Raw genomic sequence first — 57671 nt, 5'->3', positions numbered from 1 at the left:
ACCTGTTTCAAGGATCTATACGCAGAGATGGATCTTCGGTATTTGGTGAAAATAACCGCTGGGGATATTTTCCGGCAGTTGGTGGTGCATGGAGAATATCTGAAGAAGATTTTATGAAGGGCCAAACTTTTGTTAATGATCTGAAACTTCGTGCCAGCTATGGAGTAACAGGTAACTCTTCCGGATTTAATCCATACACCGCTCAATTTATTTCAGGTAGTCTGGGTACTTTTTATTACAATGGCTCACAGGTGGCAGCATATGGCCCAACACAGGCGGCTAACCCTGACCTGAAATGGGAGAAAACTGCAACAACAAACGTTGGGTTAGATTTTACATTGCTACAGGGAAAACTGAGCGGTACCGTTGAGTGGTATGATAAAAATACTACTGGTATGATTTATTCTTATGCCGTAGATCCTATTAAAGTTCCAGTTGGTAGTATTGTTGCTAATGGAGGCAGTATGAATAATAAAGGTATTGAAGTAAGTTTGAATGCAACTCCTGTTAAAACAGGTAGTGGCTTTACCTGGAATACAAGTGTGAATCTTGCCCACAATACCAACAAAATTACCAGTCTTACAAATCCTCTTTTCTCAGGTGGTGACTCTGTTCGTCTGTCACAGCCCGACGGAGCTGGACAAACAGGAAGTACATTACAGATTTTGAAATCAGGGAAGCCATTGGGACAGTTCTTTACACTCCAGTATGCTGGAAAAAATGATCAGGGTGTTTCTCAGTATGTGGATGCAAGCGGTAATCTGACAACTACTCCTGTTATTGGTAAGGATTATCATTATGCAGGTAGTCCACAACCTAAACTATTATTGGGATGGACTAACTCTTTTAGTTATAAGAACTTTGATCTGAATGTTTTCTTCAGAGGTGCATTTGGTAATAAGATTTTTAACGTGACCCGAGCTGATTTATTCAGACCAAACACTGCTGAATTTACCAATATTCTGAAAGAAGCGGCAAATGAGTCAGCAAATGATGTGAATGCGTACAGATATTCAACCCGCTTTATTGAAGATGGAAGCTATTTGCGATTAGATAATGCAACTCTGGGCTACAATTTCAAAAAACTGGGGCAATATGTAAAGTCCTTACGTATTTATACTTCAGTTAACAATGCTTTTGTCATCACAAATTACAAAGGTATTGATCCGGAGATTAATCAAGGTGGTATTGCGCCGGGTGTAGATTCAAATAACTTCTATCCAAAAACCCGGACATTTTTGTTAGGAGCTAATGTGACATTCTAATCTATTCTGGATTTTATTTAAAGAAACCATTATGAAAAAAAGTTCTCTCTATATATCTTTTTTAATTCTGTTATTCTACTTCATGACAGCATGTCATATGCTGGATGTGCCTGTTACATCAGAGTTAACCCCAGATGTATTCCCTCAGGATTCAATTCAATTTATTCAAGCTTCAGGGCCTGCATATGCAGCTTTAAGAGGTAATTATGCACTAGATTACTGGTTCACTCAGACGTTAAGTACCGACGAGGCAATATTACCTGCCAGAGGCGGTAACTGGTATGATAACCAGGGATATCTTAGAATGCACTATCATACCTGGACAACTGATACAGGCTGGCCATCCAGTAGCTGGAGTTGGTTATCCAGAGTGATTGGGACTACTAATCAGGCACTAGCCATTCTAGGGGAAAATATTCCAGCTACGTCTTCTTCCAAGTCATCGAAACTTGCGGAACTCAAAATGGTAAGAGCACTTGCCTATTTTATGATGGTAGACTTATATGGAAATGTTCCTATTGATACTGCGTATGGGGACTTTGAACCTCGTGCTAATTCTTCCCGAACAGAAGTATTCAACTTTATTGAATCAGAAGTAAATGCTGCATTACCTTTTCTGAGTGAAGAAACTGGTACATTGATGTACGGAAGATGTAATAAATGGATGGCGTATGCGCTGTTGGCAAAGATGTACCTGAATGCAGAAGTTTATACCGGAACAAAACGTAATGACGAATGTATTGCAGCTTGTGATAAAATCATCAGCTCTGGTAAGTATGGCATAGAGTCTATGAGTTCGTATCTGCAAATGTTTTATCCAACGAATGGTCCTCAGATGAAAGAATTCATTTTTGCTATACCATATGATCCTACAGCTGCACCTCTTGCAAATACAAATGGCTATATGTATCGTGCCCGTTATGATGTACCACGTTCAATGAGAGCAAAATTCAAATTACCGTTTACTCCAAGTGCACCAGAGAGTACTTTGCCTGAATTTTACGCTCACTTCAATGATGAAAATGATGTACGTAATGGTCAATGGCTAACAGGAAAGCAATATAATACTGATGGTACTCCACTAACAGTTACGACAACCAAAAAAGGATATGATGAAACATATGCAGGTACTGATGGAGATGCCAGTTATACGTATCAGGTAGAATTGAGTCCTGAAATTGTATTAAGACGCAGTGTTGTAAACTTTGATTTGGGAAATGATGAGATTGCCTGGAATATGGGTTATCGAAATATTAAATTCTATCCAGATGCTTCATCTGCTAACCGGAATCAAAATAATGATATGCCTGTGTTTCGTTACTCTGATATTCTTTTAATGAAAGCAGAAGCTATACTTCGTGGAGGTGCGCCAACATCGGGACATACTGCTCTTTCATTAGTAAATCAGGTACGTGCAAACAGAACTACTTCCAGCCCTTGGACTGCTGTAACGTTGGATGATTTGTATGAAGAAAGAAGTCGTGAATTTGCCTATGAAGCTTGGCATCGCAATGATATGATTCGCTTTGGGAAATACGAAGATTCTTGGGGATTCAAGACTAATGCGGATACTTATCGGCGGATTTTCCCTATTCCAGTTTCTGCAATTGTTTTAAATCCAAAATTAGTTCAAAATCCAGGTTATTAATATATTATAAGCTCTTCCTGATAAATCAGTAAAATGTTTGCCAGGAAGAGCTTATAAATCTGATACCGGGTTGATTATTTGGTTTCTGAGTAGTTAACTTGTAAGTATTCTTAAAAGTTTGTACTAATCCCTTAACTCTCAATTATTATAACCCTATGAACCAGAAATTCACAGAAAAGGAAGTATCTCCATTATCCAGTATGGAAGAATGGGAAGACGATTTGTTAAAGCGTTATCCTGATCCGGATGAGTCTGTAAAGACTAAAGAAGAGTATCGAAATTATGTTGATTCTGAACGGGTAGATACTGTGCGTGAGTTTTACCGACTTAACCATACCTATCAAACCTATGATTTTGTAAAGGAGAAGAGAGCTGATTTTCTGAAATTTGATAAGCGGGAAATGTCATTATGGGAAGCGGTAGATTTTCTGAATACACTGGTAGATGACTCTGACCCGGATACCAGCCTGGATCAGTTACAGCACTTGCTCCAAACTTCAGAAGCCATTCGGGCTGATGGCCATCCGGACTGGTTTGTATTGACTGGATTTATGCATGATATGGGTAAAGTGTTGTGTCTGTTTGGAGAACCTCAGTGGGCGGTAGTAGGAGATACTTTCCCTGTTGGATGCCAGCATTCAGACAAGATCGTTTATCCTGAGTTTTTTGCTGCAAATCCTGATTCTACAGATGAACGCTATAATACAAAATATGGCATTTACGAACCTAACTGTGGATTAGATAATGTGCGTATGTCATGGGGGCACGATGAATACCTGTATCAGATGATGAAAGACTATTTGCCAGAACCTGCCTTGTATATGATTCGTTATCACTCATTCTACTCACAACATCGCGAAAATGCCTATTCCCATCTGATGACAGAGCATGACCATAAAATGTTTGAATGGGTAAATAAATTCAATCCCTACGATCTGTACTCAAAAGTTCCTGTACCTCCTGATGCCAAAGCACTCAGACCTTACTATGAAGATTTGGTAGCTAAGTACTTGCCATCTACATTAAAATTTTAAAAGTTAATTAAAGCAACCTGGTACAACTCTCTGGCAGAATGTCTTATTTGTCAGAGAGTTTTTTATAGATAGGCGATCTTCTTGCCAATATGCATACAAATCAGAAACCACACCTAAAACGATTACAGTCTCTGGATGCTCTCAGAGGATTTGATATGTTCTGGATTATTAGTGGAGAAGGGTTAATTCATTCCTGGGCCAGTGCATCTGACAATTCACTGATTGACTGGATGTCCGACCAACTACATCATTCAGATTGGAATGGATTTACGTTTTATGATCTGATATTTCCTCTTTTTATTTTTATAGCTGGGGTTTCTATGCCTTATTCCATGGGAAAACAGCTGGAAGGAAGTTCTGCTGAGAACAAATCAGCTATTCGACAAAAGATTTTGTGGCATCTTCTAAAGCGTACACTCATCCTGATCATTTTGGGAATGGTTGTCAACGGATTGCTGAAGTGGCAAGGATATGACAACACCCGGTTTGCCAGTGTACTTGGACGTATCGCCTTATCGTGTTTTTTTGCCGGACTTATTTTTCTTTACTGTAATCTCAGAGGGCAACTGCTGTGGTTTGCAGGATTATTGATTGGTTATTGGGTTGTTATGAAGTTTATTCCTGTTCCAGGATTTGGTGCAGGTGTTCTTACTCCCGAAGGAAATATGGAGGCATATATAGATCGTATATTGTTGCCAGGTAAACTGCATCGGAAAGTTTACGACCCTGAAGGATTTCTATCTACCATTCCTGCTATTGCTAATGCCCTGATGGGAATTTTTACAGGCCAATTTCTACGGTGGTCGTCTATTGGATGGACACCCCTCAAAAAAGGATTTCTTATGATTCCAGTAGGGCTTTTACTTATTGGTATTGCCTGGATCTGGCATTTGGATTTTCCCATTAATAAAAATATGTGGACCAGTTCATTTGTGTTGCTTACCTGTGGCTGGAGCCTGCTGTTTCTTTCTACTTTTTATCTGATTATTGATGTTGCCGGATTTCAGAAATGGTCTATGCCTCTGGTATGGATAGGAATGAATTCGATTACTATATATATGGCCTCACATGGAGTTATTGATTTTGAACATACTACTGTTTTTCTTTTTGGAGGGTTGATTAAGTTTGCAGAGGCAGCCTGGCAGCCAGTATGGCTGGCCGCTGGAATTGTCGCTGTACAACTAGGGTTCCTATACTTTTTATATCAGCAAAAGTGGTTCTTAAAAGTATAAAAAGAACCACTAAGTATCAGATTGAACAACGAATATTCTACATAAATTTTTGCGTATACATGTATTTTAAGCGAATTCTACTAGTAGGAGCTATCCATCTGTTTTTTACATCCTATGTGATGGCTCAGCTCAATGTACAAGCCTCTGAAGCTTTTGTAAAAAGAATATTACCCAATGAATCTCAGTACTTTCAGGTGGAAGCATTAGCTCCTGAAAAAGGAAAAGATGCATTTGAAATAGAAAGTAAGAATGGTAAAATTATTCTTAGAGGAAGTACCGGAGTGGCAATAGGATCTGCTTTATATTACTATCTGACAGAATATGCCCATTGCCAGATTACATGGAATGGAACAAATTTAAAACTACCTGCTTCTCTGCCTGTTGTACCTGAAAAGGTTCACAAGAATACACCCTATCATTACCGTTATTATCTGAACTACTGTACCTTCAACTACAGCATGAGCTGGTGGGATTGGGAACGCTGGCAAAAAGAGATAGACTGGATGGCATTGCATGGGATCAATATGCCTCTGGCAATTACCGGAGAAGAATATACATGGTATGAAGTATATAAGGAAATGGGATTTACGGATCAGGATTTACAAGCATTCTTTAGTGGCCCGTCATATTTCTCCTGGTTCTGGATGGGAAACCTGGATGCATGGGGTGGTCCACTTCCTGTAAGCTGGATGCAAAGCCACAAAGAATTGCAGCAAAAGATTGTTGCTCGTGAACGTGAATTAGGAATGAAACCTGTACTGCCTGCATTTACAGGGCACGTTCCTGCTGCCTTTCGTCATCGCTTTCCTCATGCTAAACTGAAAGCTACCAACTGGACCAATGGGTTTGCAGATACCTATATATTGGACTCGGAAGATCCTATGTTTGCTGAGATTGGTAAGAAGTTTCTACAGAAACAAACTACTTTATTTGGTACAGATCACTTGTATTCCGCAGATACCTTCAACGAAAACGAGCCACCCTCTGATGAGCCTGAATTTTTGTCTAAGCTGAGTGCGCGTGTATATGAAGGAATGCGACAAGCAGATCCACAAGCTGTATGGGTTATGCAGGGATGGTTATTCTACAGTGATCGCAAATTCTGGAAAGCTCCACAAATCAAAGCTTTACTGGATGCCGTCCCCAATGACCATATGATTGTGCTGGATCTGGCCACAGAAATAGAACCTGTATGGAAAAGTACTGAGGCATTTTATGGCAAACCCTGGATCTGGAATATGCTAAATAATTTTGGGGGTAATGTCAATCTGTTTGGACGGATAGAAGGGGCTGCAAAAGGTCCCGCCGAGGCATTGCATGATCCGAAAAGTGGCAATTTGAAAGGAATTGGACTCACTATGGAAGCTATTGAGCAGAATCCTGTTTTATATGAACTGATGATGGCCAACACCTGGAGAGATCAACCTATTAATCTGGATAAATGGTTGCCTGATTATATCCGAAATCGTTATGGTAATACCAATGAACATACTTTAGCAGCCTGGCAGATTTTGAAAACAACTGTCTACAATGGCAAAGCCATTCGGGATGGAGCTGAATCAATTGTAACAGGACGACCTACCTTTGATTCAACCACAGTATGGACACGCACTAAACTGAATTATCCTCCTGTTGAACTTTTACCAGCCTGGCAACATCTGGTTCAGGCGATCAACACATGCAAGTCCAGTGATGGATTCCAGTATGATCTGGTGGATGTCACGCGACAGGTGCTGGCTAATTATGCCCTGCCTCTACAGAAAAAATGGGTACAGGCTTACAAACAAAAGAATCAGGCGGATTTTCAGAAATATAGCAAAGAGTTTATTGAGTTGATTGATGATATGAATAAGTTGCTGGGAACACGAAAAGATTTTCTGTTGGGAAAATGGATTGCTGAAGCGCGTAGTTGTGGCACCACAGCAGAAGAAAAAGCTTTGTATGAACAGAATGCCCGTGATCTGGTAACTCTATGGGGAGATGAAAACAGTCCATTACATGAATATTCCAATCGTCAGTGGAATGGGTTGCTAAGTGATTTTTATAAACCCAGATGGCAACAGTTTTTCCAGCGAGTGAATGAAGCGTTAGTTTCCGGAAAGGAAATAGACTTAGCTGCTTTTGAAAAGGAAATTAAAAAATGGGAATGGGAGTGGGTTACTGAACAAAAAGCCTTTGCGGATAAACCTGTGGGTGTGTCAGTGGATGTAGCCCGACAACTATATAAGAAGTATTGGAAGAAGGTACAGGCTGCTTATGCAATTTAAAATAGAGTTAGATTGTAGTTGAATTTTAATTGAGCAGCCATGAAAAAAGCAATTCTGCTTTGTATTTGCATTATACATAGTATCATAGGTATTTGTCAGCAAACAGTAATTACTATTACTTCCTATGGAGCTAAACCGGATGGTAGGAGCAATAATACTTCTGCAATCCAGAAAGCTATTGATGATATCTCTAAAAAAGGAGGGAAGGTGATCATTCCTGCTGGGTATTTCCTGACAGGAGGACTGTATCTGCGTTCTAATGTAGAACTCCATCTGGAAGAAGGGGCAGTTTTGTTAGGAAGTACCAATCGGTTGGATTATACCAAAGGAGAAGGAAAACTGGCCTTACTAACAGGCTTTAATCTTACCAATGTGTCAATCACTGGCCAAGGAACCATAGATGGGCAGGGAAGAGAATTGGTGGTAAATCTATACGAATTACTGAATAAGAATCTAATTCAGGATCCGGAGTGGAGAATCAAGCGTCCTACAGAAGCTAATCGTCCGATGATACTTGGGTTAGAGAAATCAAAAAATATCCGTGTTTCAGGTATTACTTTTAAAGACGCCTCTGGATGGGTACAGAACTACCAGAATTGTGAAGATGTAACTATTGATCATATTCGGGTGGAAAGTGTTGCTTACTGGAACAATGATGGTATTGATATTGTCGATACAAAGAATGTTACCATTAAAGATTGCTTTATTAATTCAGCCGATGATGGTATTTGTTTGAAATCAGAAGACAAAGAAGGAGTATGTGAAAATATAACAATCAAGAACTGTACGATTCGGTCTAGTGCTAATGCTTTTAAGATTGGAACCGGTTCAATGGGCGCTTTTCGGAATATTGTAGTTGAGAATCTGACAGTATATGATACATATCGTTCGGCTATTGCCTTGGAGACAGTAGATGGCGCAATCATTGAAAAGGTCAGGATTAAACATGTTCGGGCTACTCACACAGGCAATGCAATTTTTATTCGTTTGGGGCATCGTAATACAGGAAATCAATATGGTATCTTACGGGATGTACTTATTCAGGATGTAAGGGCTGAAATTCCTGCCAGTAAACCTGATGCAGGCTACCCTGTAGAAGGACCTCTTCCGAAGGTGCCTCCACATAATCTAATCCCCTCTTCCATTACCGGATTACCCGGACATCCTGTTCAAAATGTACAACTGGAAAATATTGAGATTGTGTATGGAGGAGGAGCCTCTAAAACCAAAGCGTTTGTTTCAACAGATTCACTTCATCTGGTTCCGGAGCAAATACCTAATTATCCGGAGTTCTCTATGTTTGGAGAACTGCCTGCCTGGGGCTTTTATGTGCGACATGCTGAAGGGATTGAATTTTCAAATGTAAAACTATCATTGGTAAAAGAAGATTTTCGGCCTGCTTGTGTCTTTGATGATATTAAAGGATTAAAACTTTCAGGAGTAGAGTCTGGCAATGCTACAACAAAACCGGTTTGGATTTTGAATAAAGTGGCCAAACCAGTACTAACAGAAGTGAAATCTTCCTTTTCAGAGGCCGAATCTCTAAAGATTCAATAGTTCTCTGTTTTTGTAGTAGTCCATCTTCTGGGCTTATTATTATGTTTTTTCTGATTTATATATAACAAGCCATCCAATTTATGAAAAAAGTAATTAGTGCCTTATTCATCTCCCTCCTGAGCTTTCAACTTGTACAGGCACAGAAAAAAGAATTAACCAAACATCCAGATGCACTTAACTTTCTGGTTATGGGCGACTGGGGCCGTAATGGAGAGGATCATCAAAAACCTGTTGCCACACAAATGGGCAAAGCCGCCAAAACACTCTCAACAGATTTCATTATAGCAACCGGAGATAATTTTTATCCCAGTGGAGTCATTAGTGAGCATGATCCCCTCTGGAAATATTCCTTTGAGGATATCTATACTGATTTTTCGCTACAATGGGACTGGTATCCGGTGTTAGGAAATCATGATTATAAGTCTAATCCAGATGCGCAGGTTGCCTATTCAAAAATCAGCCGTCGCTGGAAGATGCCCGCCCGCTATTATTCCAAGATCTTTTCAATCCATGGTGACACTACTAAACAGGTATTGATTGCCTTTATTGATACCAATCCATTGATACCACAGTTTTATAAAGGAGAATATAGCAATGCCACCATTGGACAGGATAGTACAGCACAGAAACGTTGGTTGGAAGGTGTGTTAGCTAATAACTCTCCTACTATCAAGTGGAAGATTGTGGTAGGGCATCATCCCTTATTTACTGCCACCCAAAAACGTAGAGAAAGCTATGACACACGAGCTGTAAGAGCTTCTCTAAAATCCGTATTGGACAAATACAAAGTAGACGCCTATCTCTGTGGGCATGATCATGATCTGCAACATTTATTGCCAGAAGGCAAGACTCATTATTTTGTATCAGGATCTGCATCCGAAAAGACAGAAATCGGGACTCTGCCTATCAGCAAGTTGGCGCTGTCTGAGTATGGCTTTATGGCCTTCTCTGTTACGGATAAAAAGCTATATGTGCAGGTCATTAACCATGAAGGGAACATTGTGTATACTACAGAATTAACAAAATAGAAATCAAGCTATCTGAAGAAATTTAGCTTCCGTATTTAACTCTTCAAGTTCATGAAAAATGCTATTCTTTTTATTGGTTGTCTGATAAGTACCTTTTCTGTTATTGGTCAACAGAAAGTCTTTACTATTACTACCTATGGTGCAAAGCCAGATGGCGAAACTCATAATACACAAGCTATTCAGAAAGCAATTGATGAGGCAAGTGCAGCAGGTGGAGGGAGAGTTCTAATTCCTGCCGGTCGATTTGTAACGGGAGTATTACATATGAAATCCAATGTGGGATTATATTTGGCTGAAAATGCTGTTTTGTTAGGAACATCCCGTCGTAGTGAGTATGGTCCTAAAAAAGCTTCCGCCTTGCTGGTTGCTGATGGTCAGAAAAATATATCCATTACAGGCAAAGGAACTATTGATGGGCAGTCCGACAAACTGATTGAGGATATTTATCGTATGTTAAAAGCTGGTACACTAGAGGATAATGAATGGCAAACCGAAAATCCCTGGCATCAGATACGTCCAGCTGAAGATAATCGCCCGAAGCTATTGGAATGGCGGAATTGTGATGGTGTACAGATAAAAGGCATTACCTTTCGGGATGGTACCGACTGGATACAAAAGTATGTAAATTGTACAAACCTGATTATTGATAGTATCAGGGTAGAAAGTACTACGTTTCTGAACAATGATGGCATTGATGTGGTAGATTGTCGACATGTGAAAATCACAAATAGCTTTATCAATGCTGCAGATGATGGTATTTGCCTCAAGTCAGAAGATCGGAATCGTAAAAACATCTGTGAGGATATTTATATCGCCAATTGTAAAGTTCGTTCCAGTGCCAGTGCTTTAAAATTTGGAACAGCTTCCTGGAGTGGTTTCAAAGACATTACCGTGCGGGATCTGGTAATTTATGATACATATCGTTCTGCCATTGCATTGGAAGTAGTGGATGGTGGCTTTATGGAAAACATAGATATTCGAAACATCAAAGCAACCAATACCGGAAATGCTATTTTTATTCGTATTGGACATCGCAATAAAGATACTGTTCAAAGTCACTTACGTCATATTTACATTGGCAATGTAACAGTGGAAGTACCCAAAGGAAAACCTGATAAAGGATATCGCGAAGAAGGACCTGTTGTGAGAGAACCCCATAATGTATACCCATCTTCCATTGTAGGTTTACCAGATTATCCGATAGAAGATGTTGTACTGGAAAATATAGAGGTAAAATATGAAGGAGGTGCCAGTAAAGAGGTTGCCTATGTGAGTCCAGATGCATTGACACAGATTCCTGAGAAAATTTCAGATTATCCGGAGTTTTCTATGTTTGGAGAGCTGCCTGCCTGGGGCTTTTATGTGCGACATGCAAAGGGTGTCACTATGAAGAATGTAAAAATAAGTTATAAAGATGAAGACTTCCGGATTCCTATGATCTTTGATGATGTAAAAGCTTTAAAGCTTGTGGATGTTTCCATTCCTACAGTGAAAAGTGCTCCAGCTATCCTGCTTCACAAAACAGACAATGCTACTGTTAAAAAAATAGTTTCACCATTGAGTAAGACAGAAACAGTGAAGATCCAGAAGTAAATTGATATCTGTATCCAACGTGTATCTATAATCTAACAAATGTGGATACACGTTTTTTATAAAATCAACTAGTAGAAAAATTTATTCTTTTTTAACGTATAAACTTTTTCATCTACAGAACTGGTTCAGCTGAGTCTATATTTCCACATTTTAGATAATATACTATGTGAAATTAAACAAACAGCTATCATTATTGTTAAGCACTTATAACTTGACAAACATAAGAATTACTTCTATATGTTGATTTTTAGAAGATTTTCGATCGACATAGATGGGATTAAGGATGAAAAAGATAATTTTATAACGTTCTGTAAAGTAATCTGTTAATCAAACATTTATTGGTATACTATTTTTTGTCATTTACCAGCATAGAAAGTATATTTTTAAATTTTGTATAGCAGACTATAAACTATTGATTTGAGATTTTTATTTATGGAGATATTATTCTACCAGTGTTACTGGATTTGGTATTGTTACTTGATTCTTGTATTTTTTTTTATATCTTAGAAACCTCAATCAAACCTCAAAGCATTGTTCTTATAAAGAAGCTGTTTCCATTTAGCTTTTTAAACTTAGAATCTTTAAATACCGGAAAAGAGCAGGAGTAAATCCATTATTAAATCATAATAACATCGGGCAAATTGTATGATTATATTATACAGATAATTTGCTATATGATATTAGATCTATCTTATCTCATATTTTATTTTAGAGGGATATGTCTGTTACTGCATCTGATTTTTTGGTTCAGCACAATGTTTCCATTATAGGAGAATCGAGTAAACCCACTATAGTTTTTGCTCATGGTTTTGGTACAGATCAGTCGGCCTGGCGTTTTGTGAAAGATGCTTTTGCTGATAAATACCGCCTTATTTTATTTGATAATGCAGGATCAGGCAAGGTAGATCCCGCTTTATACAGTCCTCTTCTGTATAATTCTTTGTATAGCTATGTAGGAGACCTATTACAAGTTTGCTCAGATCTTTTGTTGAAAGATGTGATCCTGATAGGCCATTCTGTGAGTGGAATGCTGGGATTATTAGCATCTATCCAATCTCCTCATTTCTTTTCAAAACTCATATGTCTGAGTTCTTCTCCCAGATATCTGAATGATAGTGACTCTGGCTATATAGGTGGTTTTGAACAGGCAGATCTGGATCAACTGTATGATAACATGCAGCAAAACTACTTCACATGGGTAAGTGGATTTGCACCATTGGCAATGAACATGCCTCATCGACCTGGATTAGGGAATGAATTTGCCAGAACATTAGGAGAAATCCGTCCTGATATTGCATTAAGTGTTTCCAGAACTATTTTTCAGTCAGATCACCGAAAAGATTTACCTGCTGTACAAAAGCCTGTACTGCTTATTCATGCACATGAAGATATTGCTGTCCCTCATCAGGTAGGAGCCTATTTGAATGCTAGTATTCGGGAAAGTAATTTGTTATATATAAATGCAAAGGGACATTTTCCACATATGTCAGCACCAGGGGAAGTGATACAGGCAATAGGTACTTTTTTATAAAATACATGAAAATAATGGATCGATCTAAATTGCCAGAATATGAAGAATTATCGAAGTGGCTTGAAAAGATGTATGCATTTCTTTCTGGTTTACAGAATATTAATAAGAATGTAAATGGTTTGGAGCGGATAAATCTTGTCTTATCTCTAATCAAAGAATTGGCAACCGCAGATTCGTTACTACTTGTAAAGGCAGCAGATAGTCTGACTGCCCAGATTATCTTAGCTCAGCCACCAATAGAGAATACTTACAGTTTTAGATCTCAGGTTTATAAATCATTGTTGGTTGGTAACAAATCAGAACCTTTATTAATAGACGATCCTCATCTCTTGAAAAGTCTGGAAAGTGTAACAGGTACAGATATACAATTTGTTGCGTTAATTCCTGTTTTTAGAGCCTATTTTGAGGGAGTGGTTATGCTTACATGGAAGAGTGTGGTTCAGGTAGATAATTTTTTTCGGTTATTCTTGACTTGTTGTCAGGTTCATTTGTGTGAAATACTGGAAGCGTTCTATCAACAACGTAGCTTTGAAGGAGAATTAACACAGTTTTATGAATTGACCAGGCATATGTCACAAGGATGTCTATTTATAAATGATAGTTCACCTACAACCTATGTGAATGAGGCAGCATCCAAATGGTTAAATATCGCCCCAGGTGAGCATCCGGCAGAACAGGTTTCTAACCGTATGTATGAACTTCGGATGAAAGCTGTTAACCAGGATGAGATTTCAGGACAGGCTGTAAAAGTTTTCTCACGATCTGTTATAAAGGACTGGTTTTGGAAATACGATATCCCAGTCTCTTTAGTCCTGAAAGTTTCCTGTATCCCAATGAATGGAGATTTGCTGAATGGTAAACTTTGGTTGTTTGATGACGTAACTTCTGAAATCCAGTTACAGGAGCAATTACACATAGTAAATCAAAGTTTGACAATCACCAACGAAAAGCTTGCTGCACAGAATCGGTTTGTAGAACTTATCAATATAACCATTCCGCATAAAGTAGCAGTAATAGATATAAATACACTTGTTACAATTTATTCAAACAGACCTGTTGATGTACCAGTAACAGCTGATGTATTACATCCTGATGACTATATTCAATATACTAAGTATTTCTACGATTTTGCAAACGCAAAAGATCACGAAGTCCGTATTCTTCATTATAAAATCATCCAGGAAGATAATCAGTATGCTTTTATGAGAATGAATGGAGTAGTTTTTCAACGGGGACAGGATAGTATTCCAGAACAGGTATTAGTGATTGTTGAAGATATCACACAGTTGAAAAAGACGGAAGTAGAATTAATGGAAACAGTTGCTGCATTAAAACAACATCAAAAAGAATTGAGTGTACTTAATGAAGAGATGTTAACCACAAATGAAAAGCTTCATACATCACATATACATCTGCTGGAACAAAAAACATTTGTAGAACAGATTATTTCCACCACTCCCAGTACCATATACATACTTGATCTTGCGTCACGACAGACTATTTACATGAGCAGAGAAGATATGGCGGAATTTATGGTTGAATTATATCCAGATCTTACACGATCTAATTTTGTCATTCATCCAGATGATTTTCATGTGTACCTAAACTTTTTTGAGGCATGTCAGCATGCTCTGGATAATGAGATTTGCAAAACAGAAGTACGTATCAAACATCATAAGGGTACATATCATTATCTATTGCTTCGACAGACCGTTTTCCGTCGCAATGTAGACGGTATACCGGATCAGTTTATCGGAACTACACAGGATATTACTTACCTGAAAGACACAGAAAATACTTTGCAGGATGCCATATATGCACTGGAAGCAAAACATGGTGAGATGGAGACACTCAATGAAGAATTAATTGCCGCTAATGAAGAATTAACATCTACAAACGAAGAACTGCTGATATTGACAGAGCAGATGAAAGCCGCTACATTGGAGATCCAGCGTCTGGCTGCCGAAAAATTAGAGATAAGTGAGCAGAAATATATGGATCTTACAGAGAACATGCGCGAGATCTTTGTTGTGTTTGATCAGGAATTGCGCTATGTCTATGTCAACAAAGCTGCTGAGCTGAATGCAGGTCTGGATCGGAAGTATATACTTGGTAAAAAGTCGCATGAGCTCTTTGACGAGGAAATGAGCCAGGCTATAGAGTTCCATGTACAAAAGGTCATTGATACAGGCGCTTCTTCTAACTCAACTACTACTTTTCAATACAAAAGTCAATGGGTGTATCTGGTAATAAATCTTTATCCTACCACTACAAATGGTGCTTTTGCTATTATACAGAATGTTACAGAGGAGGTAATGGCAGAGTTCCGTTTTAAAGACCTGGCTGAGAGCATTACAGAACCTATTGTTATGCTGGATCAGGACTTTAGATATATCTATTGGAATAAAGCGACAGAAAAAAGTACAGGAAAGCATCTGAAGGATATTTTAGGTAAAACACCTTTTGAAGCACTTGGGGAAGATTACTACAATCAGTACAGAGATCGGTTTGATACTTATCAAAGAGTAATGAAGACCGGGATTCAGGAGGTGGTTTCTACAACTATACTTCGAGATGAAAGACTTACTTATCTGGAGATTGCGGTCTATCCAACTCAACAAAAAGGCGTTTTGGCAATTACTCGGAATATAACTGCCAGAATCGAAGCAGAGAAAAATTATCATGAGTTGGGTGAGAGTATAACGGATTCTATTTTATTACTGGATAAAGAACTTCGTTATCAGTATATGAATGCTACCGCTGAAGAGTATACAGGTTTCAGATTGGCTGAGGTGAAGGGACGAAAACTGGAGGATGTATTAGTACAAAGACAACTAAGTTCAGACTATATGGAAATAGCTCGGGAACGTCTGAAGGTATACAGGCAGGTAATGGCAACAGGAGTCTCAACAGAGTTGGACGATGTTGAGTATTACAGAAATGAGGAAAGGCGATTTCATATTTATGTCTACCCTTCCATAAGAGGAGGAGTGTTGGTTATTTCCAGAGATGTATCCAAGTTGTATCAGGCTGAGCAAAATTATCGGGATCTGGCAGATAGTATTACCGATATATTTTTCTCTTTGGACAAAGATCTGCGATATACTTACTATAACCGAGCCAGTGAAAGATTTACGGGAAGATCATCTGAACAGTTGATAGGTAAAAGTGTATATGACATACTACCAGGATTAAAAGGATCACCTATTGAAGAAAAAATACTTGAGGTAATAAAGACAAGAACTCCCCAGAATTTCACCAATAAACTGATATATCAGGGACAAATGTATTATCATCGAATGTATTTTTACCCTACCCGGTCAGGCGTTTCTGTTCTTGCCAGAGATATCACAGAAAGGATGCATCTTACCAAAAAGCTGGAAGAGGACAAACAACAGCTGGAGTTAGCCTTACGAAGTGGGGAACTTGGATTATGGGATTGGAATATACAAACAGGAGATATCGATTATAATGATCAATGGCTGGAGATATTAGGCTATAAACGGGGAGAACTTGTACAGCGAATTGAAAACTGGATAGATCTTATACATCCGGATGACCTGGAGGCTACAACGGGAATAATGGAAGGTCATTTGAAGAACCAAACTTCTTATTATCAGGCTGAACTTCGACTTTTAACCAAATCAGGCACCTGGAAATGGGTATATGATATGGGAAAGGTGATAGTTCGTGATGAGAGTGGAAAACCTATACGGGCAACAGGTATCATCATGGATATTACCCAAAAGAAACAATATGAGCTAAAAATAGAGCAGCTAAACGAAGAACTTGAACAAAAAGTTAAGGAACGGACCGTGCAACTGATTGCTGCCAATAAGGAATTGGAAGCATTTTCCTATTCTGTTTCTCACGATCTTCGCATTCCATTACGGAGTATTGATGGTTTTAGCAGAGCCTTACAGGAAGATTATGCTGAGAAGCTGGACATTGAAGGCATTGAATATTTGAATACTATTCGTAGCGCTACCCAGAAAATGGGGCAGTTGATTGAAGATCTGATGAAATTAGCCAAAGTAACTAAATCAGAAGTCAATAAAGAGGCTGTTAATCTAAGTACAATAGCTTATTCTATCTTGAAAGACTTACAGAAGGAGAGTCCTGGACGCAAAGTTGTTACCCGCATTTCTGATGATCTGATAGTGATGGGAGATGAGAAGCTTCTGGGTATTGCATTACAGAATTTACTGAACAATGCCTGGAAATATACAGGAAAAAGAGAAGAAACAGTTATTGAGTTGGGTAAAATAACAGAGAATGAAACCCCTGTATATTATATCAAAGATAATGGGGTCGGCTTTGATATGAAGTACGCTGATAAATTATTCCAGCCTTTTCAGCGTTTGCACTCCAAACGAGATTTTGAAGGGACAGGAGTTGGATTGGCTACTGTACAACGTATTATCGCAAAACATGGAGGACATATCTGGACTGAAGCAGCTCCCGATAAAGGAGCTACCTTCTTTTTTACATTGTGGGAAATATTTTAACTATAGAGCTGAAGTAATTAAAAGGTTTTGGGTCTGAAAAAAATAGGGTTATGTTGCGTCTCTTATTAATAGAAGATTCGGAGCTGGATGAGAGAATCCTGATCCGACATTTGAATAAAGCTCTTCTTCCATTTTCATATGTGACAGTTGATACTATGCCTGCTCTTTCCTCTTTGTTGGAACAGGAAGAGTGGGATATTATCATATCCGATTATAATTTACCTGATTTTACCGGAATCAATGTGATAGAGACCGTAAAACAATCAGAGAAAGATATTCCGATTATTATCGTTTCAGGCAACATAGGTGAAGAGACCGCTGTAGAGGCAATGCATGCCGGTGCGGATGATTATCTGATGAAAGACAACCTGACGCGATTGGCTCCTGCCATAGAGCGGGCTATTCGGGAGGCTGAAAACAGAAGGCAAAAGCGGCAGGCTGATAAAGAAATAATTGATGCAAAGGCACAACTGGAAGCCTACTTCAATAGTAGTATTCAGGCAATCTATCTGTTAGATTCCTCATACTGCATTCAACGTCTGAATACAATGGCCCGGACGAGCACATTTCATCTGCTGGATAAAGAGCCTCAAATCGGTGACTCCATGCTCAAGTATATACCTGAAGAACTACATATTCCGTTTAAGCGAAACATCTTGCTTTGTTTGCAGGGGGAGATGGTTACTGAGGAACGATTAATGAAGTTAGCCAATCAAAAAGAACGCTGGTTTCAAATACGCTATTCTCCTGTATATGATGAACAGGACAGAATTACAAGAATTGCTGTGAGCCTTCTGGATATTACAACTCGTATCAAAGCAGAAGCAGAAGCAAAAGAATTTCAGTCCAGACTGGAAGGTATCATCCATTCTGCTATGGATGCTATTATCACTATTGATAATCATCAGAAGATTGTAATGATCAATGAGGCTGGGGAAAAAATGTTTGGTTATACTGCAAATACCTTATTGGATCAGGCAATTGATATATTAATTCCTGTACGTTATCGTAGCAGACATGCTGATTTTATCTGGCAATTTGGGGAGTCTAAAAAGACAACACGTTTAATGGGATCTGAATCGGATGTATTGTATGGTCTTCATGCCAGTGGAAAAGAATTTCCTATTGAAGCATCCATCTCACAGGTAACGGTAGCTCAGAATCGATATTATACTGTAATTATCAGAGATATAACGATAAGGGTAGACGCTCAGGAACAGGAACGTCGTTTAAATCGGGAGCTAATTCGTCAAAACGAGCAGTTACAACAGTTTGGATATATCACATCCCACAATATTCGTGGACCAGTAGCAACATTGTTGGGACTGATGAACCTTTTGCAGGATGAAGAAGTAAGTGAAGTAGTAAATAAAGAAATTGTGCATCACATCAAGTCTACATTGGTAAAGCTGGATACAGTTATCAGGGATTTGAATACAATCCTAGAATATCATAAGCCTGTAAGCCGTATCAAGGAAGTCATAGTATTAGAAGATCTATGTCAGGACGTTTGCGGACTTATTATCCCCGTACGAAAAGATGTGGATTACTATATGGAGACATGTTTTGATGAAGTACCTACTATCTTTTCTGTAAGAAGTTATATTCATAGTATCTTTTATAATCTGATCTCAAATGCTTTTAAATTCAGATCGACAGAAAGGAAACTATGTTTGAAAATAAAGTCATATACAGACGGAAATTCTGTGTTTATTTCGTTTGAAGATAATGGCTTGGGAATCGATCTAGCCTCCTATCAGGATAGTATATTTGGAATGCATAAGCGCTTCCATATTGAAATTGAGGGCAAAGGTTTAGGGTTATATCTAGTTAAAACCCAAGTAAACGCATTGAATGGAGAAATAAGCTTACGAAGTGAACTTACTAAGGGAACAACGTTTATTGTAAGCTTACCAAAGGTATAAATGTTGTTCCCTTGTAAGTCAACTAGTTTTATCGCTTAATAAAGGGTTTGCGAGTAAATTTGATTGAAGTTGGACATTCTGGCTTACCATATTTGTTAAATGGCCAAATCAGGTATTCAAATTTCAACATTAATGTGGCATATCCATCCTTGCGGTTTGCATTTCCGCGTTGAGCTCCTGCTTCCCGAAAAGGTTGATTAACTTCAGGACCTCGATCTGCCAACTGGGCTCGAATATTGTCAGTTATATTGGCACTTCCTACATATGTAGTACTTACATCATCCAGATAATCTGAGAAGGTAAACCGATAGGCTCCTTCCAAACTAAATCCAATCCGACGGCTTATTTCAAATCGCACACCCATACCGAAAGGAATTACAGCTGTGGCTCCACTATATGATACATCTTCTGTTTTAAAGCGTCTCAGGTAATAGGTTGTGTTGTTTAATGTAGTATAAGGATTCACAGTAGTAAAACCCAATCCTGCCCATACATATGGATTGACAATCAAGCCCTGACCGCGCATAGGATTTTCTACATCAAATAATTCATACATAAGTCCGGCATATCCTTCAAAATTTCGGGATTGAAAAGAAAGATTTCTTTGCCAGTTTTTTCCTCCGACGTCTGTACCTGAAAGCTGATAAAAACTAAATTCTGTTTTAAGGCTAAGGTGAGGCGCAAATTTATACAATATCCCTCCACTGAAAATAGTATTAATACGTTCACCCACATCGTTTAAATCTCCTGAATAGGAGGTAATACCACCACCTATTGTGAATTTAAGGGAGCGATCTATGTTTGAGCCAAATTGCTTGTTCTGAAAATAGCCACTTTTTTTGGTTTGAGCGTTCAGACAGATAGGGCTTACCATCCCTATGCACCAGCAAGAAAAAAGTAGTAGATATTTCATTGAAACAGAAGAATTGTACATATAGATAACGAAAAATGTATGAGTAGCGTACATAGGTACTATACGCATAAATACCTTTTTTTATAAAATAGTAAACGTATGTAAGAAATTACTTGTAAAATGATAGTTTTTTGATTTGTTAATTTGCTGATTGGTAGTTGTATATGAATTCTCTAGTCAGATAACTAATTTGAAAACATAGACTTTTCATGTAAGCCTGAATCAAGAAATAGAAATAAAACCAGAAATAACGGCAAAAGATAGCAAAAACTTGCCTGTTTTTAAACAGTAAGTTTTTTAATTCGGTTACTTATCTCATTTAATTCTTCCGATACATCTGTTTCAGATTCCCACTTGCGTATTTTTTCTTGTGTATTGAGTAAGAACTGCCGATAAGCTTCTGATTCTTCACGCATCGGACGATGTGATAAGGCCTGAGTGATTTTTGCCCACTCCTGTAAAAAATGAAGCATAGATTTGTCCATGTAAGTGTTTACAAAAAGCTGCCATATATACTCTTCTGCTACTTCAGAAGGATGGATCATATCTGCTTTGTAGAAACGATAGTCTCGTAAATCGTCCATCATAATTTCATAGGCAGGAAAATAGCTGATATTCGAAAATCGTTCTGTCAGATGATGACACACAACCCGTAATAGGGATTTGCTGGCGCTATTGAGTATAAGTGTATCCTTGATATGACGGACCGGACTAACTGTCAGAATTATCTTGAGATTTGGATTGCTTACTATTAACTGTGAGAACACATTTTCCAGTGCAGACAGAATTTCTACTTCAGATAACATTCGTTTGGTAAATACATGCTGTCCTGACACCTTATGACAATTATTTACCACTTGTTGATCACTGGTAAGTTGATAGATAATCGAAGTACCTAAGGTAAGGATCAGAAAATCTACTTGTTTAAAAAATAAGGATGTCTGCCGGATGGAATTTTCAAGCTTTGTTGTTAATTCTTCTTGTGTAGATGCACTCAAACGGGAGTGGAAGTCATAATGATACCAATAATCCTGTACCTGCACAAATCTGTCAGGGTTTATAATTTGTTGGTTTAATGACATCCCTAGCAACTGGGCTAGGGAGATGGGATTAAAAACAGTGCCATAGGGGTTGACAAGTACTTTTAGTTTATTGTGGTATAAGCGAGTTCCCATTACGTCTGCAAAGCAGGAGCCTAAAGTTACTACATGAGATTGTAGAGAGAGACGAAAAGGTGAGGAGAGAGGCGAAATACTGGTTCGAAACTCCATATCGACAAGTTTTGATTGGATAAATTGCCTATAAAACAAAAAGCGTTTCGATATCGAAACGCTTTTCATATAACAGTTTGTATTAAAAGACTCTATTTTATATTAGTCTCCTATTACATTAAATTTAATTTTATGTTTTACTTCTTTGTGAAGATCAAGAGTAGCTGTATAGTTACCAACTGATTTTACTTCACTATCCAAAGAGATTTTCTTTCTGTCAACTTCGAATCCTTTAGAACGCAGAGCATCAGAAATTTGTGTAGTAGTTACTTTTCCGAAGATTTTACCACTTTCACCTACTTTGGCTGCAATTTCAAGTGTGATATCACCAATATTTGCTGCTAGTTCTTCTGCATCTTTACGAAGTTTCTCCGCTTTGTGAGCAACTTGTTTCACATTTTCTGCCTGAATCTTTTTAGCTGACTCGGTAGCCACAATTGCATATCCCTTTGGAATTAGGAAATTGCGAGCATATCCGGGACGAACCTGTACCAGGTCGTTTTTATAGCCTAATCCCGCTATGTCTTCTTTTAAGATAATTTCAATCATATGAATATAAATCTTTAGTCGTTAGTTGAAAATAGTTAGTCATTAGTAGAAAAGAACAATTGACTTGTTACTAACAACTAACCGATAACATATTATTTCAGACCATCCGCTACATACGGTAACAGAGCCAGGTGTCTGGCACGTTTGATCGCTAATGTAACTTTACGCTGATACTTCAAGCTTGTTCCTGTAATACGACGAGGTAAAATTTTACCTTGTTCGTTGATGAACTTCAACAGGAAGTTTGCGTCTTTATAGTCGATATATTTGATACCGTTTTTCTTAAAGCGACAATACTTTTTGCGGGTATCGGTTTTATGCAAAGGCTCGTTTTGTAATGTCATGATTTAGTTCTCCTTTTCTGTAGTTGAAACTTCTTTTTGCTCTTTCTTTCTTCCAACCAGACCTTTCCGGCGACGTTCGTTGTAGTCGATTGCATACTTATCAAGAACCGTTGTCAGGAAGCGTATGATTTTTTCATCGCGGCGGTACTCGATTTCAAGAGTACTTACTTTCAGAGGATCTGCTTTGAACTCAATCAAATAATAGAAGCCATTGCTTTTGTGCTGAATCGGATAGGCTAGCTTGCGTAGTCCCCAGTTTTCTTCGTGGATAATCTCAGCTCCAATAGATTCCTGAAGCACTTTTTTGAATTTTTCGACCGCATCCTTCATCTGAACTTCAGATAAAACGGGAGTTAAAATGAATACGGTCTCATAATTTTTCGTCATGATAAAATGAACTTTTTGTTATGAGATAAATTTTTCGAGGCGCAAAGGTAGAAATATTATTATTTCTATCCAAATAGATACCATCTATTTTACATCAGAAAGTAGTGTTTATTTGATTGATACCAAAACAATACAAAAAAAGACGATCAGTCTGTTGATCGTCTTTCGCTGAGAGTTATATACTATTACTTTATCTTATTTTACTACAAAAGAGCCAGAACCGATCTGGAATTCATCCGCATATAATTCTACTGTATGTTTTCCAGCTTTATAAGGGCTACCTTTCGCAAATACAAAGTCTACTTTTTGACGGGTTTTGTCATATAAGATATCTTTTTTGGCAGTATAAAAAGCCTCTTTTCCATCAATGGTAAAAGTTCCGCCACCAGTTGCCATATCGAATACAGCTGCTCCATCAGGTTCTACCAGACGCATATATACAGTATGGGTACCTGCTTCTGAAATTTTGTTTTCAGCTATATCAAATAAGATTTTGATGCGATCAATTTTTTTGCTCTTATATTCACCGCCATCGCGTTCTTTACCTTTTTCGTTCAGTACATTTATCACTAAGTTTTCAGCTTTTAATGCTCCTCCAACACGCACTTTTTCTGCCAGATCTCGTTTTTGGGTCTCTATTGTACTAATAGAGTCTGTCAAACGTACTTGCTTGCTTTTCAATTCTGAATTCTGTCCATACAATGTTTCATTCTGTTGTTTGAGCACTGCAAGCTCCTCATCTTTCGCTACCAGCATCTCTTCATATTTCTTGATTTGTGCTATGTATTTTTTGCGCTCTGAAACTGAAGAGTTTTTCAGGTATACTTTATCTTTTTCCAGTTGTTCTTTTACTTTTTGAAGCGATTCTACATCACCACCCAGCTTTTGAACTTCTGCAATACGTTTGTCATATTCCTGCTCCAGAGAATCTAGTTTGGCTAGTGTAGCATCTTTTTCTGCTTCTACTGTTTGATTGGTTTGAGTAAGCGCTTTGTTTTTATCACGCTCTTTTAAATTTAAATAGAATAAGACACCATTAAGAGCAACTAAAATAGCGATAAGAGCCGTCAGCAAAATTTTTCTGCTGTTTGATTTTTCAGGCGTTTGTTCAGTCATAAGATTTGTTAAGTGAAATTAGTTAACGAAAGAATTTTACGTAATATTATTTTTTTTGTTACAGAGTCTGTTAACCTATATCTGATAGCTTGTCTTAAAACAAAGGAATCCAAAGGTTATGAGCACTATTGTGCCTTTACTAAAATTATTACAGAGTTGTTTTATACGGTTTGGATCTAAATACGAAATTTTTGGAAAAAAGTTTAAACAAAGATGTTAAAAAATATTAAATCAAGAATTTATACCAGTCTTTTAATAAAAATGTTTTAATAGCCAATCATCGTTCTATAGTAGTTTACTTGATCCCTTTCCAAATACTATTTTGGTAGAGTATAAAAAAAACTGTAAAAATTCATGCCTAATTGGTTGAGATCTCCCATTGGTTAAGATGAGGAAGTGTATGATAGGCTGTCATATCAAAGCCACAAGGTACAATAGAGATATATCCATTATTGAGTGCCCACATATCTGTATCCTCACCTTTATCCAGATCAACAAATTCTCCATTCATCCAGAAATAAGGTCTACCATGAGGGTCGGTGCGTTTTTCAAAGTTCTCTGTATATTTAGCCTGAGCTTGCCTACATATCTTAACACCTTTAATAGGACCCTCTGTCTGAGAAGGAATATTGACATTTAGTGCAACATGTGAAGGTAATCCTGACGTCAATACCTGCAAAGCAATCTGTTTAACATATTCAAGACAATGAGAAAAGTCTGCTGTCAGAGAATAGTCGCATAAAGAAAATCCAATAGCTGGTAATCCTTCAATAGCTGCTTCTATGGCAGCAGACATTGTACCTGAGTATAATACACTGATAGAAGAATTACTACCATGATTGATACCACTTACTACCAGATCCGGACGACGATTTTTTAATACATGGTGTTTAGCAAGTTTGACGCAATCTGCAGGTGTGCCAGAACATTCATAAGCTTCTATTCCCTCCGTTTCGAAAGCAATAGAACTATCTAGTCGTAAAGTATTACCTATAGTGATAGCATGCCCCATGCCTGATTGAGGGCTGTTCGGAGCAACCACTACAACTTCTCCAATCTGATGCATGGTTTCTACCAAAGCTCTGATACCACGGGAGGTAATACCATCATCATTGGATACTAATATAAGCGGTTTTCGTTTAGTCATATAAAAAAGATAGATAGAAAAATAGTGGCCAAATATAAACACATAAGTATAGTAACTATTCATACTTACTGACTTTGTCCTTATAATTTGAATAATTGTATTGGTTGATAATTCGGATCAAATCATCTTTGTCATTGTAACGTAAATCTGAGTCTTCTATAAACGTTCGGATATAGCCGGATTTATCTTTGAGCAGGTATTCAAAATCTTTTCTTGTGCCCCGATAGACACGTATTTTGCCATCTGCAAAACCAAAATAAAAATCGAAAGATAGTTGTGCCTGTGTATATCTGCCTCCAGCCCATGTATTCTGAACGACAACAATTTTTTCGCGGCCAAGCAATGATACGGTGCCTTCTGTCAACATCTCAAATATGGTAGGCGAAACATATCTGTTATTTAATGCATATGGGAATACATAAAAATTTCTATCTCTTTTGCTTGCAGGATCATAGGCTTGTATCCATTTGATCTGGCGGGAAGTGTAGGTTTTGACTGTATTGTTTGCAAGATAAATCTGCACAAGGTTGTTATCCAGTTCAAAACGGAGTGTACATTGTATAGTATCACCTTCACTGTCCTGTAGAAGAAGTTTCCCTTTTACCCAGTCTGCGCCAAATACATTGATCTGGCCCTGTACTGATGGTATAAGTAAAACACTGAAGGCCAAAAAGAAATAAATAGTTATCCGCATATGGGCAAAGGTAAGTAGTGCGGAAACAAAAGGCAATGGGAAGAAGAAATTGCTGAATATAGAGGAGAAAAGGTGGGGTAAGCTTTAGGCTATACACCACCTTTTGGTATTCAGTCATCAATACGCTGAATCAGTTGAATCATTACCTGGTGCTGATCTCCATCCGGGTCCTGAAGGGTAAAAATCAGCCGGGGATTATCTAGCTTGACGTTATTATCTACCTTAGTGATCGTATAATCGGAAAGTTGTTGCTGTATTTCTTCCTTTAAGTTTGCGATAACATTTGCAAATTCTACCTCAAGGGTACTGGGATTATAAAAAACTGTTTTCATAATAAGAATAAGGTTAATGCTTCTTTTGCAAGTTGTATATTTTTGCGGTTTTAAAAAATACAAATAATTGCAAGAATAATCATAGTGTAATATTCAAGACATAAACGATAAGGAGAGTTAAAATGATATGCCTGTACTATGATATTTCTTAAAGCGAAGTACCTTGTTCATAGATAATTTCAAATACCCGATCTACAGAATTAAATCGTATAACAATTGTTTTTGCATCTGCTTTTCCTGATGGACAGCTACTGCCTGGTTCTAGAAAATAGAGATAAGACTTCATGTGTCGATCTTCTAGTCTCTGAAAGTCAGGTTTACCAAGTACATTAATGACTTCCATCTGATCTAAGCCCTTGAGTTTGGATTTTATTCGTTCAAAATCTTTTTTCATTGCCAATCGTTGGCCTGAACACGCTTTGTAGTCTTTTTTCCATGCTATAGAATCAAATCCTTTAAACTGATCCTGATCAGCAGAGCATGATAAAAAAAAGAATGTCAGTAGGAGTATATAACTAAATCGCATCAACACAACACAAACAGGGATTATAGATATATGTTTCATAAAAGCAGTATTACACTGTTAATTTTTGCAGTACATTTCAATAGCTTGTTTAGCCTCTGGATAACCTAGTTCATCTGAACGATGTAAATGTTCACAGCCATCCTCTTTATTCTTACTAAGCAATTCTTCTAGTCCGAGAGTATAATACCCTTTTGCAAATCTGGGATTAATCTGAATGCTATGTTGAAAATCATCTAGTGCTCCCTGAACATCCTGGATTCGTAATTTAGTAGTACCCCGATTATAGTAGTAATCATGATTTTGAGGATTTAATAAAATAGCTTTACTAAAATCCTGTAGCGCTTCCGTAAATTGGTTTAACTGAAAATAAATAACACCCCGGTTGAAATAAATATCGGCTGTGTCTGGTGCCAGTTGAACTGCCTTGCTAAAGTCTTCCAATGCTGGCTGCCATTTTTGTTGTGCAGCCTGATTCCGTCCTCTATTATAGTAAGGTTTATAAGTGTTGGAATTTATTTTGATTGCCTGATCAAAATCCAGCTGTGCTGCACTATAGTTTTTCAATTCCAGATTAGCAACTCCTCTAGCATTTAATGCGTCTACATTTTCAGGATTCTTTTCAATTGCTTTGTTCAAAAACTCCACTGCTCCTTTGAAATCCCCTTGTTGCATCATTTGCCTTCCTTTTTCCAAAAAAGCATCAGACGAACTGGAACATGAGGTAGTGCATATAACACAAATTATATAAAGTGTATATAATCGCAATTGTTTAAAACCAGATGTGAAAAATCTGGTTTTTGTATTAAAAAGATAAGTGTTCATGGATTTTTATTATTCTGTTTCTAATGTTTCCAAGATCTCTGCCAGATCATCAAAGTCTTTGTAGCCTGGGCGTATTTCCTGTCCCCCCTTTAGTGCTATTCCTTTGAATGGTATAGAGGAAAGAGTTTGCAAAATGCTATTTTGTTGAATCCCAAATCCCAATACTATAGGATAATGTTCTGCAATTTGTGCTAAGTGATAGCCAATTTCCGGAGTAATACTATCTTCTTCTGATTCCACCAGAAAATATGTTACATACGGTTTTATATGCTCATATTGGATCTGGAAGTTTTGTAGAGATAAATCTTCACTCCATGATACCTTACAGAGTAGAGTAAGGTCAGTTGCTTGCAAACCTTTCCAATCTGAAGAACTTACAAGTTGTAATCCGTCGATTGAATAGTTTTTGACCAGTTCCTGTAATGTTTCTGGTTCAATAGATTCTACTTCACCAATAAGTTGAACGCCTGCTACCCATTCTGTTATAGACTGAAAAGTGGTTGGATCGACAAATGTTTCGGCAGAAGGATCTAAGGAGAAGCCCAGCATATCCACTCCCATACCCGCACAATAACGGGCATCACTCAAATTGGTAACTGCACTGATTTTAACAAATGTTTGAAGAGACATAGTCGAAAATTTCTGTTTCTGTAAGACTTTCATTCAAGGTTATATAGAACTTTAGTGAAGAACAGACTTGTTCTGTAAGATGCTATTAACTTTGACGATGCAAGATTACACAGCAAACATCGGATTTCCATTTTTCTGAAAGATTTTGTGATTGGAATTTATCTTATCTCTCTCAAAATATTTTCTTCTATTTATTTCTGTCTGAATATGTGTTGTTTATAACTTAACAGGAACTGATTTGGTATTTTCAAGTATGTTTTTGTGAAAAATATTACATGAGTATGAGTTACCTGTAATAAGAATGCTGTATATATGGTTGTAGTATGTGTTAAATGACACTTAGCGCAGGTAGCGCTCGATATAAGTACTATGTCAGAACATATGAATTCATATTATTACGAAAGAATTTTTGGACTTACATTGGCTGAAATTAACAATGGTAATATCGCTGGTTCTGACGTTATTATTGATGGTAATGTAATTAGCCTTGTTGGAGAAAAAATCAATAGAACACGTAAGGTAAGTGTAGAAGATTTTAATAATAAAGCAGAAGTGTTGAAAAAACGTATAGAGAAATCAACACTTTTGAATGGTAAGGCTGAACTTCAGTATGATCCTGATACTTTCCAGGTATATGTGGAGAAGCTTAAGAAATTGAATTCACGTGAGTATGTTGAATATTATGAAATAAATGTTGAAGCAATGGATATCCTCCCTGCTTGTCTGATAGCCTGAAAGTAATTGGTAGAATTAATACCTTACCATACTTTGCATAAAAATATAGACTATAAGAATCTTGTATAAAATCAGATTGAGCATGATTTAACTCAATTGTCTCATCTGATTCAGTATAAATCTGAGCAAGTTACCTATACATTATTCGAGCACTTAGTAATGCCTTTTTGAATTTCTACCTTGTCTTTCACAATTGTTTCAGAGATTTCTGCAGTGTTGTCATACATATCACCCTTGTAAGATGGATATTACTTACAGGGTCGTCTACTAATAATACTACTACTAAAATAGTATCAACATTAGTATAGCTATAAAGAATATAGCCTATATGCATTTGGAAAAAAGACTTATTTTTACTTGTCCTGCCATATAAATAGTAACTGTCATCTTTAATCTCCCTAGCAGATCTTACTATTTCATTCACCCGTTAATCAGTAGTACTCTAAAGACCACAAAATCTATATTCTGCTTCATTCCACGATTATGTGTGGTATCTTTAGTATAGACTCTGTGTAAATCATCTATAGTAGTCAACTCATCTCGCATTCATATAGTAAGCTCTTCTTGATACTCATATTGTTTACTAACAGATCAGGATGAGAGAACAAAGGAATGAGTAATTGATACATTCAATTGTATACGGTATTTTTGTCCAAAATACCAAAATAGTGAGGATGCAATAGTAGCGAACTTATTCTTTTTGTGTACTATAGTAAATTTGAAAGAGGACGGTATTATAAGGGATTAGCGTAAATTAAAGTAACAGATAGAGTTAGAAAGCTTTCAGTTGAAAATGAAAAGCGTTATAACGCAGAATATATTTGAAGTTCATAATTGAATTTATTAACCGAAATTTGCGTTAACTAGCCATAATCGGTTTTGAGGCAATTTATACACAAGTGTGGTCTTGCATATATACATCTGCTACAGATAGCTGAAAGCTTTTGGATTAGCGGTATAAAGCAAACGTAAAACAAACGAAATTATGAGTAAAAAAGGACGAGTATTAGTCGCCATGAGTGGTGGTATTGATAGTTCACTGGCTGCTGTATTACTACATGAACAGGGATATGAAGTAATAGGTATGACTATGAAAACGTGGGATTATGCTTCTTCGGGTGGTTCCAAAAAGGAAACAGGATGTTGTAGTCTGGAATCTATCAATGATGCTCGTGAAGTTGCTGTACAGTTAGGGTTTCCACATTACATACTGGACATCAGGGAGGAATTTGGAGACTTTGTGATTGATAATTTTACGGATGAATATCTGGCTGGGCGAACCCCTAATCCCTGTGTGTTATGTAACACCCATATAAAATGGGATTCCTTGCTGCGACGTGCTGATAAACTGGATTGTGAGTTTATTGCAACAGGACATTATGCAAATCTACGTCATGAAAATGAACGGTATATTATCTCCAAAGGGCTGGATAGTAACAAAGATCAGTCGTATGCATTATGGGGTGTTTCCCAACAAAGTCTAAGCCGTACCTTGTTCCCATTGGGACATTTACGAAAAACTGAAATACGGCAGATGGCAACAGAGCGTGGATTTATGGCTTTGGTAAATAAGTCAGAGTCGTATGAGATCTGTTTTGTGCCTGATAATGATTATCGTGGATTCTTAAAGCGTAGGGTAGATGGGTTGGAAGATAAAGTGGCAGGAGGAGATTTTGTGCTGGAAGATGGTACAATAGTTGGTAAACATGAAGGATATCCATTTTATACAATTGGACAACGCAAAGGTTTAGGCATTGCTTTAGGCTATCCGGTTTTTGTAACAGAAATACGGGCAGAGACCAATCAGGTAGTTTTGGGCCAGTATGAAGAACTTGCTCGTAATGGAATGTGGGTAGGAAAACTGAACATGATGAAATATCCTGATTTAATTGGTAAGCCAACAGAGACTATCACTAAAGTTCGTTACAAAGACAATGGTTCTCCTGCTACAATTGAACAGGCAGAGAATGGACAAATGAAAGTATTATTTCATGCACCTGTCAATGCAATAGCTCCTGGACAAGCCGCTGTGTTTTATGAAGGAAATGATATTATAGGTGGAGGATGGATTCTGAAAAGCTTTAAGGTTGGAGTGGATAATCCTGTATTTTCTGTAGCGGGTCAAGAATGATTTGATTCACATTCGATTATATAAACCTCTGTAGTTAATACAGAGGTTTTTTTGTATCAACTAAAAAGCTGTTTTCTAAAGGCGCGGCTGAAGTTTAATAATAATTGATTAGTTTATGCGTTGAATAACAAAAATCTTTCATGAAAGATTATTACAATATCCTGCAGGTCTCACCTGATGCAGATACTGCTGAGATTAAGAAGTCATTTCGTCGGTTAGCTACATTGTATCATCCGGATAAAAATCCGGATCCGTCTGCACATTATTTATTTCAGGAAATCAATGAAGCTTATCAGATTATTGGAGATAATCAACAGCGACAATGGTATGATCTGAAACGAATGTATGTTGTTGCAGAACCTGTACCTATATCTTATACACCTCCTGTACAACCTCGTCGTCCGCCTCCTGCTTATAAGCCACGTCAACGTGTACATATAGATTTGCGTCCTTATGTAGTATTTGCCCGAGGAATGTCCTGGATCTGCTTGATATTTTGTTTGTTGCTGGTTGTAGATTATTTGTTGCCCAAACCGTTTAGTGAAGAACCTGTACTTGGGGTAAGAATCATGCATCAGACTGGGAAGATTGTTGTAACTACACCACGTCGGGTAATGACCATGCCTATGACTGGAAATTTTATAATTGATTTAAGTAAATATACACCAGTTTCGATCTATAGAACTCCGTTGTTTGGATCAGTAGTTAAGGCAGAACTCAAAGGGATGGAGGCGCCAACTGAGAACAACATTTACGGTAGCCTTGTTTTTTTTCCGGTTTTGCTTTTTATTCTTTCTCTGTTGGGAGTTGTTATTCGGAATAATATTGAATTGATTGTCAATTTTGGTATTGCCTCTTCCATCATTTTGATTATCACTTTATTCCTGATATTTGTTGTTTTCCGTTTATAAAAGACGGGTAGTGCAAGATTCAGGTCAAAATCGCTTTTTTCTTCTATAATTTCTTGTGTAACTATGTGATTGATTCAGAGTTATATAAAGAACTGGATGATAATCTATTGAAAAAGACAGAGTAACATGAGTAAAAAAATACTGTTTATTATTGGTGCACTTATAATTTTCTGGGGATGTAATTCATCAGAAGAGACACCCAGTCCAACGCGTTTGGGATATGATTTTTACCCACTGGAAGTTGGTCAATATGCTGTCTATGATATTTTCGAAGTAAAGTACCAGATTTATACAAAACCCGATACTCATACTTATCAGGTTAAAGAATTGGTGTATGATACAATCACCGATCTAACCAACGAACCCGCATTTATCTTATATCGATATTCCAGAGCTAATTCTTCAAGTACTTGGGAATTAGATTCTGCCTGGCTTACAAAACGTACTTCTTATGTTGCATTGCGCAAAGAAAACAATGTAGATTATGTGCGTTTATCTTTTCCTCTGAAAGAAGGATTGAAATGGAATGGCAATCAATACAATAGCTATGGTGAGGAAATGTATGAGGCAAGCAGTTTTGACCAACCTTATCAGGTTCTGGATAGTACTTATGATAAAACAGTCACAATACTACAGCGTGATGAAGTAAATGCTGTTTTAAAAGATCGGCGGATGGATGTGTATGCAAGAAATACTGGCTTAATCTATAAAGAACGCATTCAGCTTACTTATTTGCAGAATGGAGGAACTGTTGGCAATGGAGATATAGATCATGGAACTTACTACATTCAAAAGATCCGAGAATTTGGTATTGAGAGATAACTATATTTTGCCTGATAAACAAAAAGTCCTCACTATGCGTATAATGAGGACTTTTTGTTTTTATACCTTATAGATTAATCTAATGCTTTCACACCAGGTAAAACTTTACCTTCCATATATTCAAGTAGTGCACCACCACCTGTAGATACATAAGATACACGATCTCCAAATCCAAGATTATTCACAGCTGCTGCTGAATCTCCGCCACCAATTAAGGAGAAACCACCATTTTCTGTTGCTTTTACAACTGCTTCTGCTACACGGATTGTTCCTTTAGCGAAGTTACTGAATTCAAATACACCCATTGGACCATTCCATAAGATTGTTTTTGAGTTTTCAATTACTTTGGCAAATTCTTCGCTCGCATCAGGACCAATATCAAGACCCATCCAGCCATCAGGAATTTGTTTGTTATCTGCTATCTGAGAGTTAGCATCATTACTAAAGCCATCTGCAATAATGGAATCAGTTGGTAATATAAGACTAACTCCTTTTTCTTTTGCTTTGGCAATCAGTTCTGATGCTAAATCTAGTTTATCAGCCTCCAGTAAAGATGATCCGATAGAACCTCCCATTGCTTTAAAGAATGTATAAGCCATACCTCCACCAATCAACAGATTATCTACTTTATCAAGAAGGCGTTCAATAATCAAAATCTTATCAGAGATTTTAGCTCCACCCATAATGGCAGTGAATGGACGTTCTGCATTTTCCAATACTTTCTGGGCATTGTCAAGCTCTGCCTGCATTACATAACCACATACTCTGTCTTTGAAAAACTGACCAATTACGGCTGTAGAAGCATGTGCACGGTGAGCGGTTCCGAAAGCGTCATTTACCCATACATCACCCAGTTTGGACAGCTTTTCTGCAAAAGTTACATCTCCTTTTTCTTCTTCTTTGTAAAAACGCAGATTTTCCAGCAACAATATATCCCCTGGTTTTAGAGCTGCTGCTTTTTGAGTTGCTTCTTCTCCAATACAGTCATTCGCAAACTGTACATTGGTCTGAAAAATATCGTTCAGATATTTTACCAGGTGTTTTAATGAGTATTTCTCTGTTGGACCATCCTTAGGGCGTCCCAGGTGTGACATCAGAATAACAGATCCACCATCTTTACGAATCTTATTGATAGTAGGAATAGTGGCCTGAATGCGTGTATCGTCAGTTACCTCGTAGTTGCTATTTAATGGAACGTTGAAGTCAACCCGTATCAGGGCTTTCTTGCCTGCAAAATTGTACTGGTCAAGGGTGATCATAAATCAGATTGTTTTATTTGGTAGATTGTAAAAGTATTGAGAACCTCCAATTAATAATAATTTTGAATGGCTGAGGTTCCTGTTTTTCTCGATTGCCGTACAGTTGCTGATGAAAGTGCTACAAATCAAAAGTAAAGCCAATAAAATCGCAAATAAAATCGTGAAGAATGTATGTTGTTAGGATATTAACAGATCCTGGTAACCCGGGATTTTATTGAGCTGCTGCTCTTCTGATACGATCATTAATTGCTCTGCCTAGATCCTCTTCTGGTAGAAGCTCTGCTACAATGACTTCCAGATGAGGATAAGTATCTAGTGTACGCATAACTGCAAACAGCTTTTGGGCTGCTTCAGCATAGTTTCTGGTATGAGAAAGCACAAGTTGGTTTTTCTCGGGGAGGTCTTTTCTAAAATCTGAGAAACCCATATAGCCTATTTTTTCAGGTGCATATTGTTTTAGAACCTGATCAACTGAATCTAGAACCAATGGCTTTCGTGGAGCATAGTGACTTTTTAACATTCCGGGGGCTTGTGGATTTGAACTAGAATGAGGCATCAATGTAACCGGACCTATAACCGATTCAATGGCTTCTATTGAAAGCCCTCCTAATCTGTAAACAATAGGGGTTATATCTTCAAATCCAATGATAGTCGATTCAATTCCTACATGACTGGGGCCTCCATCAAGGATATAAGGAATCTTATCACCCAGTTGTGCCTGTACATGTTCAGCCTGAGTGGGGGATATATAGCCAAATGGATTAGCACTAGGGGCTGCCAACGGAAATTCCAAGAGTTCCAAGAGGTCCAGGATCAATGGATGCGATGGGATACGTACAGCTACGGTCTCAAGTCCGGACGTAACCAGATCAGGAATGTTAGATTTTTTTTGCAATAACAGAGTCAAAGGGCCAGGCCAGAAATGTGTTGCCAGTTTTTGTGCTAAGGGAGGAATGGCTTGGACAAATTGAGCGATTTTGGTCAGACTACTACTATGTACGATCAGAGGATCAAATGTAGGACGGTTTTTAGTCTGGAAGATTTTTGTTACAGCCTGAACATTAAATGCATTTCCTGCCAGGCCATATACAGTTTCAGTGGGTATGCCTATGACTTCACCTGTTTCTAAAAGTGATTTTGCTTTATAAATATCTTTGTCAATAAGTGCCATTAGATGATTGCGCATTTATTGACAAAGATAGAGGGTTTTGTTTATAGTATGGATTATTTTCCTTATCAGGGTAAATAGATTATAATTTAAACTGGAAGGAAATCTTAACTCCAAAACGATTAGTGCCAGAATTATTCAGATAGGTAAGGCGATGAATAGCGTCAATGCGCATACACCGGAATATATTTTCAATACCATATCCTAGTTCTATATAAGGAATATCACCCAGACGTCCTATAGGACGTGAAGCGTTGCCTTGGTCGTCATATTCAAGAGGAACCAGATTATAGTTTTTATCACTTAACCCTCCATATAATACATTCGCATTAGCAACCAAACGCCATTTTAGCTTACGAATCAATGGAATACGATTAAACAATAATCCCTCAAAATTATGTTGTAACTGAACAGAGGCATACCGATCACTGACAAATTCAAAGAAATTCATCAGATTGTATGCATTACTGATGTAAAAAAAGGTCTGATTGCCCTGATGAGATTGCAAAATAGGATAAGGGACTGTAGAGGGTATATAACCTGCACTTATCGAGTAGGAGGCGCGACCTAGCGACCCAACGTTTATACTTTGTGAGAGATTCAACGCTATTTTATGGTAATTAAAACCTCCACCTAATATGCCTTTTAATCCCAGTGTATAACTAATAGTAAATACAGGTTTGGTGGTACCTAAACTAATCCGCGTATTATCATTAATCAGGAATTGTTCATTTTGTGCAAAGCGGGATTCAAATGTAATCTCTGTGCTCTGAAAGTTGTTATCAGTGGCTAGTTGAGTATCAGTTGGATTTGTATAGTATGTAAAATTGTACAATGGATCAAACTGCCATTGACGTAGTTTGATCTTTTGAGTAAAACCTCTTACAAAGTCTGTCTGGAATGCAATCTGGTTATTTCGTAGCATAAATGGCCGTCTGAAAGTACCAAAACGGGATGAGACCAGAAAAAGGGTATTGTCCCATACGTCCTGTGAAAGAAGCCCTACACGTTCAAGGTCATAACTATGCCTTACACTTAATGTAGTCCAATGTTTTTTCGAGAAAATGCGTTGAATTTCAGCGCCATATTTAAAACGATGATCGCCAAACCCATATCCTCCATATCCTTTCAAAACCCATTTATCACTAAAGTCAATATTGGTTTTAAATCCAAGGCGAGCATAGCTACCCTCTACAGTATTATAACTGTAAGCCAGAATATAAGGTCCTATGTCTATGGGACCAGCTTTCTTATACCCGTTTACAACAATATTGGCAATCTCTATATAGGAACGAATTAGTGGAATATTTTTGATTGAGTCAATCATTGCATATACATTCTTCTCAGATTCTGTCAGAGGCTCATGGCGATGCTCATCCCAAAATGCTTCATCTTTGATTTGAGCAGTGGGTTCCATTTCTATTCCTACATCGTAGAATTTTGTGCTATGTGGCTGATTGACTACTACTCGTTCATTAGATGTATAAAACTTGGCCAGCATACCAGCTGACTGGTTTGTTATTTCTGCAATATCAATTAACACACGGGTTTTTACAGGCAGCCAGGGGCCTGCTTCTGTTGGAGCAAGTTCCTGTTGAAGTTTGATCTTTTCTATAAAGTTCAGGTTGGCTGTTTTGTTCATAGTGGCATCTACCTGCACCAGAGCAAATGTTGCCTTATCAACCCACATTGTACCTGTAAAAGCAAGGTCCTGAGGCCTTTTGGGTTCAAAATCAATCCGATAGCTGTAATGTCCGTTTACTTCTGCACTATCTACCAGAAAATACTCATAGTATAGTTTCCAGCCATCGGCGATAGGTGAAACGAAGTCTTTATTGAGGATGTTGAGCCAGTTACGATAAAAGTTATATTCCTGAAATGAAGACCCGGCCATTTGAGAAATCAGTGTGCCATCCTGAATACCAACTCCCGTTACCCGTGTTTTCAGAATATGTTCACGTTTCTTTTCAGGCGATTTCCTATAATAAACATTCGAAAATGATTCCGAAATAAACAAAGGAAGAATTGGTTTTCCATCTTCGCCCGCAAGTACTTCTACACTATCTATAACCTGTTGTATTTTCTTAATCGCTTTGCGTTTCTTGAGCTTCTCTGAAATATTGTCTACATCAACTTCAATCTTATTATAACTTTCATATTCAAAATACTCTAGTGAACGCTTATCATTTTTTTCTTTATTCCGTACAATCTTTCGCAGAATAGCATAGGCGGGATTTTCTCCTGCATAAATTTTTATCTCATTCAGACTGATGGAAGCTGGAACAAGTTGAAAATCTATTGCTTGTGTAGTGGCTTTTCGATTGACAAGTTTCGATTTTTCTGTATAGCTGATGGCTGTAGCTGTGAGAGAATCCTGCAGGGTATGTGTGACCAACTTATAATTACCATTAAAGTCAGTTGTAGTACCAATAGTTGTTCCTTTAAAAGCCACTGCGACAAAAGGCATTCCTTCACCTGTTTCGCTATCGGTGACTTTTCCTGTAATAACATAACTTGTTTGTGCATAACTCACAGAGGTAATATACAAAAACAAGGAAATGTAGAAAAGATATGTTGTTACCTGTTTAAACAAAGATTTATGTATGGTTGATTTCAATATAAATTAAAAACGCTCTACTATAAGCTAAAAAATATTGTGATGGTTCAGTTCTTCAAATATATTAAATAATCCTGTGTTTGGAATAAGGCCAACCTTCTGTAATAGTACTTAATTGCTTGAGTCTGATGTAATATATAGATTCTTTACTAGTAAATATTTATACCTGTTAGTAGTAAGATTGTTATTCACTTTCATTGTCAAATACAGTTTCTTCTTTTTGCAAAAGATATATATCCAGAATAGCTTTTGGACGTGCCAGGTATTCCCGAAAACGTGTTTGTATAGAAGCCTGCCATGGAACATCCTGTGCCGCATAAGCTATAAATGGAAATTTGTAGTGTCTGGCAATAAACACAGCACGAGCTCCATGAAACGCCTGCGAAATCACAATAACACTATCCCGATTGTATAATTGATGGCATCGTACCACAGATTGAAATGTGTTCTGTCCTGCATAATCCAAGGTCATAGCATTCTCTGGTATTCCTAATAACATGAGCGCATTTTTCATATCAGATGGCTCATTGTAATATCGGGAAGAATTATCTCCACTTAAAATCAGATGTTTTATTTTTCCTTCCTGAAATAACTGTGCTGCTGCTGCAATTCTGTATTTGAAAAAGAGATTCTCATTTCCATCCCGTACCCGCTTGCTGGTACCTAGCACCAGCCCTGTAGGACGGGATGCAACAGTTTGGCTGTTTGTGAAAATATATTGCTCTGTTTCCTGTGAAACCCAGACATTACAAACGATAATTAATACTATCGCAATGGAAAATAAAATGAAAAAAGCCTTTAGGTATTTCATTGCAGACAGATATCAAAAAAATATACTAAAGATATAATGAATATAATCAAATACAAGGATAAACGCATTGAAAAATACTAATTTTGTCATAAAGTCACTATCTTCAGTATGTTTGTTTTCTGCAAATATATCTACCATTTTATTTCTGCAAACTGTTATTCAAATTCCTGCATATCCATTAAACTGATATGTCGAATAAACTGATATGTCGAATTAGTAGGGCATAGCAAGGATAATGACTATACTACAAATGGGTAATTGCTTCCAATATTACATCATGAATTGATTTTTAATTTTTCGGAAAGTGATAGCCTTTTTGACAATAAGCAAAGCTGACTTTCCTGACTTCAGACATCGACTCTGTAAACAAACATATCTGGACAGTATGAAACTATGGACGCATTATTTAAACCCTTTGCATTGTACCTGTTAACGGGTATCCCAGCAATATATTTTATAAACAAAATAATAGACTCGTAGGATGTAGGGGGTGATGAAGTAGAAAGCGTGTGTAAGAGATGCCAGGAAATTACTTCTATTAAAGACAAATTGAGAACTCTTAAATAAAGTTTCTCAACAAACAAACACCTACCTGGGCTTTCTACGAATCCATTGATACAAACCTAAGTGGTTAGAAGATATATGACGAAGGTCTGAAGTTGGAACAGTTTCCTTATCCTGATAAGGTCAACTATGTTATATTTATAATACTCCTTTGAGAGATTCTGCTCAGGTATTGTTTATTTGATACAAACATTGTCTTTCTCAAGATAGAACATTTCTCCAACGGTTTAATCCAGGTAATACTTCGTCAGTAGCAATGTGCAGAAAGCCAAAGTATAATAAAGGTCTTGTACTGTTGGGAATTTTAAGAAAAGAAAATATTTTGCATAAAATAAAGATGTATTATAATCTTAGTAATATATGCAATGAAGTTTTCTTTCTACTTTTGTCTATTCCTGACTTTTCTGTCTGTGACTCTTCTATCTGCTCAACATCCCGGACAGCAAACATACTGCAATCCCATGGATATAGACTACAAGTACAATTTTGAACAACTGAATGAGCAGATTTCCTACAGATCAGGTGCAGATCCTGTTATTATTAATCATAAAGGAGAATATTATCTGTTTGTAACTATATCCGGTGGATGGTGGCATTCAACGGATTTGATCAACTGGAAGTATACAATACCCGATAAGTGGCCTATGGAAGATATGTGTGCTCCTGCAGCTTTATCTGTGCGGGATACATTATATCTGTTTCAGTCAACTTTTGAACAACGACCTATATTCATCAGTATGGAGCCAGAGAAGGGAAAGCTGATCTTTTATAATCGCTGGCTTCCTCGGCTTCCCCAATACATTGGTCCCTGGGACCCTGCTTTGTTTTATGATGAGGAACTGGATAAATGGTATATGTACTGGGGTTCTTCAAATGTGTATCCCATTTTTGGTGCAGAGCTAGATAAACGAAGAAATCTGACCTACAAGGAGAAAAATAATTACAAAGAGTTGATTTATCTGCATCCTGAACTTCATGGATGGGAACGTTTTGGTCGTAATCATCGGGATACAATACGACCTTTTACAGAAGGAGCCTGGATGACAAAACATAATGGCAAATATTTCCTGCAATACGGAGCTCCTGGAACAGAATTTAATGTATATGCAAATGGCACATATATAGGAGATAATCCATTAGGGCCATTTTCCTATGCACCTTACAATCCAATTTCATATCGTCCGGGAGGATTTATGAATGGAGCAGGACATGGCAATACATTTCAGGATAACTATGGTAATTATTGGAATACAGGAACACCATGGATTGCTGTGAACTGGAATTTTGAACGGCGCATTGCTATGTTTCCTGCTGGTTTTGATAAAGATAACCAACTATTTGTCAATACCCGTTTTGGAGACTTTCCTCATTATCTGCCTAAGAGGAAGTGGCAGAGTAAAGATGAATTGTTTACTAACTGGATGCTTTTGTCGTATAAGAAACCATGTGTTGCTTCCTCCACATTGGATACATTATTTGCCAGTAAGGTTACAGATGAAAACCCTCGTAGCTTCTGGGTAGCTAAACAAAACCAGCCTGGTGAATGGATTACAATCGATCTGCAAAAGATAAGTGAGATCAGAGCTGTTCAAGTTAATTACACGGATTATAAGTCAAATATTTTTGATAACGATTCCGCTAAAACATATACCCAATACAAACTGTATACATCCAAAGACGATAAGGATTGGAATCTAGTTTATGATGTAACAAAAGAGCCCAAACGTGATCGCGCCTGCTCATATATTGAATTACCAAAGCCCATACAGGCACGATATGTCAAATACGAACATGTGTATGTCAGATCGCCCAATCTGGCTATCAGTGACATTCGTGTATTTGGCAATGCTGCAGAAAAATTGCCTAAAACTCCCGACCACCTGGTAATACGTCGTGATAAAGATCCGCGTAATGCTTTCATTTCATGGAACAAAGTAAAGAATGCAGTTGGATATAACATTCTTTGGGGGATAGCACCTGACAAACTATATCAAGCTTATCAAATATGGAATGACGGATCCAATCAATTGGAATTAAGAGCTTTATCTATAGGAGTAAAATATTATTTTGCTATCGAGGCATTTAATGAAACAGGCGTTTCCACTATTGGAAAAGTTATGGGTCCCTACTAATACAACTAATAGCACACTAAAAGAAATCAGACCTTCTGGCATGTAGAAGGTCTGATAAAAACTAGCAGTTTAAAAAGTTACTGAACATATCCTCTCTGCGATATAATAGTATCTGCCTCAGTTTCGTGATTAATCACTACAGGCAGAGTTTTCGATACATAGGCCTTCACATCGTTGTTTTGACCAGTACCATTCTGATACGCTTCCAGCTTACTGCGAACTTGTGCATGTGCATCCCGTTGGCCTAAGATATATTCTCTGCTAAAAACAGAATCTACTGTAATAGCAGTAAGGCTATCTTTCATTTTCTGACTTGTAGAATCCAATCCGGTTGGCAATGAATACGAATATTTGCCTGCAACAGAATCTAAGGAGGCTTGGGCTGAAGTATGATGTGTTATCATCATTTGTGCAAAATTGCGAATTACAGAATCTGTAGATTTAGTCAGTGCCAGTTGACCCATCTCTATCTCGGATCGGTTGGCATAGGCTGCCTGATCTATTATATTCTTGTCGGTTGTATTTAGTGTAGTCGGTGTAACAACTGAGTTATCATCATCATCATCATTACAGGCACTAAAGGTCATTACACATGCTGTTAGAAGAAGTCCCCAAATAAAACTTCCTGCTTTGGTTGCAAATGGATTTGTCATATAAGATTGCTTTTTGGTGAAATTGAACTATGCCAGTTTTGGGAAAAAATGATACCACTGGTTTAGTTGTGTAAGTGGCTGTAAATCATATATGAGGTGTTTTGTTAATAGACTATGTATTTTGTATTGTTATTGTATTTTTCTCTGTATTAATGATTTGAGGCTCTATTATGTTTAACTATATCTGGATTTTTATGTGATGTTGAAGGAGAGATTAAAAGCCTGTTTAGATACTCTTATACATGCACCAGCGTATAAAATTCTATGGAAAACAGAGTAATTTATAAGATTAGAAAAGTTGAGATTATTCCACAGTATGAAGAATTTTTTTCCCTCTAGTGTATGCGCATGGTTTTTTAGGAAGGCTTTTTAGGAAGGGTAGGCTAATAGATGTGTAATATATATTAATAAGGGCGCTTTTATTATTTTAGCGATTATGAACTATCTACTAGAAGTAAATGCAAAAAACACCCTTATATCGAAGTTACTATATTATTTTTGGATAGCATGGTTTACAGCTCTGGCTGTAAGTGCCATAAATGTCAGGGATGGATTCTGATTGCCGACAGAAGTCATGCAAGCTCCATCTGTAACATATACATTTTTACAGTAATGCAACTGGTTCCACTCATTTAGCAAAGATGTCTTAGGATCTTTGCCCATACGTACACCTCCCATTTCATGAATATCTAGCCCAGGTGCTTGTCCGGAATCATACGGGCTGATGTTTTTGCAACCACTCTTCTCAAGCATTTCAGTACCCTGTATTAAAAAGTCCTGAAGAAGTTTTTCATCATTCTGGTCATATTCTATTGAGGTAATAAGTTGTGGAATACCCCAGGCATCTTTTTGATTTTTGCTCAGTCGCACATGATTATGTTCTCTGGGTACAGTTTCACCCTGCATCATCATATAGACTCCCCAGCCACCTGGTTGTGTGATTTTTTCTTTAAAGTCGACTCCAAAACCTTCCTGACCTCCTTGATGCCATCCTGCCCGACTGGCAGAGAAAGCAATCATATAACCTCGTAGAAAGTCTGTTTCCTGTTTGAATACATTTCGGAAGGATGGAATAAATGCGGTAGTAGGGCGTCTGCCATAATAGTATTGATTCTGATATCCTTCAAATGTAGCTGTAAGGCTACCCCGATAATTATGGAAGGCCACATATTTTCCCAAAAGCCCCGAGTCATTACCTAACCCATTGGGAAATCGACTGGATGTAGAATTTAGTAAAATCAGATTGGTATTCAGACAGGCTGCATTCACAAAGATCACATCTGCAAAAAACTCAAGCATTTCTTTACTGTCTGCATCTACCACACGCACGCCTGTAGCTTTTTGTTTCTGTTCATCATAGATAATAGAATGGACGACTGAGTGAGGCCTTAGAGTTAAATTACCAGTTTTGGCCGCCCAGGGAATGGTTGAAGAGTTACTGCTGAAATAACCTCCATATGGACATCCCCGATAACACAAATGCCTTGCCTGGCATTGTCCCCGACCTTGTTGTGTATGAATTTCATTGGATTGGGTAAGATGTGCACACCGACCAATGATTACCTGACGGTCATGATAGTGTTCTTTTACTTTTTGCTGAATGTGTTTTTCTACACAATTCAATTCAAAAGGAGGTAAAACCTCACTATCTGGCAGATTGGCGATTCCATCTCTGTTACCACTAATACCTGTAAACTTTTCTACATAGCTGTACCAGGGAGCCAGATCTTTATATCGGATAGGCCAGTCAACTGCAAAGCCATCGCGGGTAGGTGCTTCAAATTCAAAGTCACTCCAGCGTTGTGTTTGGCGCGCCCAGATCAAAGACTTTCCTCCTACCTGATAGCCCCGAATCCAGTCAAACGGCTTTTCCTGTATATAGGGATGTTCATTGTCTTTGACGAAAAAATGTTCAGTAGCTTCTTCAAATGCATAACACTTATTGACAATTGGATTTGTCGTTTCTGAAACAACAGTAGAACGACCTCTATGTGGAAAATCCCATGGATTACTCATGGCTGTTGTATAGTCTGTAATATGCCTGACATCGCGACCACGTTCCAGCACCAGGGTTTTTAACCCCTTTTCGCAGAATTCTTTTGCTGCCCAGCCACCGCTTATTCCTGAGCCGATTACAATCACATCATAGGTGTTTTTCTTTTTACTGTCGATAGAGAGATTCATAGACTTGAAATAGACTGAATTGTTAAAAGTAAAGATAATTGCCGAAAAATGCTGGCTTGTAACTATTTCTTTAGCTAAAAGCCTCTTACTGTAGTGTGTATTCTACACTTTGTACTCAATAGACCACTGTATGGGAAACATTTTCGAATCTGGATATAAAACGAATAACGGCATGAAATTTTGCCTGTTTGCAGTAATTATTCTCCGATTTACATGAAAAAAAAACTTATACAGGCATTAGTTCTAGGCCTGGCATTAACAACAATAGCCTGTAATCATTCTGTTGATGACATAGGGATTGTGAGAGATCCTGAAATTTCTGTGGATATCAATGGCAAAGCCTGGCAATCTCGAAATACGTTCGTAGTAGGCCTTGAAAAAGCAATAGTTTACAAAAGTGAGACCGACACCGCTGGCCTGTTGTATTATACATATCGCATGATTTTGAATGGGCAGAATGAAGCAGGGTTAAACCGAAAGATTACTATTCGGTTTGCTGTTCAACAACCGGATCAGTTAAAAGGACGATACTCTACCCAATTCTCAGAATATGGAAAAATAACAGAGGCGGAGGTGCTGGATCAGGTTTCTAATGATGAGTATACTTCCTACCAACTAATAAACCCTGATTCTACTACTTTTCTGCAAATTGATCGGCAGAGCACAGATAAGAATCTGATTGCAGGAACATTTGCTTTTCATTTGGTAAATACACAAGACTCAACACAGGTATTAGAGGGAACAAATGGCATATTCAAAGATATCACCTACCAGAAATGGCAAAACAGTAATTTATGAGAATTATGAAAAATACAATTCTAAAAAGTGTACTGGTAAGTCTGATGTTCATAAGCACTATGATGAGCTATGCACAAAGTCAACCTGTTTCCAATTCTTTTGATGTGATTATCAAGAAAAATGGTGATATAGTTTATGGCTTGGTTACCGAAGTTGATTTACAATATGTCAAATACAAACGGACAGATATTCCGGATGGGCCAATTTATACTATGCCCAGAACAGATGTATATGCTATAAGCTATCGAAATCAGGTAAAAGATATTCTGGCTAAGAGTGATAGTAGTTTTTTTAGGCAATCGGTTCAGCCCCCTGCAGCTGTTGCTGTTGACACTGCAAAAGTTGATACTGTTTCTCAGGAAGACCAGAAAGAATCTGCTGATAAGAAAGTAGATAAGTTTTTTGCCCGTGAAAACTTTTCCCAACCAGAAATTCATTTCCATCTGGGATTCATCAGAGGATTTACGAAAGTTAGTAATATAGATCAGTATACTTCTGCTCTTAGGTTTCCCGGAATAGGATTTAGCTACGATGCCCAGTTTAAAGAAAACTTTCGTATGGGGATTACATTTGGGGTAGCTGGATTTCGGTTTACACAGAATGAGTATGATTCTTATGACAGCCTGCAGATTAACCGAAAGTTAAATGAAACGCTGCTTTTGCTGAATGCATATGCGAAACGTAGGTTTGGTACAGGACGTGCAAAACCTTATATCTTGGTAGGAATTGGGATCAATGGTTCATTCCTGAAGTCAGAGTCGGTTCTAGCTGTTGATAACAATGATGATCGCATGTTGCAGGTACGTTCCAATAGTCGTGCATTTAGTCTTGGTATCCAGGCGCGAATAGGGGTGGATTATGAAGCGCAGCCAGGTTTGATGGTATTTGGTGATATTGGTGCAGGTCTGACTATACTGCAGTTTGGGATTGGGTATAAACTATAACATATTACAACTATGAAAACATTTGTTTTTACATTATATACATTAATTCTATTTCTGGGATTTTCAACGCTGACCATGGCACAAAAAGAGGGTGGAGGGATTAAAGTACAATTGGGAGGTGCTGTAAATTACTACTTGGGACCCGGTAATCAGAGCTTTGATCAATTCGAAGAAAATCACCTGAACTGGCAACTGGATGGACTGGTAGGAATAAAGCTAGCAGAGAGTAAAGATCATAAGAAAACATATCTTGGTGTGTATGGTAGTGCAGGAAGTTTGAATCGAACTACAATAACCTCTATGATTCAGGATCAAAAGTTTACAATTGTCAACGAGACCGAGCAGAATCGTTACAATCTGCATTATCAATGGGAGGTGGGGTTCCTTATTGCGGAGGTATTACGAGTCAGTACTGGTTCGGGGACTCAATATTTTGGTAATCAGTTACTGGCAAATAGCGACGGTACTTCTTTACAAAGAGATCATTTTGATTATTATTCCTCTACAGCAGGAGTTCAGCTTAAACTGGGTTCTGTTGCCTGGACAATAAACTGTAATCTGTTGTATGGAAAAGATCTGGATCGTACCATTGTCAGACCTTCAACCGGTTTAGCACTTACATTCTAAAAAATACAATCCCCAGAAGCTAGCCTTTGTTGATAGTTTCTGAGGATTGTAGAAATCAGATTCTTATATTATTCAGATCGCAAAGATTTAACCGGATTGATCAAGGCTGCCTTGATGGCCTGGAAGCTTACGGTTAACAAAGCAATCAACAAAGCTGCTATACCTGCTATCAAAAACACCCACCACTGAATGTTGACCTTAAAAGCAAAGTCCTGTAACCAGGTACTCATAGCCCAGTAGGCTAATGGAAAGGCTATACCATTGGCAATCAATATGAGTTTTAAAAAATCTTTGGATAACAGGGCAACAATATTGGATATACTGGCTCCGAGAACTTTCCTAATACCAATTTCTTTGGTACGTTGTTCAGCTGAATAGGCTGATAATCCAAATAAGCCCAGACAAGCTATAAAGATAGCAAGTAGGGCAAATGTGATAAATAGCTTACCCACTTTTTGCTCACTCTGATATACGTTGGTAAATGCCTCATCCATAAACTGATAGTTAAATGGCTGCCCCGGAGCAATAGTTTTCCATTTGGCTTCAATTTTTGAAATAGTAGCAGGTATATTTTCTGTACTCAGACGAAAACTAACACTGCCAGGTGCATTTCCAAGTGTAAAGCATACAGCACCAATATTTTGTCTCAGAGACTCAAAATTAAAGTTTTTGACTACTCCAACGATTGTGTAGGCACGTGTTTGCTGAGTTTTAAAATCAGTTAAAGCAGAGATGCGTCTTCCAATCGGATTGGAATAACCAAAGAGTTTAGCAGCAGTTTCATTAATAATAATACCAGAAGAGTCTGTCGGTAACTGTTTATCAAAGTCTCGGCCTTTAATGATCTGCATTCCCATCGTTTGAATATAATCATAATCTACATTCCAGCTTTGTATAGAGACTGCTTTATCCTGTCTTATTTCTCCTTCCGGAAAATAAAGATTGTCGCTACGCCAGGAGGGTACAGGAAGATATCCGGTAATAGTTCCATTTTTCACTTCTTCCAAACGCAAGACTTCATTTTTGAAGCTTTCTGTGCTGTTTCCTAATGCACTGGCATCATTAACAATAAGTACCTGTTCTTTATTGAACCCTAATTGTTTGTTTTGAATGAAGGTGAGTTGCTGATAGATAACAACAGTACATATAATCAAAAAGACAGAGGCCAGAAACTGAAATACAACCAATGAACTCCGTAAGCTACTGCTTTTAGCTCCTTGACTTAGCTTACCCTTTAATACCTGAATAGGCTCAAATGCAGATAAAAAGAATGCCGGATAACTTCCTGCCAATAAACCTGTAAATAGGGTGAATAATAATAGTACAGGTATAATCAGGGGATGTTCAATGACAGACATAGTCATTTGTTTGCCTGATAAGTCATTAAATAAAGGGAGTAATATCACTCCTATACCCAATGCAAGGACAAACGCAATACCTGTTAACAAAATAGATTCTGTAAGAAACTGATAAATTAAACTGCTCCGGTAAGATCCAAGAACTTTTCGTACACCTACTTCTTTTGCTCGATTAGCTGAACGGGCTGTAGCCAGGTTCATAAAGTTGATACAGGCAATAAGCAGTATGAAAAAGGCTACAGCAGAGAAAATATAAACATACTGAACATTACTATTAGGAGATACTTCAGCCACACGGTCTGAATACAGATGGATATCAGAAACAGGCATCAGGCTATAATTAAGATAGCTTCCTGACTTTTTTAAGTCATTCAGCGTAGAGCCAAATGCTTGTTTTATTTGGGGGCCTACATATTTTAAAAGTAGATTATCAAATACTGCTTCTAACTGAGCTGGTTTTACTCCCTCTTTCAACAATAAATAGGTGGTGTAGTTGTGACTTACCCAATTATCAATCTTACTATCTTCATGGTCAAGCATCGTAAGAAAGAAATCAATTTTTAAATGTGAATTGGTTGGAAGATTCTCTATAACACCCACTACTTTGTAGGGTTGTTTATCATCCAGAATCATTGTTTTACCTACCACATTGGACTCCCCAAAGTATTTCTGGGCTATTCGTTCAGAAATAACAAGTGTATGAGGCTCTGTAAGTGCTTTGTCTGGGTTGCCATACAGCATTGGAAAAGAGAAAACTCTGAAAATAGTTGAGTCTGCATAGCCGACATTTTGTCCATCTTCTTTGATGTTTTCGTTTCCTTTTTTTACCAGTATACTTCCTGTTTGTCGTATACGTGCAGCAGCTTCTACCAATGGGTAATCACGCACCAATGCAGCACCAGTTGGGGCGGGCATTACAGCTAGACTCATCTGATTGCCTCCAAATTTGATATCCGAATTAAGTCTGTATATACGATCTGCGTTGGAGTAAAAACGATCATAGCTGATCTCATCCAGAACATATAACATAATTAACAGACAGGTGGCAATACCAATAGATAAACCAAAGATGTTTGTTGCTGAAAAACCTTTGTTACGCCACAGATTCCGCATTGCAATCTTAAAGTAGTTTCTTAGCATAGTTGTTTGATTCGTTAGGTGAGTTAGATTCTGGAAAATTTATTTTATCGAACGGTGATCTTTATTCAGATCTAAGGGATTTGACAGGATTAGCTCTTGCTGCACGAATGGCCTGATAGCTTACTGTGGCCTGAGCTACAATCATTGCCAGAATACCTGCCAGTAAAAATATCCACCACGAAATATCAATCCGAAAGGCAAATCCTTGTAGCCATTTATTCATAAAGTACCACGCAACAGGGACCGCAATAACAAATGAGATAAGGACAAGTTTGATAAAATCTTTTGACAGAAGGATTACTATCTGACTGATCGAAGCTCCCAATACTTTTCGAATACCTATTTCCTTTACTTTTTGTTGTGCTACCAGAGAAATAAGACCATACAGACCCAGGCAGGAAATAAGAACAACCAACCCGGCAAAGTAGCTGATGATATTTCCCAGACGCTGATCACTTTCGTACTGACGGGCAATGGATGTATCAAGAAAGTCATATTCAAATGCCTTTTCCGGGAAATACTCAGACCATTTCTTCTCCAGGAAACTGAGTGTCTGAGGTACATTGCTTGAACTGATCTTTATTGAGAATAAGTTCAGTTGAGGAATATCAACATCTATAAGAACACCTTCCAATGGTTGAGACAATGTTTCTGCATGAAAATCCTGTATTACTCCAATAATCTTTCCTTGTTTTCCTTCTCTGTCAATAGTTTTACCCAAGGCTTTAGCCGGAGTAGTCCATCCGAACGATTTAGCTCCGGTTTCAGTGATAAGAAAGGCGGCCTGTTTATCTGTTTCAAAGTCTTCCGAAAAATCCCGTCCTGCCAGTAATTTCATGTTATAGGTTTTCAGAAAGTTGTAATCTACTGCCAGACAGGCAATAAATTTGTTGTCTTCTTTTGTAAAGCCTTCCGGTACAATTCCTCTTCGTGTGCTTCCCTGACCCAATGCCTGACTGGATAATGTTACTTCCTCAATAGACGGATTCTGTTTTAGTACATTTCTAAACGTTTTGATCTTTTGATACAGGCTATCGTTAGATGGAAGGAATATATTGTTCAGGTTCTGACTAAACAGAGGTGCCGTAATAATGTAGTCTTTCTCAAATCCTAAAGGTTGATTACGCATAAAATGCAACTGATTGAAGGCGATGCTTGCCGCAATGATTAGCCCTATAGATGCTGCAAACTGTACAACCACCAATGCTTGCCGCAAAATTCCTCCCTTCGCTTTTTCACTGGTATAGCTTCCTTTTAATGTAGTAATAGGCTGGAAGGCTGATACGAAAAATGCCGGATAGCTACCTGCCAGCAAACTGGTTATGAGAAATATTCCAATAAAGGAAGGTATGAGAATAGGATCATTTAGTAAAGTAGAGAATGACAAGTGTTTTCCTGTTAGTGTATTCATTACAGGTAAGAATAACTGAATCAGGATAAACGAACATAGAAAGGCAATCGACGCCAGTAAAAAGGATTCACCTAGAAACTGCTGAATAAGGTGTTTTCTCTCTGCCCCCAGTACTTTACGCATACCTACTTCTTTAGCACGTTTCAGTGAACGAGCTGTAGAAAGGTTGACAAAGTTGATACAAGCAATCAGTAATGTAATAAAAGCAACACCTGTAAACACATATAAATAAGTGATATTTCCAGGAGCCTCAGCTTCTCCTCCCAGATTAGATCTGAGGTGAAAATCACGCATCGGTTGTAACTGATATTCTATGTCTTTGCTGAATTGTTTGGGAGCATGATCCAGTAAAAACTGAGGGAATCGGGCATTTACTGATGCAGGATTCTGATTTGGTTTTAATAATACATAGGTGAATGAATGGCTGATAATCCAGTTGCGAGGCAGGTTTTCCCGTGCTTCAGGATTCTCCAGCGCGAACATGGTTTGATAGTTGGAGATGAAATTGAAATGAATATGTGAGTTGTCTGGAAATTCTTTGACAACACCTGTTACTTTCATTGGATGCATACCTCCAAACAGGATTGTTTGTCCTAATGCCGATTGACTACCAAAATATTTCTTCTCCATCTCCTCTGTCAGAATTATGGTAAATGTTTCATTAAGAGCCGTTTTAGGATCTCCCTTCAGGAATGCGAAGGAGAACATTTGCAGGATAGAAGAATCCGCAAAGAAGAAGTTTTCTTCCTCAAAACTCTTTTTTATATCGCCCTGATTGACAGCCATACTGGCATTACGGCGATACATACGGGCAGCAGTTTCCATCTGAGGAAAATAGCCAGGCAATAAAGGAGCTACAGGGGGTGGAAGCACAGCCAGTGCAGTAGGTAACTCCGCAAATTTTGGATTGTATGTGATACGATATATTCTGTCAAACTTTTCGTGAAAAGTATCAAAGCTTAATTCATTGCGCACAAACAACAAAATCATAAAACAACAGGTCATACCCATTGTCAAACCAATAATGTTAATGAACGCAAAGCTTCTGAAGCGATTTAAATTGCGAAGAGCGATTTTAAGATAATTCTGTATCATACAAGAAAAGTTTAAAAGCAAGCCCATAAGTTTAGGTATGGGCTTTGTTTGGACTTATTCAGATCGTAAGGCGTTAACAGGATTTGATAAAGCTGCCCTGATTGTATGGTAGCTTACTGTTAAGAGCGTGATAAGTAGAATCACCAGGCTTGAAATAATAAAGGTTTCAGGCTTTAAAGGTGTACGATATGGGAAAGTACTCAACCATTGATGCATAAAATAATACGAGACAGGAAAGGATATAATACAGGCTACTCCTATCAGAAGCAGAAAATTCTTATTGATGAGAAGGAATAAGTTTCCTGTTTCAGCTCCCAGTATTTTCCGGATGCTGATTTCCTTTTGTCGTTGCTGGGTAGTGAATGCTACCAATCCCAATAGGCCCAGACAGGCTATTAATATAGTCAGAGATGAAAAAGCGGTAAATATCTGGCCTCTCCGCTGGTCGGCTGCAAACTGAGTGGTAAAGTCCTGATCCAGGAAGGTGTATTGAAATGGCTCATCCGGAAATACGGATTTGACCTGTTTTTCTACATAACCAACTGTGGCAGGAATATTCTGATTGCTGACTTTAACCTGAATGGTATTGTTATTTTGCCGATATACAAGAATGAGAGGCTCTATAGGGTTATAAAGAGATCTTTGGTGGAAGTCTTTTACCACACCAATTACTTCCATAGTATTGGCTGTATCACCTGCAAAGCGGATCTTTTTACCTAAAGCTTCCTGCCAGCCCATTTGCTTCAGCATCGCTTCATTGACAATGGCTCTTCGTAAGGTATCAGACTGATCTGTTTCGGTAAAGTTTCTTCCTTCAACGAGTTTAATACCCAATGTTTTTAAATAGAATGGATCTATACCATAAATATCAGAAGCGTAATTGGTAAAACCATTTTTCGATTCTATCTCAAATAAGATTTTGCTGGCATCAGACCCCGGTGTAGCATTGGATGTACTTACATCAATTATCTGTGAATTTTTACGTAATTCATTTTGAAGCAAACGTAATTTGCTCTTTACATCACCTTGTTGGTTCAAATTAATAACCATTACCTGTTCCTTGTCATACCCCAGATCTTTGGTGCGTAAAAACTGCAACTGGTCATATACTATCCAGGTGCAGATCAACATAATCATAGAAATGGAAAACTGCATTACAACCAACACTCTCCGTAAGGCTATGTTACTGGACCCTTTAGCCAGACTGCCCTTTAATACAGATACAGGATTAAATTTAGCCAGATAAAACGCTGGATAACTACCTCCAATCAGACCTACCAGTACTATAATGCCAATCAGCGAAAGAAATGTAAACGGATGAAAAAGAGTACTAAATTTAAATAGCTTGCCTGATAATGTATTAAATACCGGAATCAGGAAAAAAATAAATACTATGCTTACTATAAAGGAGACAAATGTCAATACAATTGATTCTGTCAAAAACTGCAGAATCAATTGAAATTGTGTCGAGCCTGCTACTTTACGAATACCTATTTCCTTTGCTCTGCGTGCAGATCGTGCTGTTGTTAAATTCATGTAGTTGATACTGGCAATGAGCAACATGAATACCGCTACAATCGAAAACGTATAAATGTACGACATACTACCGAGTTCTTCAGGTTCACCATTTAGTGTAGAGTGAAGATGGATATCAGTAATAGGTTGGACGCCATAATGCATTTTGACATTGAAAGGTGCAAAAATACTTGCCATGTATTTATCATACATAGGCAACAGCTTTTTTTCAAATGCGGATGGGTTTACAGCAGGATTGAGTAATACATAGGTGAAAAAGCCAAAATTACCCCAGTTATTGCCGAAGTCTTTTGGGAGTGTGCTTACAGATAGGAGTGCATTGAATCGGATATGTGAATTAAGTGGTATATCCTGTAGAATTCCTGTTATTTTATATACTGTTCCATTAGATGTTTGCAAGGATTTACCAGTTAGATCTTTAGTTGTTGAAAAAAGTTTTTTCGCCAGTGTTTCTGTTAATAGAATAGAGTTAGGCGCTAACAAGGCTGTTTTCGGATCTCCTTCAAGAAAGGGATAGGTAAATACCTCAAATAGATTACTGTCTGCAAAGAATATTTTGTCTTCAAAAAGATGCTGCTCTCCGTTTTTTAACAGCGTTCGCCCTTTTCCGACAAAGCGGACCGCTTGCTCTACTTCCGGATATTCTTTCTTCAATGCCGGGGCAAGTACAAATTGGGTAATAGCTACATGATCAGTTCGTTCTGGTTCCTGCAGGTGGGTGATAATGCGGTAAATATGGTCTGCTTTTGTATGGTAACGATCAAAGTTTAGCTCATCCCTTATATAAAACAATAAGAATAAGCTAAAGGTAATTCCAATGGTTAGTCCAAGAATATTTAACAGACTAAAACCTTTGTCTTTGGTTAAGTTCCGGAACGCGACTTGTAGTAGATTCTTAAGCATAGTTGTAGTGAGTAGGTAGAGTTACAGTATACCTAACCTGAGTATCTTTATGGTACCAGATTACAGGAACAAGAAATACTGAGTCCCTATCGAGAAACAAGCTATATGCCAAAATAAAAAAAGCCCTTTATCTGCAAATAAAGGGCATGCATAACGCGAATATTGTCCGATAATGGACAATACTGCACGTTTGCGAACAGTAGAAAGTATAATTAGTTACAATACAAGAGAGTAAAATGCGAATAATCTATTCTGTACGAAGAGCTTTTACCGGATTGGTAAGAGCCGCTTTAACGGCTTGATAACTAATGGTTAGCAAAGCTATGCCTGTAGCTGCAATTCCCGCTACAACGAAAATCCACCAGCTTAGTCCGGTTCGGTAAGCAAAGTTCTCCAACCATCGACTCATTACCCACCAGGCTATGGGCGAGGCTAGCACAAAAGAAATGCCTACCAGTCTTATAAAATCTCTGGACAGTAATACGATAATCTGTTGTACTGAAGCGCCTAATACCTTGCGTACTCCAATCTCTTTGGTGCGTTGCTGGGTAGTATAGGCTGCCAGACCCAGTAAACCCATACAGGCTATAAAAATCGCTAGTATAGAAAATACACCAAATACGCGCTGAGAGGTTTGTTCGGCATGATATAATGCAGCCAGATCCTGATCCAGAAAGGAATAGTGAAACGGCTGCTGTGGAAGAAACTGATGCCACAGAGATTCAATGGTAGTAAGTGTATGCTGAAACTTATCAGACTGAATGCGTAGGCTGGTTAAGGGTGATACTTCTCCAAACTTGCTTGTGTTAAGCAGAATAAGGGGAGTGATTTTTTGGTGCAGTGATTGAAAATGAAAATCTTTGAGAATTCCTACAACTGTGTAGTAGGTTTGACCAGGCTTGCCGGGCTGATTCAGAAAAGGGTCCGGACTGGTAAGCCGTGCACCAATAGGATTGGCTAGTCCTAGTTCTGCTACCGCTTTTTCATTCAGCATAACAGCCAATGAATCAGACGGAAATTTATCGGAAAAGCTGCGACCTTTGACTATTTCCAGTTTGAGTGTAGAGGCAAAATCATTATCTACAACTAATCCTCTTCCTGTGAGTGGTTCTTTTACTCCTTCTGCTTTCATTGTCATACCAAAAAAGTTTTGACCACCAGGCATAGACGATGCACCTGAGACATCTTCAACTCCAGCAATTTTTTTGAGCTCAGTTTTGAACGCTTTTGTTTTTGTAGTTAAAAGATCTGTTCGCTGTAAGGTAATGATATGATCTTTTTGAAAGCCCAAGCGATCTCCTTGCATAAACTGCATCTGTTTAAAAACAACAATTGTGCAGATGATAAGAATAATTGAAATACTAAACTGAAAGATCACCAATCCATTGCGTAATTCAATCCCCCTCTGATTGTGTTTGAACTTTCCTCGAAGCACTGCCAGTGGCTGAAATGAGGACAATATAAGAGCCGGATAGCTGCCAGCCACAAGACCAATCAGAATAGAAAAAAGTAAAAATCCTGGCATGAATACAGGATTCAATAAAAAGCCTAATGATAGCTCTTTGCCAGAGATCTTATTGAAGAAAGGTAGAAGAATAAGTAATAGGAGACAGGACGTAATAAAGCTAAAGACACTGATCACAACCGCCTCAGTAAGAAATTGCATGACCAGCATTTTTCGCTCAGAGCCAAAGGTTTTTCGAATACCTACTTCTTTAGCTCGTTCTACAGAGCGGGCTGTAGCCAGATTTACAAAGTTCACACAGGCAATCAACAAAATAAATCCAGCAATGACTGAAAATATATAAATAGTAGAGATGCTACCATTCGGTTTGAGTTCTGCTTCCAGGTCTGAGTGCAAATGGATATCCAGTAATGGTTGTAGAGAATAATTGTATCCATTACCAGCTGCCTGAAACTGCTCGTAGGAGATATCAAATGTACGGGCTATTTCTCCTGCTACATACTTTTCAATGATCTTGGGGAACTTTGCCTCTAGTGATTTGGCAGAAGCATTGGGTTGTAGCAGAAAATATGTATACGCGTCAAAGCCTGTGTAGTTTATTTGTTTGGTGAAATCTATACCGGATGAGGCTGCCAGCAGATCAAACGTGAAATGAGAATTTTCGGGTACTTTAGAGCATACACCCGTTACAATCAAATCATTGCCTCCTGCATCAAGTTTTATTGTTTTATTCAGAACATTTAAGGTTCCAAAATACTTTAAGGCAGTTTCCTCTGTCAGAACAACTGCGTTGGGTTTGTTAAGTGCTGTTTGTGGGTTACCTTGAGTTAACGGAATTGTAAAGACTTGAAAAAAGTTTGAGTCAGCAAAGATGACATGATTCTCTTCAAATACCTGATTACCTATCCGAATAAAAATTGTATTACCACCATCCGCATACATCCGCATACATTGCTGAACTTCTGAATATTCTTTCTGAACAGCTTCTCCTATGGAATGAGGAATAATAGAGTAGGAGGTAGAACGTCCTGGATACCGGCGTTCCAGAACCATCCGATATATACGATCTGCTTTTTCATTGAACCGATCATAACCAAGTTCACTCTGGATATAGATTACAATCAGTAGACAGATGGATATCCCTACTGCCAACCCAATAATATTGATCAGAGAAAAACCTTTGTTCTTCCATAAATTTCGTAGTGCAATTTTGATATAGTTACGAAGCATAGGAGTGTATGTTAGATGAATGGGAAATATAGCAGAATAACTATTTATTTTATAAACACCTATTCCTCTACCTGAAAAGGTAGAAGAATAGGTGTTCCGGCTGATTGCAGAAACAATATATACTTGAGCTTTATTCGGAACGTAACGATTTTACGGGATTGGCCAAAGCAGCTTTTATAGCCTGGAAGCTTACGGTTAACAGTGTAATTACCATGGCTCCAACTCCTGATAAGATAAATACCCACCAACTGATTTCAGAACGATATTCGTATTTTTCGAGCCATTGACTCATCGTAAAGTAGGCAATCGGCGCAGCGATAAGGAATGAAATAATAACTAAGGTAACAAAGTCTTTCGATAGCAATTGCCATAAGTTAACAACAGAAGCCCCAAGCACTTTCCGAATACCAATCTCTTTGGTACGTTGCTCTGCCATAAAGGAGGCTAGGCCAAACAGTCCCAAACAGCTGATAAATATAGCCAGTGAGGCAAAAAAGCTAGCTAGTGTGCCTATACGTTCTTCTGCACGAAACTTTTGTTCATATTCTTTATCAACAAACTTGAAGTCAAAAGGACTACCCGGATTATGTTTTTTGAAAACAGCTTCAACTTTTGCAAGAGCATCCTTTGAGTTTATACCTGCTTTCATTTTAACGGTAATAACGTTAGCCCATCCATAATCTAACAGGAATATGGTGGGTTTAATCGGATCAAAAGGGGATTCCATTACCATATCTTTAATGATCCCAATGATTGTATATTTTTTGTCATTAAATCTAACTGTCTTTCCTACAGGATCTTTTATTCCAGCATACTTAACAGCTGCCTCATTGAATACAAAACCAACACTATCTGTAG

General features: G+C 37.9%; 42 protein-coding genes (2 of these 42 cut by a window edge). 19 read left to right on the top strand and 23 right to left on the bottom strand.

Translation table 11 applies throughout. The annotated features are described in order from the left end of the window. The 11 genes from QNI22_RS12695 to QNI22_RS12645 all read left to right on the top strand — a co-directional run. On the top strand, nucleotides 1-1265 hold the final stretch of the coding sequence (locus QNI22_RS12695; protein WP_314511001.1) for a SusC/RagA family TonB-linked outer membrane protein. 1765 nt of this gene lie to the left of the window's left edge; the window shows 1265 of its 3030 coding nt (coding positions 1766-3030); its start codon lies beyond the left edge, outside the window; it ends in the stop codon at nucleotides 1263-1265. Nucleotides 1266-1347: 82 nt separating this feature from the next. Next, nucleotides 1348-2913 carry a RagB/SusD family nutrient uptake outer membrane protein gene (locus tag QNI22_RS12690; protein ID WP_314511000.1) on the top strand — a complete coding sequence of 522 codons (1566 nt, stop codon included), beginning with the start codon at nucleotides 1348-1350 and terminating at the stop codon, nucleotides 2911-2913. A 155-nt stretch (nucleotides 2914-3068) separates the two neighbouring features. Beyond that, the gene (locus tag QNI22_RS12685; RefSeq protein ID WP_314510999.1) at nucleotides 3069-3947 is read left to right on the top strand and encodes an inositol oxygenase family protein; all 879 of its coding nucleotides are present in this window, start codon (nucleotides 3069-3071) and stop codon (nucleotides 3945-3947) included. An 89-nt stretch (nucleotides 3948-4036) separates the two neighbouring features. Continuing rightward, entirely contained in the window at nucleotides 4037-5179 is a 1143-nt protein-coding gene (locus tag QNI22_RS12680; RefSeq protein WP_314510998.1) for an acyltransferase family protein, read from the top strand. Nucleotides 5180-5238: 59 nt separating this feature from the next. Continuing rightward, nucleotides 5239-7446, top strand: a complete 2208-nt coding sequence (locus QNI22_RS12675; protein WP_314510997.1) for an alpha-N-acetylglucosaminidase — start codon at nucleotides 5239-5241, stop codon at nucleotides 7444-7446. 39 nt (nucleotides 7447-7485) lie between these two features. Next, nucleotides 7486-9003: a glycoside hydrolase family 28 protein gene (locus QNI22_RS12670; RefSeq protein ID WP_314510996.1), complete on the top strand. Its 1518-nt coding sequence runs from the start codon at nucleotides 7486-7488 to the stop codon at nucleotides 9001-9003. 80 nt (nucleotides 9004-9083) lie between these two features. Beyond that, nucleotides 9084-10031: a purple acid phosphatase family protein gene (locus QNI22_RS12665; RefSeq protein WP_314510995.1), complete on the top strand. Its 948-nt coding sequence runs from the start codon at nucleotides 9084-9086 to the stop codon at nucleotides 10029-10031. A gap of 51 nt (nucleotides 10032-10082) precedes the next feature. After that, nucleotides 10083-11624: a glycoside hydrolase family 28 protein gene (locus QNI22_RS12660; protein ID WP_314510994.1), complete on the top strand. Its 1542-nt coding sequence runs from the start codon at nucleotides 10083-10085 to the stop codon at nucleotides 11622-11624. A gap of 718 nt (nucleotides 11625-12342) precedes the next feature. After that, nucleotides 12343-13155 (top strand): alpha/beta fold hydrolase, encoded by an 813-nt coding sequence (locus QNI22_RS12655; protein WP_314510993.1) that lies wholly within the window; start codon nucleotides 12343-12345, stop codon nucleotides 13153-13155. A gap of 14 nt (nucleotides 13156-13169) precedes the next feature. Continuing rightward, nucleotides 13170-17663 carry a PAS domain S-box protein gene (locus QNI22_RS12650; protein WP_314510992.1) on the top strand — a complete coding sequence of 1498 codons (4494 nt, stop codon included), beginning with the start codon at nucleotides 13170-13172 and terminating at the stop codon, nucleotides 17661-17663. Between the two features lie 50 nt (nucleotides 17664-17713). Beyond that, complete coding sequence (locus tag QNI22_RS12645; protein WP_314510991.1) at nucleotides 17714-19588, top strand: PAS domain S-box protein; 1875 nt, start codon at nucleotides 17714-17716, stop codon at nucleotides 19586-19588. A 28-nt stretch (nucleotides 19589-19616) separates the two neighbouring features. On the opposite strand, the gene QNI22_RS12640 is transcribed toward QNI22_RS12645, so the two are convergent. The 12 genes from QNI22_RS12640 to QNI22_RS12585 form a co-directional block, all read right to left on the bottom strand. Further along, complete coding sequence (locus QNI22_RS12640) at nucleotides 19617-20501, bottom strand: DUF6089 family protein (RefSeq protein WP_314510990.1); 885 nt, start codon at nucleotides 20499-20501, stop codon at nucleotides 19617-19619. Nucleotides 20502-20782: 281 nt separating this feature from the next. Then, on the bottom strand, nucleotides 20783-21772 hold the full coding sequence (locus QNI22_RS12635; protein ID WP_314510989.1) for a GSCFA domain-containing protein: 990 nt from the start codon (nucleotides 21770-21772) through the stop codon (nucleotides 20783-20785). Between the two features lie 102 nt (nucleotides 21773-21874). Further along, a complete protein-coding gene (gene rplI, locus QNI22_RS12630) occupies nucleotides 21875-22318 on the bottom strand; it encodes a 50S ribosomal protein L9 (protein WP_313996744.1) in 444 nt (147 codons plus the stop codon). Between the two features lie 95 nt (nucleotides 22319-22413). Continuing rightward, complete coding sequence (gene rpsR / locus QNI22_RS12625; protein ID WP_313975968.1) at nucleotides 22414-22665, bottom strand: 30S ribosomal protein S18; 252 nt, start codon at nucleotides 22663-22665, stop codon at nucleotides 22414-22416. A gap of 3 nt (nucleotides 22666-22668) precedes the next feature. Next, nucleotides 22669-23055, bottom strand: coding sequence for a 30S ribosomal protein S6 (gene rpsF, locus QNI22_RS12620; RefSeq protein ID WP_314511151.1), 387 nt, complete (start codon nucleotides 23053-23055; stop codon nucleotides 22669-22671). 192 nt (nucleotides 23056-23247) lie between these two features. Next, nucleotides 23248-24168, bottom strand: a complete 921-nt coding sequence (locus QNI22_RS12615; protein ID WP_314510988.1) for a hypothetical protein — start codon at nucleotides 24166-24168, stop codon at nucleotides 23248-23250. A 358-nt stretch (nucleotides 24169-24526) separates the two neighbouring features. Continuing rightward, nucleotides 24527-25315, bottom strand: coding sequence for a 5'/3'-nucleotidase SurE (surE, locus tag QNI22_RS12610; protein WP_314510987.1), 789 nt, complete (start codon nucleotides 25313-25315; stop codon nucleotides 24527-24529). 55 nt (nucleotides 25316-25370) lie between these two features. Beyond that, nucleotides 25371-26009, bottom strand: coding sequence for a hypothetical protein (locus tag QNI22_RS12605; protein ID WP_314510986.1), 639 nt, complete (start codon nucleotides 26007-26009; stop codon nucleotides 25371-25373). Nucleotides 26010-26119: 110 nt separating this feature from the next. Continuing rightward, nucleotides 26120-26341 (bottom strand): hypothetical protein, encoded by a 222-nt coding sequence (locus QNI22_RS12600; protein WP_314510985.1) that lies wholly within the window; start codon nucleotides 26339-26341, stop codon nucleotides 26120-26122. A gap of 148 nt (nucleotides 26342-26489) precedes the next feature. Beyond that, nucleotides 26490-26906 carry a hypothetical protein gene (locus QNI22_RS12595; protein ID WP_314510984.1) on the bottom strand — a complete coding sequence of 139 codons (417 nt, stop codon included), beginning with the start codon at nucleotides 26904-26906 and terminating at the stop codon, nucleotides 26490-26492. A gap of 18 nt (nucleotides 26907-26924) precedes the next feature. Further along, the gene (locus tag QNI22_RS12590; protein ID WP_336620943.1) at nucleotides 26925-27689 is read right to left on the bottom strand and encodes a tetratricopeptide repeat protein; all 765 of its coding nucleotides are present in this window, start codon (nucleotides 27687-27689) and stop codon (nucleotides 26925-26927) included. 9 nt (nucleotides 27690-27698) lie between these two features. After that, a complete protein-coding gene (locus QNI22_RS12585) occupies nucleotides 27699-28319 on the bottom strand; it encodes a beta/alpha barrel domain-containing protein (protein ID WP_314510982.1) in 621 nt (206 codons plus the stop codon). Between the two features lie 381 nt (nucleotides 28320-28700). Between QNI22_RS12585 and QNI22_RS12580 the strand changes: the two genes are divergently transcribed. The 4 genes from QNI22_RS12580 to QNI22_RS12565 all read left to right on the top strand — a co-directional run bounded on the left by QNI22_RS12580 (nucleotide 28701) and on the right by QNI22_RS12565 (nucleotide 32918). Next, nucleotides 28701-29054 carry a hypothetical protein gene (locus QNI22_RS12580; protein WP_314510981.1) on the top strand — a complete coding sequence of 118 codons (354 nt, stop codon included), beginning with the start codon at nucleotides 28701-28703 and terminating at the stop codon, nucleotides 29052-29054. Nucleotides 29055-30039: 985 nt separating this feature from the next. Beyond that, nucleotides 30040-31185, top strand: a complete 1146-nt coding sequence (gene mnmA / locus QNI22_RS12575) for a tRNA 2-thiouridine(34) synthase MnmA (protein WP_314510980.1) — start codon at nucleotides 30040-30042, stop codon at nucleotides 31183-31185. 140 nt (nucleotides 31186-31325) lie between these two features. Further along, nucleotides 31326-32096, top strand: a complete 771-nt coding sequence (locus QNI22_RS12570) for a J domain-containing protein (RefSeq protein ID WP_314510978.1) — start codon at nucleotides 31326-31328, stop codon at nucleotides 32094-32096. Between the two features lie 126 nt (nucleotides 32097-32222). Beyond that, nucleotides 32223-32918 (top strand): hypothetical protein, encoded by a 696-nt coding sequence (locus tag QNI22_RS12565; protein ID WP_314510977.1) that lies wholly within the window; start codon nucleotides 32223-32225, stop codon nucleotides 32916-32918. Between the two features lie 74 nt (nucleotides 32919-32992). Here QNI22_RS12565 and QNI22_RS12560 read toward each other — a convergent pair whose 3' ends face one another. From QNI22_RS12560 to QNI22_RS12545, 4 genes are all read right to left on the bottom strand, one after another. Beyond that, nucleotides 32993-34177, bottom strand: a complete 1185-nt coding sequence (locus QNI22_RS12560; protein ID WP_314510976.1) for a phosphoglycerate kinase — start codon at nucleotides 34175-34177, stop codon at nucleotides 32993-32995. Between the two features lie 211 nt (nucleotides 34178-34388). Beyond that, on the bottom strand, nucleotides 34389-35348 hold the full coding sequence (locus QNI22_RS12555; RefSeq protein WP_314511149.1) for an L-threonylcarbamoyladenylate synthase: 960 nt from the start codon (nucleotides 35346-35348) through the stop codon (nucleotides 34389-34391). 79 nt (nucleotides 35349-35427) lie between these two features. Then, the gene (locus QNI22_RS12550) at nucleotides 35428-37878 is read right to left on the bottom strand and encodes a DUF5686 and carboxypeptidase-like regulatory domain-containing protein (RefSeq protein WP_314510975.1); all 2451 of its coding nucleotides are present in this window, start codon (nucleotides 37876-37878) and stop codon (nucleotides 35428-35430) included. Nucleotides 37879-38146: 268 nt separating this feature from the next. Further along, complete coding sequence (locus QNI22_RS12545) at nucleotides 38147-38773, bottom strand: SanA/YdcF family protein (RefSeq protein ID WP_314510974.1); 627 nt, start codon at nucleotides 38771-38773, stop codon at nucleotides 38147-38149. A gap of 1025 nt (nucleotides 38774-39798) precedes the next feature. On the opposite strand from QNI22_RS12545, the gene QNI22_RS12540 reads away from it, so the two are divergent. Continuing rightward, nucleotides 39799-41469 (top strand): family 43 glycosylhydrolase, encoded by a 1671-nt coding sequence (locus QNI22_RS12540; protein WP_314510973.1) that lies wholly within the window; start codon nucleotides 39799-39801, stop codon nucleotides 41467-41469. 77 nt (nucleotides 41470-41546) lie between these two features. Here the strand turns inward: QNI22_RS12540 and QNI22_RS12535 are convergent, their stop codons facing one another. Then, nucleotides 41547-42122, bottom strand: coding sequence for a DUF4142 domain-containing protein (locus tag QNI22_RS12535; RefSeq protein WP_314510972.1), 576 nt, complete (start codon nucleotides 42120-42122; stop codon nucleotides 41547-41549). Between the two features lie 492 nt (nucleotides 42123-42614). After that, the gene (locus QNI22_RS12530) at nucleotides 42615-44306 is read right to left on the bottom strand and encodes a GMC oxidoreductase (RefSeq protein ID WP_314510971.1); all 1692 of its coding nucleotides are present in this window, start codon (nucleotides 44304-44306) and stop codon (nucleotides 42615-42617) included. 213 nt (nucleotides 44307-44519) lie between these two features. Between QNI22_RS12530 and QNI22_RS12525 the strand changes: the two genes are divergently transcribed. Genes QNI22_RS12525 through QNI22_RS12515 form a run of 3 tightly spaced genes read left to right on the top strand, consistent with a single transcriptional unit; the run spans nucleotide 44520 to nucleotide 46675 of the window. After that, the gene (locus QNI22_RS12525) at nucleotides 44520-45104 is read left to right on the top strand and encodes a hypothetical protein (RefSeq protein ID WP_314510970.1); all 585 of its coding nucleotides are present in this window, start codon (nucleotides 44520-44522) and stop codon (nucleotides 45102-45104) included. 5 nt (nucleotides 45105-45109) lie between these two features. Then, nucleotides 45110-46048, top strand: coding sequence for an outer membrane beta-barrel protein (locus QNI22_RS12520; RefSeq protein ID WP_314510969.1), 939 nt, complete (start codon nucleotides 45110-45112; stop codon nucleotides 46046-46048). 12 nt (nucleotides 46049-46060) lie between these two features. After that, complete coding sequence (locus QNI22_RS12515; RefSeq protein ID WP_314510968.1) at nucleotides 46061-46675, top strand: hypothetical protein; 615 nt, start codon at nucleotides 46061-46063, stop codon at nucleotides 46673-46675. Between the two features lie 68 nt (nucleotides 46676-46743). Here the strand turns inward: QNI22_RS12515 and QNI22_RS12510 are convergent, their stop codons facing one another. The 5 genes from QNI22_RS12510 to QNI22_RS12490 all read right to left on the bottom strand — a co-directional run. After that, complete coding sequence (locus QNI22_RS12510) at nucleotides 46744-49173, bottom strand: ABC transporter permease (RefSeq protein ID WP_314510967.1); 2430 nt, start codon at nucleotides 49171-49173, stop codon at nucleotides 46744-46746. 61 nt (nucleotides 49174-49234) lie between these two features. Further along, a complete protein-coding gene (locus tag QNI22_RS12505) occupies nucleotides 49235-51679 on the bottom strand; it encodes an ABC transporter permease (RefSeq protein WP_314510966.1) in 2445 nt (814 codons plus the stop codon). 54 nt (nucleotides 51680-51733) lie between these two features. Beyond that, nucleotides 51734-54118: an ABC transporter permease gene (locus QNI22_RS12500; protein WP_314510965.1), complete on the bottom strand. Its 2385-nt coding sequence runs from the start codon at nucleotides 54116-54118 to the stop codon at nucleotides 51734-51736. Between the two features lie 247 nt (nucleotides 54119-54365). After that, complete coding sequence (locus QNI22_RS12495) at nucleotides 54366-56813, bottom strand: ABC transporter permease (protein WP_314510964.1); 2448 nt, start codon at nucleotides 56811-56813, stop codon at nucleotides 54366-54368. Nucleotides 56814-56943: 130 nt separating this feature from the next. Continuing rightward, a protein-coding gene (locus tag QNI22_RS12490) for an ABC transporter permease (RefSeq protein WP_314510963.1) crosses the window boundary here: on the bottom strand, nucleotides 56944-57671 show its 3' end. The gene runs 1654 nt beyond the window's last position; 728 of the gene's 2382 nt are visible here — the last part of the coding sequence; the start codon falls outside the window, past its right edge; the stop codon is at nucleotides 56944-56946.

Origin of the sequence: Xanthocytophaga agilis, from assembly GCF_030068605.1 — a bacterium.
Classification (GTDB): Bacteria; Bacteroidota; Bacteroidia; order Cytophagales; family 172606-1; genus Xanthocytophaga; species Xanthocytophaga agilis.
Note: the sequence above shows the minus strand (reverse complement) of the source record. Positions and strands in the feature narration are given on the sequence as shown.

What these genes read in the sequence shown, in the direction of transcription:
- QNI22_RS12595 (WP_314510984.1), bottom strand. Translation starts at nt 26,906, where the DNA reads ATGAAACATATATCTATAATCCCTGTTTGTGTTGTGTTGATGCGATTT.
- QNI22_RS12650 (WP_314510992.1), top strand. Translation starts at nt 13,170, where the DNA reads ATGGATCGATCTAAATTGCCAGAATATGAAGAATTATCGAAGTGGCTT.
- QNI22_RS12500 (WP_314510965.1), bottom strand. Translation starts at nt 54,118, where the DNA reads ATGCTTAAGAATCTACTACAAGTCGCGTTCCGGAACTTAACCAAAGAC.
- mnmA (WP_314510980.1), top strand. Translation starts at nt 30,040, where the DNA reads ATGAGTAAAAAAGGACGAGTATTAGTCGCCATGAGTGGTGGTATTGAT.
- QNI22_RS12600 (WP_314510985.1), bottom strand. Translation starts at nt 26,341, where the DNA reads ATGAAAACAGTTTTTTATAATCCCAGTACCCTTGAGGTAGAATTTGCA.
- QNI22_RS12665 (WP_314510995.1), top strand. Translation starts at nt 9,084, where the DNA reads ATGAAAAAAGTAATTAGTGCCTTATTCATCTCCCTCCTGAGCTTTCAA.
- QNI22_RS12530 (WP_314510971.1), bottom strand. Translation starts at nt 44,306, where the DNA reads ATGAATCTCTCTATCGACAGTAAAAAGAAAAACACCTATGATGTGATT.
- QNI22_RS12535 (WP_314510972.1), bottom strand. Translation starts at nt 42,122, where the DNA reads ATGACAAATCCATTTGCAACCAAAGCAGGAAGTTTTATTTGGGGACTT.
- QNI22_RS12640 (WP_314510990.1), bottom strand. Translation starts at nt 20,501, where the DNA reads ATGAAATATCTACTACTTTTTTCTTGCTGGTGCATAGGGATGGTAAGC.
- QNI22_RS12505 (WP_314510966.1), bottom strand. Translation starts at nt 51,679, where the DNA reads ATGATACAGAATTATCTTAAAATCGCTCTTCGCAATTTAAATCGCTTC.
- QNI22_RS12635 (WP_314510989.1), bottom strand. Translation starts at nt 21,772, where the DNA reads ATGGAGTTTCGAACCAGTATTTCGCCTCTCTCCTCACCTTTTCGTCTC.
- QNI22_RS12570 (WP_314510978.1), top strand. Translation starts at nt 31,326, where the DNA reads ATGAAAGATTATTACAATATCCTGCAGGTCTCACCTGATGCAGATACT.
- rpsR (WP_313975968.1), bottom strand. Translation starts at nt 22,665, where the DNA reads ATGACATTACAAAACGAGCCTTTGCATAAAACCGATACCCGCAAAAAG.
- QNI22_RS12565 (WP_314510977.1), top strand. Translation starts at nt 32,223, where the DNA reads ATGAGTAAAAAAATACTGTTTATTATTGGTGCACTTATAATTTTCTGG.
- QNI22_RS12495 (WP_314510964.1), bottom strand. Translation starts at nt 56,813, where the DNA reads ATGCTTCGTAACTATATCAAAATTGCACTACGAAATTTATGGAAGAAC.
- QNI22_RS12675 (WP_314510997.1), top strand. Translation starts at nt 5,239, where the DNA reads ATGTATTTTAAGCGAATTCTACTAGTAGGAGCTATCCATCTGTTTTTT.
- QNI22_RS12680 (WP_314510998.1), top strand. Translation starts at nt 4,037, where the DNA reads ATGCATACAAATCAGAAACCACACCTAAAACGATTACAGTCTCTGGAT.
- QNI22_RS12560 (WP_314510976.1), bottom strand. Translation starts at nt 34,177, where the DNA reads ATGATCACCCTTGACCAGTACAATTTTGCAGGCAAGAAAGCCCTGATA.
- QNI22_RS12525 (WP_314510970.1), top strand. Translation starts at nt 44,520, where the DNA reads ATGAAAAAAAAACTTATACAGGCATTAGTTCTAGGCCTGGCATTAACA.
- QNI22_RS12540 (WP_314510973.1), top strand. Translation starts at nt 39,799, where the DNA reads ATGGATATAGACTACAAGTACAATTTTGAACAACTGAATGAGCAGATT.
- QNI22_RS12515 (WP_314510968.1), top strand. Translation starts at nt 46,061, where the DNA reads ATGAAAACATTTGTTTTTACATTATATACATTAATTCTATTTCTGGGA.
- QNI22_RS12590 (WP_336620943.1), bottom strand. Translation starts at nt 27,689, where the DNA reads ATGAACACTTATCTTTTTAATACAAAAACCAGATTTTTCACATCTGGT.
- QNI22_RS12645 (WP_314510991.1), top strand. Translation starts at nt 17,714, where the DNA reads ATGTTGCGTCTCTTATTAATAGAAGATTCGGAGCTGGATGAGAGAATC.
- QNI22_RS12520 (WP_314510969.1), top strand. Translation starts at nt 45,110, where the DNA reads ATGAAAAATACAATTCTAAAAAGTGTACTGGTAAGTCTGATGTTCATA.
- QNI22_RS12670 (WP_314510996.1), top strand. Translation starts at nt 7,486, where the DNA reads ATGAAAAAAGCAATTCTGCTTTGTATTTGCATTATACATAGTATCATA.
- QNI22_RS12655 (WP_314510993.1), top strand. Translation starts at nt 12,343, where the DNA reads ATGTCTGTTACTGCATCTGATTTTTTGGTTCAGCACAATGTTTCCATT.
- QNI22_RS12605 (WP_314510986.1), bottom strand. Translation starts at nt 26,009, where the DNA reads ATGCGGATAACTATTTATTTCTTTTTGGCCTTCAGTGTTTTACTTATA.
- QNI22_RS12585 (WP_314510982.1), bottom strand. Translation starts at nt 28,319, where the DNA reads ATGTCTCTTCAAACATTTGTTAAAATCAGTGCAGTTACCAATTTGAGT.
- QNI22_RS12685 (WP_314510999.1), top strand. Translation starts at nt 3,069, where the DNA reads ATGAACCAGAAATTCACAGAAAAGGAAGTATCTCCATTATCCAGTATG.
- QNI22_RS12555 (WP_314511149.1), bottom strand. Translation starts at nt 35,348, where the DNA reads ATGGCACTTATTGACAAAGATATTTATAAAGCAAAATCACTTTTAGAA.
- QNI22_RS12660 (WP_314510994.1), top strand. Translation starts at nt 10,083, where the DNA reads ATGAAAAATGCTATTCTTTTTATTGGTTGTCTGATAAGTACCTTTTCT.
- QNI22_RS12545 (WP_314510974.1), bottom strand. Translation starts at nt 38,773, where the DNA reads ATGAAATACCTAAAGGCTTTTTTCATTTTATTTTCCATTGCGATAGTA.
- QNI22_RS12690 (WP_314511000.1), top strand. Translation starts at nt 1,348, where the DNA reads ATGACAGCATGTCATATGCTGGATGTGCCTGTTACATCAGAGTTAACC.
- QNI22_RS12580 (WP_314510981.1), top strand. Translation starts at nt 28,701, where the DNA reads ATGAATTCATATTATTACGAAAGAATTTTTGGACTTACATTGGCTGAA.
- QNI22_RS12510 (WP_314510967.1), bottom strand. Translation starts at nt 49,173, where the DNA reads ATGCTAAGAAACTACTTTAAGATTGCAATGCGGAATCTGTGGCGTAAC.
- QNI22_RS12615 (WP_314510988.1), bottom strand. Translation starts at nt 24,168, where the DNA reads ATGACTGAACAAACGCCTGAAAAATCAAACAGCAGAAAAATTTTGCTG.
- surE (WP_314510987.1), bottom strand. Translation starts at nt 25,315, where the DNA reads ATGACTAAACGAAAACCGCTTATATTAGTATCCAATGATGATGGTATT.